This is a genomic window from Pseudoflavonifractor gallinarum (assembly GCF_014982855.1).
Classification (GTDB): domain Bacteria; phylum Bacillota; class Clostridia; order Oscillospirales; family Oscillospiraceae; genus Pseudoflavonifractor_A; species Pseudoflavonifractor_A gallinarum.
This window is the reverse complement of sequence record NZ_JADCKF010000012.1, coordinates 57,672-115,342: the sequence shown is the minus strand read 5'-3', so window position 1 is coordinate 115,342 and position 57,671 is coordinate 57,672. Positions and strand designations below refer to the sequence as shown.

53 protein-coding genes (2 of these 53 cut by a window edge) are annotated in these 57,671 nt (G+C 58.0%); 35 read left to right on the top strand and 18 right to left on the bottom strand.

Going from position 1 to position 57,671, the window contains the following annotated elements:
- Nucleotides 1-610: the beginning of a 4-hydroxyphenylacetate 3-hydroxylase family protein gene (locus INF37_RS13155; RefSeq protein WP_207724981.1), read on the bottom strand. Its footprint begins 875 nt before the window's first position; the window shows 610 of its 1,485 coding nt (coding positions 1-610); the start codon lies at nucleotides 608-610; the stop codon falls past the left edge of the window.
- Nucleotides 611-762: 152 nt separating this feature from the next.
- A complete protein-coding gene (fabZ, locus tag INF37_RS13150) occupies nucleotides 763-1,209 on the bottom strand; it encodes a 3-hydroxyacyl-ACP dehydratase FabZ (protein ID WP_235964341.1) in 447 nt (148 codons plus the stop codon).
- 243 nt (nucleotides 1,210-1,452) lie between these two features.
- Here fabZ and INF37_RS13145 point away from each other — a divergent pair, with 243 nt between their 5' ends.
- Nucleotides 1,453-2,217: an IclR family transcriptional regulator gene (locus INF37_RS13145; protein WP_101692073.1), complete on the top strand. Its 765-nt coding sequence runs from the start codon at nucleotides 1,453-1,455 to the stop codon at nucleotides 2,215-2,217.
- Between the two features lie 69 nt (nucleotides 2,218-2,286).
- On the opposite strand, the gene INF37_RS13140 is transcribed toward INF37_RS13145, so the two are convergent.
- The 4 genes from INF37_RS13140 to INF37_RS13125 all read right to left on the bottom strand — a co-directional run bounded on the left by INF37_RS13140 (nucleotide 2,287) and on the right by INF37_RS13125 (nucleotide 5,978).
- Complete coding sequence (locus INF37_RS13140) at nucleotides 2,287-3,606, bottom strand: L-cysteine desulfidase family protein (protein WP_193538763.1); 1,320 nt, start codon at nucleotides 3,604-3,606, stop codon at nucleotides 2,287-2,289.
- A 211-nt stretch (nucleotides 3,607-3,817) separates the two neighbouring features.
- On the bottom strand, nucleotides 3,818-4,246 hold the full coding sequence (gene nifU, locus INF37_RS13135; protein ID WP_101692075.1) for a Fe-S cluster assembly scaffold protein NifU: 429 nt from the start codon (nucleotides 4,244-4,246) through the stop codon (nucleotides 3,818-3,820).
- Nucleotides 4,236-5,423 (bottom strand): cysteine desulfurase NifS, encoded by a 1,188-nt coding sequence (gene nifS / locus INF37_RS13130; protein ID WP_193538761.1) that lies wholly within the window; start codon nucleotides 5,421-5,423, stop codon nucleotides 4,236-4,238. The genes nifU and nifS overlap by 11 nt, the downstream gene beginning before the upstream one ends.
- A 132-nt stretch (nucleotides 5,424-5,555) precedes the next feature.
- Nucleotides 5,556-5,978, bottom strand: coding sequence for an RrF2 family transcriptional regulator (locus INF37_RS13125; RefSeq protein WP_193538759.1), 423 nt, complete (start codon nucleotides 5,976-5,978; stop codon nucleotides 5,556-5,558).
- A gap of 198 nt (nucleotides 5,979-6,176) precedes the next feature.
- Here INF37_RS13125 and INF37_RS13120 point away from each other — a divergent pair, with 198 nt between their 5' ends.
- The gene (locus INF37_RS13120) at nucleotides 6,177-6,779 is read left to right on the top strand and encodes a cytidylate kinase-like family protein (protein ID WP_101692078.1); all 603 of its coding nucleotides are present in this window, start codon (nucleotides 6,177-6,179) and stop codon (nucleotides 6,777-6,779) included.
- A gap of 65 nt (nucleotides 6,780-6,844) precedes the next feature.
- On the opposite strand, the gene INF37_RS13115 is transcribed toward INF37_RS13120, so the two are convergent.
- The 10 genes from INF37_RS13115 to INF37_RS13070 all read right to left on the bottom strand — a co-directional run bounded on the left by INF37_RS13115 (nucleotide 6,845) and on the right by INF37_RS13070 (nucleotide 22,568).
- A complete protein-coding gene (locus tag INF37_RS13115; RefSeq protein ID WP_101692079.1) occupies nucleotides 6,845-7,054 on the bottom strand; it encodes a hypothetical protein in 210 nt (69 codons plus the stop codon).
- An 87-nt stretch (nucleotides 7,055-7,141) separates the two neighbouring features.
- A complete protein-coding gene (locus tag INF37_RS13110; RefSeq protein WP_193538757.1) occupies nucleotides 7,142-8,329 on the bottom strand; it encodes a nucleoside recognition domain-containing protein in 1,188 nt (395 codons plus the stop codon).
- Nucleotides 8,330-8,384: 55 nt separating this feature from the next.
- Nucleotides 8,385-10,397, bottom strand: coding sequence for a sensor histidine kinase (locus INF37_RS13105; RefSeq protein ID WP_193538755.1), 2,013 nt, complete (start codon nucleotides 10,395-10,397; stop codon nucleotides 8,385-8,387).
- 3 nt (nucleotides 10,398-10,400) lie between these two features.
- Nucleotides 10,401-11,072 carry a response regulator transcription factor gene (locus tag INF37_RS13100; protein WP_193538753.1) on the bottom strand — a complete coding sequence of 224 codons (672 nt, stop codon included), beginning with the start codon at nucleotides 11,070-11,072 and terminating at the stop codon, nucleotides 10,401-10,403.
- 195 nt (nucleotides 11,073-11,267) lie between these two features.
- A complete protein-coding gene (locus INF37_RS13095) occupies nucleotides 11,268-11,999 on the bottom strand; it encodes a M23 family metallopeptidase (RefSeq protein ID WP_193538751.1) in 732 nt (243 codons plus the stop codon).
- Nucleotides 12,000-12,041: 42 nt separating this feature from the next.
- Nucleotides 12,042-13,268 (bottom strand): YibE/F family protein, encoded by a 1,227-nt coding sequence (locus INF37_RS13090; protein ID WP_193538749.1) that lies wholly within the window; start codon nucleotides 13,266-13,268, stop codon nucleotides 12,042-12,044.
- A 96-nt stretch (nucleotides 13,269-13,364) separates the two neighbouring features.
- Nucleotides 13,365-19,514, bottom strand: a complete 6,150-nt coding sequence (locus INF37_RS13085; protein WP_193538747.1) for an S-layer homology domain-containing protein — start codon at nucleotides 19,512-19,514, stop codon at nucleotides 13,365-13,367.
- Nucleotides 19,515-19,739: 225 nt separating this feature from the next.
- Nucleotides 19,740-19,937 carry a polysaccharide deacetylase family protein gene (locus INF37_RS13080; RefSeq protein ID WP_235964340.1) on the bottom strand — a complete coding sequence of 66 codons (198 nt, stop codon included), beginning with the start codon at nucleotides 19,935-19,937 and terminating at the stop codon, nucleotides 19,740-19,742.
- Between the two features lie 243 nt (nucleotides 19,938-20,180).
- The gene (locus tag INF37_RS13075; protein WP_193538745.1) at nucleotides 20,181-21,101 is read right to left on the bottom strand and encodes a CobW family GTP-binding protein; all 921 of its coding nucleotides are present in this window, start codon (nucleotides 21,099-21,101) and stop codon (nucleotides 20,181-20,183) included.
- A complete protein-coding gene (locus tag INF37_RS13070; RefSeq protein ID WP_193538743.1) occupies nucleotides 21,102-22,568 on the bottom strand; it encodes an ASKHA domain-containing protein in 1,467 nt (488 codons plus the stop codon).
- A 278-nt stretch (nucleotides 22,569-22,846) separates the two neighbouring features.
- Between INF37_RS13070 and INF37_RS13065 the strand changes: the two genes are divergently transcribed.
- The 10 genes from INF37_RS13065 (at nucleotide 22,847) to INF37_RS13020 (ending at nucleotide 32,116) form a co-directional block, all read left to right on the top strand.
- A complete protein-coding gene (locus INF37_RS13065; RefSeq protein ID WP_193538740.1) occupies nucleotides 22,847-23,494 on the top strand; it encodes a corrinoid protein in 648 nt (215 codons plus the stop codon).
- A 24-nt stretch (nucleotides 23,495-23,518) separates the two neighbouring features.
- The gene (locus tag INF37_RS13060; protein WP_193538775.1) at nucleotides 23,519-24,529 is read left to right on the top strand and encodes a uroporphyrinogen decarboxylase family protein; all 1,011 of its coding nucleotides are present in this window, start codon (nucleotides 23,519-23,521) and stop codon (nucleotides 24,527-24,529) included.
- A 4-nt stretch (nucleotides 24,530-24,533) separates the two neighbouring features.
- Entirely contained in the window at nucleotides 24,534-25,307 is a 774-nt protein-coding gene (locus tag INF37_RS13055) for a uroporphyrinogen decarboxylase family protein (RefSeq protein WP_193538738.1), read from the top strand.
- Between the two features lie 150 nt (nucleotides 25,308-25,457).
- Nucleotides 25,458-26,306, top strand: coding sequence for a transporter substrate-binding domain-containing protein (locus INF37_RS13050; RefSeq protein WP_193538736.1), 849 nt, complete (start codon nucleotides 25,458-25,460; stop codon nucleotides 26,304-26,306).
- A gap of 101 nt (nucleotides 26,307-26,407) precedes the next feature.
- Nucleotides 26,408-27,079 (top strand): amino acid ABC transporter permease, encoded by a 672-nt coding sequence (locus tag INF37_RS13045; protein ID WP_207724982.1) that lies wholly within the window; start codon nucleotides 26,408-26,410, stop codon nucleotides 27,077-27,079.
- 9 nt (nucleotides 27,080-27,088) lie between these two features.
- A complete protein-coding gene (locus INF37_RS13040) occupies nucleotides 27,089-27,841 on the top strand; it encodes an amino acid ABC transporter ATP-binding protein (protein ID WP_101692107.1) in 753 nt (250 codons plus the stop codon).
- A gap of 15 nt (nucleotides 27,842-27,856) precedes the next feature.
- Nucleotides 27,857-28,939 (top strand): uroporphyrinogen decarboxylase family protein, encoded by a 1,083-nt coding sequence (locus INF37_RS13035; protein WP_193538734.1) that lies wholly within the window; start codon nucleotides 27,857-27,859, stop codon nucleotides 28,937-28,939.
- A 179-nt stretch (nucleotides 28,940-29,118) separates the two neighbouring features.
- Nucleotides 29,119-30,438 (top strand): MATE family efflux transporter, encoded by a 1,320-nt coding sequence (locus INF37_RS13030; RefSeq protein WP_193538773.1) that lies wholly within the window; start codon nucleotides 29,119-29,121, stop codon nucleotides 30,436-30,438.
- A gap of 168 nt (nucleotides 30,439-30,606) precedes the next feature.
- Nucleotides 30,607-31,059, top strand: a complete 453-nt coding sequence (locus INF37_RS13025; protein WP_207724983.1) for a MarR family winged helix-turn-helix transcriptional regulator — start codon at nucleotides 30,607-30,609, stop codon at nucleotides 31,057-31,059.
- A complete protein-coding gene (locus tag INF37_RS13020) occupies nucleotides 31,046-32,116 on the top strand; it encodes an FUSC family protein (RefSeq protein WP_193538732.1) in 1,071 nt (356 codons plus the stop codon). The genes INF37_RS13025 and INF37_RS13020 overlap by 14 nt, the downstream gene beginning before the upstream one ends.
- Before the next feature lie 138 nt (nucleotides 32,117-32,254).
- Here the strand turns inward: INF37_RS13020 and INF37_RS13015 are convergent, their stop codons facing one another.
- Nucleotides 32,255-32,683 (bottom strand): helix-turn-helix domain-containing protein, encoded by a 429-nt coding sequence (locus INF37_RS13015; protein ID WP_328821079.1) that lies wholly within the window; start codon nucleotides 32,681-32,683, stop codon nucleotides 32,255-32,257.
- Nucleotides 32,684-32,847: 164 nt separating this feature from the next.
- On the opposite strand from INF37_RS13015, the gene INF37_RS13010 reads away from it, so the two are divergent.
- The 17 genes from INF37_RS13010 (at nucleotide 32,848) to INF37_RS12930 (ending at nucleotide 47,978) form a co-directional block, all read left to right on the top strand.
- Nucleotides 32,848-33,495, top strand: coding sequence for a serine/threonine protein kinase (locus INF37_RS13010; protein ID WP_207724984.1), 648 nt, complete (start codon nucleotides 32,848-32,850; stop codon nucleotides 33,493-33,495).
- Between the two features lie 2 nt (nucleotides 33,496-33,497).
- Nucleotides 33,498-34,760 carry a zinc ribbon domain-containing protein gene (locus INF37_RS13005; protein WP_193538730.1) on the top strand — a complete coding sequence of 421 codons (1,263 nt, stop codon included), beginning with the start codon at nucleotides 33,498-33,500 and terminating at the stop codon, nucleotides 34,758-34,760.
- Between the two features lie 14 nt (nucleotides 34,761-34,774).
- On the top strand, nucleotides 34,775-36,031 hold the full coding sequence (locus INF37_RS13000) for a hypothetical protein (protein WP_193538728.1): 1,257 nt from the start codon (nucleotides 34,775-34,777) through the stop codon (nucleotides 36,029-36,031).
- A 14-nt stretch (nucleotides 36,032-36,045) separates the two neighbouring features.
- Complete coding sequence (locus INF37_RS12995) at nucleotides 36,046-36,966, top strand: zinc ribbon domain-containing protein (protein ID WP_193538726.1); 921 nt, start codon at nucleotides 36,046-36,048, stop codon at nucleotides 36,964-36,966.
- A gap of 3 nt (nucleotides 36,967-36,969) precedes the next feature.
- Nucleotides 36,970-38,208 carry a zinc ribbon domain-containing protein gene (locus INF37_RS12990; RefSeq protein WP_193538724.1) on the top strand — a complete coding sequence of 413 codons (1,239 nt, stop codon included), beginning with the start codon at nucleotides 36,970-36,972 and terminating at the stop codon, nucleotides 38,206-38,208.
- A 14-nt stretch (nucleotides 38,209-38,222) separates the two neighbouring features.
- Nucleotides 38,223-39,482: a zinc ribbon domain-containing protein gene (locus tag INF37_RS12985; RefSeq protein ID WP_193538722.1), complete on the top strand. Its 1,260-nt coding sequence runs from the start codon at nucleotides 38,223-38,225 to the stop codon at nucleotides 39,480-39,482.
- Between the two features lie 184 nt (nucleotides 39,483-39,666).
- Nucleotides 39,667-40,413: an ATP-binding cassette domain-containing protein gene (locus tag INF37_RS12980; RefSeq protein ID WP_193538720.1), complete on the top strand. Its 747-nt coding sequence runs from the start codon at nucleotides 39,667-39,669 to the stop codon at nucleotides 40,411-40,413.
- A complete protein-coding gene (locus tag INF37_RS12975) occupies nucleotides 40,410-41,366 on the top strand; it encodes an ABC transporter permease (RefSeq protein ID WP_193538718.1) in 957 nt (318 codons plus the stop codon). The genes INF37_RS12980 and INF37_RS12975 overlap by 4 nt, the downstream gene beginning before the upstream one ends.
- A gap of 61 nt (nucleotides 41,367-41,427) precedes the next feature.
- Nucleotides 41,428-42,546 carry a sugar ABC transporter substrate-binding protein gene (locus INF37_RS12970; RefSeq protein ID WP_235964338.1) on the top strand — a complete coding sequence of 373 codons (1,119 nt, stop codon included), beginning with the start codon at nucleotides 41,428-41,430 and terminating at the stop codon, nucleotides 42,544-42,546.
- The gene (locus tag INF37_RS12965; RefSeq protein WP_193538716.1) at nucleotides 42,546-43,331 is read left to right on the top strand and encodes a pseudouridine-5'-phosphate glycosidase; all 786 of its coding nucleotides are present in this window, start codon (nucleotides 42,546-42,548) and stop codon (nucleotides 43,329-43,331) included. The genes INF37_RS12970 and INF37_RS12965 overlap by 1 nt, the downstream gene beginning before the upstream one ends.
- A 175-nt stretch (nucleotides 43,332-43,506) precedes the next feature.
- Nucleotides 43,507-44,214, top strand: coding sequence for a Crp/Fnr family transcriptional regulator (locus INF37_RS15770; RefSeq protein WP_235964337.1), 708 nt, complete (start codon nucleotides 43,507-43,509; stop codon nucleotides 44,212-44,214).
- Between the two features lie 186 nt (nucleotides 44,215-44,400).
- Nucleotides 44,401-44,973 carry a putative ABC transporter permease gene (locus INF37_RS12955; protein ID WP_193538714.1) on the top strand — a complete coding sequence of 191 codons (573 nt, stop codon included), beginning with the start codon at nucleotides 44,401-44,403 and terminating at the stop codon, nucleotides 44,971-44,973.
- Nucleotides 44,974-44,991: 18 nt separating this feature from the next.
- Nucleotides 44,992-45,396: a hypothetical protein gene (locus INF37_RS12950; RefSeq protein WP_193538712.1), complete on the top strand. Its 405-nt coding sequence runs from the start codon at nucleotides 44,992-44,994 to the stop codon at nucleotides 45,394-45,396.
- Nucleotides 45,397-45,415: 19 nt separating this feature from the next.
- Nucleotides 45,416-45,880 (top strand): TspO/MBR family protein, encoded by a 465-nt coding sequence (locus tag INF37_RS12945; RefSeq protein ID WP_101692123.1) that lies wholly within the window; start codon nucleotides 45,416-45,418, stop codon nucleotides 45,878-45,880.
- A 76-nt stretch (nucleotides 45,881-45,956) separates the two neighbouring features.
- Nucleotides 45,957-46,532, top strand: a complete 576-nt coding sequence (locus tag INF37_RS12940; RefSeq protein ID WP_193538710.1) for a DUF308 domain-containing protein — start codon at nucleotides 45,957-45,959, stop codon at nucleotides 46,530-46,532.
- Nucleotides 46,533-46,549: 17 nt separating this feature from the next.
- Nucleotides 46,550-46,948: a desulfoferrodoxin family protein gene (locus INF37_RS12935; RefSeq protein ID WP_193538708.1), complete on the top strand. Its 399-nt coding sequence runs from the start codon at nucleotides 46,550-46,552 to the stop codon at nucleotides 46,946-46,948.
- A gap of 76 nt (nucleotides 46,949-47,024) precedes the next feature.
- Entirely contained in the window at nucleotides 47,025-47,978 is a 954-nt protein-coding gene (locus tag INF37_RS12930; RefSeq protein ID WP_193538706.1) for an alpha/beta hydrolase, read from the top strand.
- Nucleotides 47,979-48,120: 142 nt separating this feature from the next.
- Here the strand turns inward: INF37_RS12930 and nifJ are convergent, their stop codons facing one another.
- A complete protein-coding gene (nifJ, locus tag INF37_RS12925; RefSeq protein ID WP_207730499.1) occupies nucleotides 48,121-51,633 on the bottom strand; it encodes a pyruvate:ferredoxin (flavodoxin) oxidoreductase in 3,513 nt (1,170 codons plus the stop codon).
- A gap of 367 nt (nucleotides 51,634-52,000) precedes the next feature.
- On the opposite strand from nifJ, the gene INF37_RS12920 reads away from it, so the two are divergent.
- The 6 genes from INF37_RS12920 to INF37_RS12895 all read left to right on the top strand — a co-directional run.
- Nucleotides 52,001-52,435: a 3-hydroxyacyl-ACP dehydratase FabZ family protein gene (locus INF37_RS12920; protein WP_235964336.1), complete on the top strand. Its 435-nt coding sequence runs from the start codon at nucleotides 52,001-52,003 to the stop codon at nucleotides 52,433-52,435.
- 357 nt (nucleotides 52,436-52,792) lie between these two features.
- On the top strand, nucleotides 52,793-53,584 hold the full coding sequence (locus tag INF37_RS12915; protein WP_101692128.1) for an IclR family transcriptional regulator: 792 nt from the start codon (nucleotides 52,793-52,795) through the stop codon (nucleotides 53,582-53,584).
- Nucleotides 53,585-53,716: 132 nt separating this feature from the next.
- Nucleotides 53,717-55,336, top strand: coding sequence for a sugar ABC transporter ATP-binding protein (locus INF37_RS12910; RefSeq protein ID WP_408004154.1), 1,620 nt, complete (start codon nucleotides 53,717-53,719; stop codon nucleotides 55,334-55,336).
- 152 nt (nucleotides 55,337-55,488) lie between these two features.
- Nucleotides 55,489-56,328, top strand: a complete 840-nt coding sequence (locus INF37_RS12905; protein ID WP_207730498.1) for an ABC transporter permease — start codon at nucleotides 55,489-55,491, stop codon at nucleotides 56,326-56,328.
- 100 nt (nucleotides 56,329-56,428) lie between these two features.
- Nucleotides 56,429-57,451 (top strand): substrate-binding domain-containing protein, encoded by a 1,023-nt coding sequence (locus INF37_RS12900; RefSeq protein ID WP_101692130.1) that lies wholly within the window; start codon nucleotides 56,429-56,431, stop codon nucleotides 57,449-57,451.
- 43 nt (nucleotides 57,452-57,494) lie between these two features.
- Nucleotides 57,495-57,671, top strand: partial view of a cyclase family protein gene (locus tag INF37_RS12895; RefSeq protein ID WP_101692131.1) — the 5' portion only. The gene runs 489 nt beyond the window's last position; only the first 177 of its 666 coding nucleotides appear in the window; the start codon lies at nucleotides 57,495-57,497; its stop codon lies off the right edge, out of view.

Here is a 57,671-nt window from a genome sequence, read left to right as displayed (position 1 = left end):
AGATGGTCGGCATGAAGATGTGCCAGTGGGAGTTGATGGAACCCGTCTGGTGGCACTTGGCACCGCACACCACGATGCCGTCCGCACGCCGCTCCACCACATGCACGTACATGTCCGGATCCTCCTGGGCGTGGGGCGCCTTGGAACGGTCGCCCTTCGGGTCGGTCATCGCGCCGTCCACCGTCAGGTCGTTGTCCTGCACCATGGTCAGGAACTTCTTGAAGTTCTCGTGGTAGTGAGTACCGTGGGCCTCGTCCACTTCATACGTGGTGGAGAACACCGCGTTGAAGCTGTCCATGCCCACGCACCGCTGGAAGCAGCTGGCCGTCTTCTGGCCCAGAAGACGCTGCATCTTCACCTTCTTGATCAGGTCATCGGTGGACTGATGCAGGTGGGTGAACCGGTTGATCTTCCGCCCGGTCAGGCTGGAGGTGGCGGTCATCAGATCCTCATACTCCGGGTTCTGGGCCAGCGCGTAGGTCATGGCCACGCAGTTGATCGAAGGACGGATCATCGGGTGATCCACCCAGTTCTCGATCTGCTCCCCGAACATGTACACCCGCGTCTTCAGCTTCCGCAGGCTCTCGATGTACTCCTGGGATGTCATCATGCAGATTTCCTCCTTTAAAATATACAGGTCAAAGAGAAGGTATAAAAAGCCAAAAATGGAATCTCATTCCGAATTTGGATCATGGGCGAAATGGAGCGCCTGCACGAGGGGTCTCGGGGACAGGCACTCCATTCCAAGGTTTGCGCAGCGCCTCAGCGCATCGCAATGGTGACTTCAGTCTCCGCCGCCAGCTCTCCAGCGGTGAATACCTGACACCGGCACGTGGCAATTGCCTTTTCCATGCGTTCGCTGAGCAGCTCCGCGTGGATCTCCAGGGTATCGCCGGGGAGGATCTTTTTACGGAACTTCACATTGTTTATGCCAAGAAACAGGGGGGTCTTGCCGGCATAGCAGGGTTTGGTCATCAGGATCAGGTCCGTGGCCTGAGCAGTGGCCTCCACAGTGTAAACACCGGGCAGCACTGGATCGCCTGGGAAATGACCCCGAAATAAATCGCGGGCAGGATCCACCCAGAAGGTAGCAACAATACGCTTGCCGGGCTCCAGCTCACTCACCTCATCAATGAGCAGCATGGGGTCGCGGTGAGGAATAATTTCCATGACCTGTACGTGATCGAGTTTCATCACGTTCTCAGCCATTCTCCACCCTCCTTTTCTGTCATCGGCGCAGCGCCTGGTCTGTTCTCCGCAGAAATCAGGCCGCTTTTCTGACCATTTTCCCTCCAATTCCTTATACCGGAAAAAGATTCCGAAAATCTGTCAGAAAAAGATTCACAAATCAGACGGATTGTGATATGCTAATCATAGACAATTTTCGGGGCTTTGTCAAGTTGAATCCTCGATTTTTATATGTAGAAAATATGGACGAAAGGTCGATGACATATGGCGAAAGAACAGGTTTCCAGTATTCTGCGTGCATTACAGATCCTGGAATGTTTTATGGACGGAGAGACGGAATGGACGCTGAAGGCTCTGGTGGATCATCTGGGGATCCCCACCACCACGGTATTCCGGCAGGTCTCCACGCTGGTTGAGCGGCAATATCTGGAGCAGGACCCGGTACGCAAGAGCTACCGCGTGGGGCCCCGCCTGATCCTGCTCTCCAGCGTGATCCTGGGTCAGTCGGATCTCCGCCGGGTGGCCCGCCCCGAGCTGGAGCAGCTCTCCAATGCGGTGAAGGAGACCATCAATCTCAGCGTGCTTTTGGACCGGGATATCTTCTATCTCGACAAGGTGGAGACCCACCGCTCCATTGTCTGTAATACAAAGATCGGTTCCCGGGTCCCGGCCTATGCTACCAGTGCCGGCAAGATCATTCTGGCCGACCAGAGCGAAGCCTATATCGACGATTACTGCGAGTGGCTCAAGCAGTGCGCCCCCCTCACCGAGCGCACCATCATCGATCCCGACCGCCTGCGGGAGGAGCTGGCGCGGGTCCGGATTGAAGGATATGCCATGGACAACGGCGAGATCGAAAGCGGCCTGATCTGCATCGGCGCTCCCATCTATGATCTGAGCCGCCGGGTGATCGCCTCGGTGTCGGTCTCCGGCCCGGACTACCGCATGTCGGCCGATCAGGAAGAGATGATCAAAGAAGTCAAGCGCACGGCCGCCAATATCTCCCGTGTGCTGGGCTATCGGGGATAATCCCACTTGCCAAGCTCTCTTTGGTGCAAAAAGAGGACCTGCTTCCGAGAAGCAGGTCCTCTTTCTTGTTCAGCAGTTTCCCGTCTCGACCGCTCCAGGCGCGGAGGAGAGGTTGTCCAGCATCAGCTCCACGATCTTCCGGTCGGTCTCCTTCATACCGTCCCGGGCCAATTCGCCCACGTTCCGGATGGTCTGGTCCACGCCCTTGCTGACGATCCCGTCTCCGCCCCAGAACTGGTGGCCCTGCCGGTACATCTGGTAGCCAAGGATACCGCTCTCCACCGCCACGGCGATCTTTCCGGCGCAGGAGGCTTTGGCTCCATCACAGATGACCCCCGAGGTGATGGCCAGGGCGTTGACCATCGTGTGGGCCACCGCGTCATAGCCGCCCCCCTCCAGGTAGGCAATTCCGGCGGCCGAAGCGCTCCCGGCGCTCACCGCTCCGCAGTAGGCCGAGAGCACACCGATGTAGGCCTTCTGGTGGATGGCCAGCAGATTGGAGACCGCCAGCGCCCGGTACATCCGCTCCTCGTCGTATCCCTTCTCCCGGGCCCAGACCACCACGGGCACCGAGGCGGTGATCCCCTGGTTCCCGCTGCCGGAATTGATGACCACCGGCAGCTCGCACCCACTCATACGGGCGTCCGATCCCGCGGCCGCCATGGACTTCACCTTGTTTTTGAGGCTTCCGCCGTCCTCCAGCAGGGTGCGCCCGATTCCAGCGCCGTACTCGTGCTCCATTCCCTCCTGGGCAATGGCCATGTTATAGGACACCTGGCGCTCCAGGACGCTCCGCACATCCTCCACGTCCAGGCAATCGGCAAATTCCACAATGCGCTCCACGCTGAGTAGGCCGCGGTCCGCCTTGTCTGCCGGCGTATCCTGCGTTTCCCCCTGCTCTGCCCGGGGCAGCTCCTCCCCGTTGCGCTGAAGAGAGACAATGTTGGTGTGTCGGTCGGTGATCCGGATGAGAGCCGTATCATCTCCTGCCCACGCGGTGAGCTCCATGTCCAGTACCGACGGGCTCTCCAGCCGCTCCACCTGGATGGGCACCTCCCGCAGGAAGGCCCGAATGGCCTCCCGCCCTGCCTCGTCCACCGTGGAGATGACCTCCAGTTCCCGCTCGGCCGCGCCCGCCGCCGCACCTGCCGCCACCGATGTCTCGATCCCCCGGAGGCCGCCGGTATTGGGCACGATGACGCTCTTCACATTCTTCATCAGATTGCCGCTCAGCGCCACTTTCATCCGCTCCGGCCGCTTTCCCAGCGCCTCCCGTACTTTGGCTGCTGCGTAGGCCAGGGCAATGGGCTCAGTGCACCCCATCGCGGGCTGGAGCTCCTCCTCCAAAATGCGGACAAAATTCTGGTAGAGCGAATCCTTGCGCTGCATACTCCATGTCCTCCTTCTGTAAAATCTCAACCGGGAAGTTCCCTATTCCAGTTCAGTATAGCACACACCCGGTCCCTCCGCCAATCCCGAATGCAGAAAAGCCATCAGGCCCGGCAGATACCGGGCCTGATGGCTTTTGAGTTAAAGAGAGAGAGAGTTGGGATATATCTGCACTCCGCCGCAGGAGGGCGGAGGCATATGTGGGGTTGTATCAGCCGTGGCAGCAAGGGCACTCGGGCGCCGGGGCCAGATCCTTCTCATCGTAGCAGATGCCGTTGCGGTCGTAGTAGTCCTTGACCGCGGCCTTGATGGCCTCCTCTGCCAGGACGGAACAGTGGATCTTCTGGGTGGGCAGTCCATCCAGAGCCTCCACCACCGCCTGGTTGGTGAGCTTCACCGCCTCTGTAATGGGCTTTCCCTTCACCAGCTCCGTGGCCATAGAGCTCGTGGCAATGGCGGAGCCGCAGCCGAAGGTGTTGAACTTCACATCGGTGATGATCCCGTCCTCCACCTTGATATACATCTTCATGATGTCGCCGCACTTGGCGTTACCGACTTCTCCGATCCCGTCGGCGTTTTCCATCTTGCCCAGGTTCCGGGGATTCTGGAAATGATCCATCACCTTTTCACTATATAACATGTGTTTTCACTCCTTTTTCCAGGTCCTCCCACACGGGAGAGATGTCGCGCAGATAGGAAACCACCTCGGGGACGACCTTGAGAATGTGGTCCATCTCCTCCATGGTGTTATACTCAGACAGGGACAGGCGCAGGGAGCCGTGGGCCACCTCATGGGGCAGTCCCAGGGCCAGCAGCACGTGGCTGGGATCCAGAGAGCCCGAAGTGCAGGCCGATCCGGAGGATGCGGCCACCCCCTTGGCATCCAGCAGGAGGAGCAGGCTCTCCCCCTCGATGCCCTCAAAGCAGAAGCTCACATTGCCGGGAAGACGGTGCTCCCGGTCTCCGTTGAGCCGGGCGTGGGGGATCTGCGAGAGCCCGTCAATGAGCTTGTCCCGCAGGGCGGTGATGTGGGCGGCATTGCGCTCCAGATTGACATTGGCCTCTTCCAGCGCGGCGGCCAGTCCCGCGATCCCGGCCAGGTTCTCGGTACCGGCCCGGCGGTTGCGCTCCTGTGCGCCGCCCTCAATAAAGGGCAGCAGCGGAAGTCCCTTCCGGCAGTAGAGGGCACCCACACCCTTGGGCCCGTGGAACTTGTGGGCGGAAAGGGATAGCATATCGATCTGGTCCCGCTCCACGTCGATGGCAAGGTGTCCCACCGCCTGGACCGCGTCAGTATGGAAGGGAATCCCCTTCTCCCGGCACAGCGCGCCGATCTCGGCAATGGGCTGGATGGTGCCCACCTCATTGTTGGCGTACATGATGGTGACCAGCGCAGTATCCTCCCGGATCGCGGCGGCTACATCCTCCACCTTGACCAGCCCCTGACTCCCCACACCCAGCAGAGTGACCTCAAAGCCCTCCCGCTCCAGCTTTTTGAGGGTGTGGAGGACGGCATGGTGCTCAAAGGCGGTGGAGATGATGTGGCGCTTGCCCTTCCGGGCGCCTACCAGCGCGGCGGAGCGGATGGCCTGGTTGTCGGCCTCGCTTCCACCGGAGGTGAAGTAGATCTCCTCCGGCTTTGCACCCAGGCAGGATGCTACTTTGGCCCGGGCGGCCTCCAGTGCTTCGGCGGCCCGCTGGCCCACACTGTGCAGGCTGGAGGGATTGCCGTAAAGCGTATCATAATAGGGCTCCATAGCCCGAATCGCCGTTTTGCTCATGGCAGTTGTGGCGGCATTGTCTGCATATACGTACACGAAAAGACCTCCTGTTCGGCTGTCATTTTTCTTTTTTCTTTAATTCCTATTGGTTTAATATGATTATAATAAAGACCGCTCTTTTTGTCAAGCGCAAAACGCGGACTTCTGTCAAAATTTACAGTACCTCTGTCATTCTCCCGTCTTGGGGAGCAGATCCTGCAAGGTCTTACGGTCCAGAAAGTCATTGATCGTATCGTAGAACTCTGTCCAGAAGGCCCGGGCCGGACAGTCTCCATGGGCCTGGTGCCGCTGGCACAGATCGGGTCCCAGTTCCAGACAGACCGTGGGGGCCAGCTTTCCCTCGGTCGCCCGCAGGATGTCCCCAATGGTATATTCCCAGGGCTCCCGCACCAGGCGGTATCCCCCGCTTTTCCCCCGGACGCTCTGAAGGAAGCCCGCCCGGCTCAGCAGAGAGATGATCTGTTCCAGATATTTGACGGTAATATCCTGGCGCTCCGCGATCTCATGGAGCGGGATCAGCCCCTCATCCCGATGGACGGCCAGATCGATCATGACCCGCAGGGCATAGCGCCCCTTGGTGGAAATTTTCAATGCTGCTCACCTCGTTTTATTTTGATTATACGATAGAAATAGTAGGAATTCAAGAGGGTACTCGGTTTCTCCCCTCCAAAACCGCCTTTCAAAGTACAGAAATCCGTTGACAGGGTTTCCGAATTGACCTAAAATATAAGAAAGGGGGAACGATTTCCCCGGTTCCAATCACCCACTGCCGGAAAGGAGGTCCCGAGTATGGAACATACCGTTATCTGTCTGAGCCGTCAGTTCGGGAGCGGCGGACGTGAAATCGGCCGCCGTCTTGCCCAGCGTCTGGGCATCGCATTTTATGACCGTGAGCTCATCGAGTTGGCCGCCGCCCGCGGCCAGATCCGGGTATCCCGGCTGGAAGATGCCGATGAGCGCAAGAGCAGTCCCTGGCTCTTCGAGAGCCTCTATGAGGGCAACGGCGCGGTCAACCGGGGCTCCTCCCCCAATGATACGCTCTTCTGGCTTCAGAGTGAGGTCATCCGGGAGAAGGCCCGCACGGAGGACTGCCTTCTGGTGGGCCGGTGTGCCGACTATGTGTTGACGCAGGCCGGCATTCCCCATAAGAGCGTCTATATCTGCGCCCCCTGGGAGGAGCGTGTCCGCCGGGTGAGCGCCCTGGAGCAGATTGACGAAAAATCCGCCGCGGCGCTGGTCCGTAAAACCGACAAACAGCGCAAGTCCTACTCGGAGTATTATACCGGAGGCACCTGGGGCGACCCGGAGAGCTATGACCTGTGCCTCAACAGCGCCCAGCTGACCACGGAAGAGATTGTAGAGCTGCTGGCCTATTTCTGCAAAGCCAAATAGACGATGCATGCCGCACCGCCGATGATACGAAAGAGGGCAGACCATATGGTCTGCCCTCTTGCTGTTTACAGACTGAAATCCTCGTCGTCCAGACGGCTCAGGTCCAGCACGGCCGGACGGGGCGGGACCCGCTTGAGCGGATCATACTGGAACGACCGGCAGTGTCCTCCCGCTTCCACCACGCCTTTCTTTTTACAGAGGATGGTATGTTCCTCCAATTGGGTCCCACGGGCGCAGTAGGCGCAGCGGGGCTCGATCTCTTTTTTGAATAGCATGGTGTGACCTCACTTCCGTCTCTTGTACACAGTGTTCTCGCACAGTCCATCCTGCGGCGAATGCCTTTCTATGGACTTATTAGGATATTATAGCACGCTTTCCCCGGTGTGAACAGGTTTTTTTCGCGTCTTTCCGGCACTCAGAAGGAACAGAAGCAAAAAAATTCCTCCCGCCGTCCCGATAGAGCACATCCAGAGGCTTCCCGGCTCCACGGAGAGGAGAAACGCTCCCCCTCCGGTCACCGCGCTCCAGGCGGGCTGCTCCACCGGCAGCAACGATACCGCCGCCGCGGTGAAGCCCGCCGCACACAGGGCGTGCAGCCCCTTTCCCAGCAGATAGGGGCGGGTGGAAAGGCCGCTCCCGCCCAACAGGGAGAGGACCTGACAGTGGACCGACAGCCCGGCCCACCCCAGGATCAGGGAGGCCATCACCATCCGCGGCCCCGCCGCTCCCCCGCCCGAGAGGGTCCACACACCGGAGGAGATCTCCAGTGCCCCGGTCAGGAGGCGCTGGGCCCACACCCCGTCCATCCCCAGGGGGCCCAGCAGCACACGGAGGAGCCGTCCCGCTCCGGTGAGTACCCCCGTCACAGTGAGCAGACGTAAAATCACATTGAAGCACACCACAAAGGCGCAGATATTCAGCATTGCCTGGAGGGATTGCTTGACCGATTCCGTAAAGGCGGCCGTGAGGTGTCGGGCCTGAAAGACCGGCCGCCGTCCCGCATGCCCTCCCCCTTGGTCCGCCCGGCCGCACACCAGCCGGAAGGCCGCCCCCACGCACAGCGCGGAGAGGATGTGCAGCCCATAGAGGAGCAGTCCCACCCGGGCGCTGGAAAAGATCCCCGCCCCCACGACCCCCAGCACAAAGGCCGGGCCGGAGTTGTTGCAGAAGGCCAGTAGCCGTTCCGCCTCCCGGCGGGTACAAAGCCCATTCTCGTAGAGGCCCAGCGCGGTTTTGGCTCCCACCGGGTATCCGCCGATCAGCCCCAGGGCCACAGCAGAGGCACAGGCGCCGTTCAGGCCGAAGAGCGGCCCCATGACCGGCTCCAGCGCCCGCCCCAGCTGACCGGCCAGTCCCAGCTCCACCACCAGAGAAGAGAGGATGAAAAAAGGAAACAGCGAGGGGATAATGACCTCCCCGCACAGCGCCAGTCCGCTGCGCGCCCCCTCCATGGCCTGGGCAGGACAGGCCATCAGCGCCGCCGCCGCACACAATAGGCCAACCGCCGTTCCCACGTCCCGGCCCCATCCCCGCTCCGGTCTATGCGCCATACGCATCACCTCCACGGGCCTATCCTATGTGTGTCTGTCCTCTCCTATGCCGCCCTCACAGGGTAAAGCGAAATTCCACCCCCCAGTCGGTATTCCGCACCGAGCAGCGGCCCCCGTGCAGTTCCACGATGCTCTTTGCAATAGCCAGGCCCAGCCCCGTACCCCCGCCGGAGCGGGCCTCATCCACCCGGTAGAAGGTGTCCCAGATCCGCTCCAGCGCCTCTTCCGGCAAAGGTGCGCTCTCATTTGTAATGGAGAAGGAGACCGTATCCCGCCCATTCTGAATGCACACCATGATACGCCCACCCTCGGGGGTGTATTTGACGGCATTTGAGGCAAAGTTTTCAATCACCTGGGCAATGCGCCCCTCATCCGCTGTGATTGTAAAGGGCGGCGGAAACTGGTACTCGATCTGAAGATTCCTGGCCTGCGCCGTCCGCTCCAATTTTTCAAAGACCGCTCGGGTCAGGTCGATGAGGGAGAACTCATCCCGGGAGAGCTTCACCTTGCCCGCCTCCAGCCGGGAGAGGTCCAACATCTCCAGCACCAAAGCGTCGGTGCGCTCGGCCTCGGCCAGAATGACGTCGACGTATTTCTCCCGCTTCTCCTCCGCGATATGCTCCTTCAGCCCCTCCGCATAGCTGTGGATAACGGCAAGAGGGGTTTTCAGCTCATGAGCGATATTGGAGGTCATCTGGCGGCGGTTCTGCTCCGCTGACTTGACATATTCCAGCGCAGTGGTCAGGCGGTTGATCTCATTGGTACGGATATGCCGCCAGTCCAGCTCGGCGTCAAAGGCCTTTGACAGTCCTTCCGCCTCTCCCCACAGCGCCGGGGCATGGTCGGGATGATATACTTTCTTCCACTGATCTCCCATGGCCTGCACGATCTCAGCCACCGGCTGTACCAGACGCTTTTTGATCTGCCCCCGGACGATCAGCAGCAGTACCAACGCCAACGCGAAGGTAACGAGATATACATTGCGCAGCTCCCGGAAGGCCGTGCGCCACGGCGAACAATAGATGATGCTGACCGTATAGAAGCGAAGCTGCGGGGCCTCCTCTTCATAGGACCCCTCCCCATAAAAATAGGGCGAGTAGTGGGTCTGCCCATCGAAATCCGTGCAGTAATTTACACTGGGGATCAAGAGATCCAGCCCCTCATACCGGGTCAGATCCTGTAACCCGTCTGCCAGTTTGGGGCCCAGCTCCTCAGTAAGTGCGCTCACGTTTTCGTAAGTGCTGCCCCCATAGGAAAAAGCCGGTGCAGGCTGATTATAACAGACATCAAACCAGTCGGAATAGAGGGTGACCCTTTCGCCATCCAGCGCCGTGGCCTCCGGATCTTCATAGATTGTGATCCAGGTAAGGGCGTTGTCCTCTACCACACCGGGAGCTGTATACTCTCCGCTCCCCCTGGAGAAGAGCGCTTCCTGAAAGGCATCCCAATCAATGTATTCGATTTTACAGGGTGTGAGATCCACACCATCAAAGGTGCCGGTAAACCGCATCGCGCTGGCATCAAAGGTCAGCGAGCTGTCCGCAACTATTGCCCGGCCCGCTTCGGTCATCTTTTCCCGGTCAAAAAGCGCCCGTGCGTTATTTCCGGAGCGCTCCTCCCGATTTTGCCACTGCTCCTCGGTCAGATACTCAAAGTAAAAATAGTCTCTCCAGCTGCATTCGAGCAGCTTTCCCTCCGGGTCATAGATCGCCGCCGCGGAATAGACCTCGTCACGATCCAGCCGCGGAAGGAAACCACCGCCTTCTCTCGTCTTCAAATTTATGTTGTGAAAAGAATCTGCCGAACTTCCGCTGTCCACCGCTTCCCACATCCGGTTCCGGTCGTAGTTTTCATGGATTTCTGAAAGCTCCCGGCCCAGCCACCCTTGCAAACTCCGTGTCGAAAGGACTGACGCAAAATCATGATATTCCGTCAGATATCGCGCGGCGGCATACTCCGCCACGATGGACGTGACGCAGTACATGGATACCAGCCATATACCCAGCACAGCAATGGCTAGGAGCCGTGTGATTGCCGTCATGGAACGCACTCGGTTGCGTCTTCTCATCCCTCACCCCTCCAGTCGGTACCCCGCCTTGATGACCGTCTTGATGCAGGCGGCCTGCTCTCCCAGCTTTTCCCGCAGGCGCTTGATCTGGGTGTCAACCGCCCGGGATTCCCCCTCGTAGTCATATCCCCAGCATTTGACCAGAAGCTGTTCCCGGCTTAGAACCATGTTTTTGTGCTCCATGAGGCAGCGCAGCAGGGCAAATTCCTTGGGCGTCAGCACTACCTCCCGTCCGGCCGCAAAGACCTTTTGGGCGGCAAGCTCCATCGTGATGCCCCCCGCCTCCATCCGGTCCCCGGCGAGCACATTCCTCCGGTTGCGCCGGATGAGAGCCATGGTCTTGGCATAGAGGACCGACAGGGTAAAGGGCTTTGTCACATAGTCGTCGGCCCCCAGCTCATATCCCAGCAGCTTATCCTCCTCATCGGACAGCGCGGTGAGGAATAGGATGGGGACATCATTGCTCCGGCGTACCGCCCGGCACACCGAGAGTCCGTCCAGCCCCGGCATCATGATGTCCAGCAATACCGCGTCAAAGGCCTCCTCTTCCAGCCGCTCCAGGGCCTCCAATCCGTCGCCGGCCTCCACCGGGCGCTCTCCCTTGCTGAGGAAATAGTCGCACAGCACCTCCCGCAGCTTGGCCTCGTCCTCTACGATCAGGATCTTACAGTCCATACTCCACGCCCCCTTTTCTCCTGGAGTATAACAGAGGAATTTGTATTCTCTGTGTCACCGCTTTTATAAACCTTCCTTTGATTTTATCATACACGATGGCCCTCTCTGCCGCAATTCTCCCCCCATACAAAAATCCAGCCCCGGAGTCCTCGGACTCCGGGGCTGGATTGCGCTCTGATTCGTTCTCTCCCTTACTCAGGAGGCGGGCAGGTACTCGCCGGGGTCCAGCGGAGCATCCCCCTGCCACAGGGCAAAGTGGAGATGGGGGGCCAGCGCACTTTCGGCGATAGCACTCTCTCCCACACTGCCCAGGGGATCGCCCGCCTGTACGGTGGCTCCCTCGGTGACGGCGGTCTCTTCCGCCAGATTGGCGTATACGCTTCGCAGCCCATCCGCGTGCTCCACGGTGACGGTGGTCCCCATCAGGTCATCCAGATGGACCGATACCACCGTTCCTGCGGCGGCGGCACACACCGTGCTCCCCACCGGGGCGGCCAGATCCACCCCCTCGTGGGTGCGCCAGTCTCCCATCGTCTGATCATAGACCAGGGTCTCCACACTGTACGGGTGGATGGTCTCTCCCTCCACCGGCCAGACAAAGGCGGTGGATGTCTCCGTCTCTTTCTGCGCGGCAGAGGGCACAGGTGTCCGGGTGGGTGCCGGTGTGGCGCTGGGTCTGGCCGTGGACTGCGGAGAAGGCCGGGTGCTCACTGCCGGTTTTTGGGGCGAGAGCGAGTGCTCCGCCGGGGGCGGCGTGACGGTGACCTGGACCTTTCCGGCCACTTCCAGCTCCTGGCTGGGAGTATCCAGATTGGCAAGAAGATAATAGCCCGAGATTCCAATTGCGGCGACGCACAGGAACAGGACTATGTAGAAGCCCTTTCCCGCCATAAAATCGCCGATGCGGTCTTTCCATGGTTCTTTCATGTTTAGCACCTCCGAGCCTATTGTGGCCCGGGGCGCTGGCGTTTATACCCGTCTTTTCAAAAGATTCCCACTCTTTTTCTCCGCGTCTCCGCTGCCCCGCATGATCCGGGCACTGAAGAGGGCCACCAGCGGCACGGTGAGCAGGATTCCCACGGAACCCGCCACACTCTGGATGAGCTCCACCGCCATGCTGTCGCTGTTGAGGATCTGGATAAGTGGATAGCCGTAGACCTGGAACAGCAGCAGCGTGTTCAGCGACGCCCCGGCGAAGGCAAGGATCAGGGTGTTGGCCATGGTCCCCATGGCATCCCGCCCGATGTTCATACCGGAGCGGAAAAGCCGCCCGGACGAGATCTTCGGGTCCACCTCCCGCAGTTCCCAGCAGGCCGAGGAGATGGACATGGCCACATCCATGACCGCCCCCAGTGCGGCGATGAGGATCCCGCTGATCAGAAGGCCCCGGATCTCCAAGTCGGCGTCATAGGCCCGCAGTACCAGATCCTCCGCCTCGGCCATGTTGAACCCGCCGATGGGCGTGATTTTCCCCACCGCCCAGGCAAACAGCCCCGCGGCGGCCACGCCGCACACACAGCCCAGGGCGGCGCACAGGGTCTTGCGGGAACACCCCGTCAGCATCAGCAGCGAGGCCACCGCCGTGAGGGCGCACACCGCCACTCCACAGGGGATGGAGGGCAGCCCCCGCAAAATGGCGGGGATAAGCAGAAACCAGATTCCTGCCAGCGTATAGGCAAGCCCCAGCAGGGCCATGAGCCCCTTTTTTCCGCCCAGCAGCAGGAGGAGCAGGGCGAACACCCCCACCATCCCCAGCAGTACGATCCCCCGGTCGTAGTTGGGGACCGACACGATATAGGGCTCTCCCGCGTCGTCATAGTCCAGCCGGACAATGACCCTTGTCCCCACGGAGCAGTCCACATTGGCATAGGCGCTGAGGTAGTTGGGGGTCTCCAGGATTCTGCCCCGATAGGGACCGCTGAGCAGCTCCACCTCCAGCAGCTGGGCACCCAGTCTCAGCCCTTCGCTCCAGGGCTCTGGCTTGGCGTCGTCCGCCAGGATATCGGTGACCCGAGCCACGGCAAACTGGCGCTTCTGCGCGGCGGTGAGTTCCCCGTCCGCCGGTCGGAGCAGAATGGCTCCGACCACCAGCAGCAGGAACAGCCCCGCTCCCATGGCCAGTCCGGCCAGACGCCGAGGCGAGCACAGGCCCTCTTTGAGGCGGGAAAGAGATGGAGATGGTTTACAGCGGCCCATAGCGGTCATCCTCTCTGGTAAAAGTCAGCGGGCGCCGCCCGCACCCGGCAGGCGGCGCCCTGTGTTATGGCTGTTTCCGAAAAATGGGGAGATACATCAATCCTTGAGCGCCTGGAAGCGGACCAGAATGGAGCACAGCTCCGCCCGGCTGGTAGCGCCCAGCGGCGCCAGAAGTCCGCCGGTCCTGCCCTGGATCAAGCCCTCGCCCACGGCCCACTCCATGGCCTCGCGGGCATAGGCGCCCACCTGCGCCTCATCGGCAAAGGCGGAGAGAGCGCCCCGCTGGCTGGTATCCCGCTTCATGTGCTGCTGATAGCGGTACAGCATGACCGCCAGCTGCTCCCGGGTCACCGGATCCTCAGGTCCGAAGCGCTCGGCGCTGTATCCGTAGACCACGCCGTTGGCACTGGCCCAGCCCACCGCCTTGCGGTACCAGGCGTCCCTCGGTACATCCAGGAAGGTGGGGAAGCGGTTGTCCTGAGAACCGGACAGGCGGTAGAGGACCGTGGCCACCATGGCCCGGCTCACCGTCTCCTCCGGCGCGAACCGGTCGGCGGAGACACCCACCATCAGACCGCTCTTGAGGACGGCGGAGACATCGTCATAGTACCAGGCCTTCTCGTCCAGATCGGTGAATACGCCGGGGCCCAGCGGGGTCTCGGGATCCTTGATGCTGGTGGTGCTGTCATTATCATCGTCGTCATCACCGCCGCTGGGCGCTGTGCAGACGATGTCGGCCCGGTCCCGGATGCGGATGCGCGGGAAGGGACCGTCCGGCGCGTTGAAGGTGTTGTCGTAGGACGCCAGACCTGTGGCCGAGATATTGCACCCCACACTCAGGTTCTGTACATCCTTATCCGTGGTGATATAGCCGTCGATGAACACCCGGCCGATGGTGCCGGCACTGTCGCGGACCAGAATGGTCTGGATCAGCCCGTTGGCCTTCTCAAAGGAGACCACGGTGCCCTTCAGGGTCACCAGGCTGCCCAGGACGGAGCCGTCGTTGAGCTGTTTTGCCGTGATGGCCTTGGGGGCAGGTACAGTTTCCTCGCCGATCTTCTCAATGGTCTTGACCGCGATCTGACGCTCACCTTGGTAGGAGGAGGTGGTGCCGGTGATGCGCACCTTGTCGCCGATCTTGAAGTTGCCGGCCACCGGGAAGGCGTTGATGCCCGCCGTGCCGTCCTGGAGGTAGATGCAGTCAAAGAAGGCGGTATTCTTGTCATAGCCCGAGGCGTTGGAGGTCACCACACCCTCGATGGTGTACTTGACTCCCTCCAGCTCCTGCTTCTGCACCGTCTCAATGGGGGTGACCGTGATGGGATTGAGGTAGCCCACCAGATTCTCACAGATGTTGTAGTTGGAATAATTCTTCTCCGAGCCGGAGTCGCCCACCTGAGCCTGGACCTCGAAGTTGGACATGAACGCCGCACCCGAGACCACGATGAGGCCCTTTCCGGGCAGCTGCTCGGTGGCCAGCACCATCAGGCGGTCGTCGCCCTCGGCCACGGTGTACTGGGGCATGGAGTCGCCGCCCAGGCCGTCCTTGTCGCTGTCCTCCGAGTAGGTGGACGCGTGGCCGTAGACCACGGGGGAGACCGTCTCCGGCAGGACCGCGGTGGGCTCACCCTTCTCGTCCACCACATAGATGGACGCGCCGCCGTACTGGCTGAAGAGCTGGGAGTAGAGGTTGTTGTTGGGATTCTCGGGGTCAAATTCCACGCCCTTCATGAGGAAGTGGTCCCAGTTGTAGGTGGAGAAGTAGAGCCGCTGGGTCTGGCCGCCGTTGAGCTCCTTGTCGTTGGTGGCGTCATCCCCGATCCGCAGGGAGGATCCCAGCGTCGCCAGGACCTTGTTCTGCTGGGCCGCCATATGGTCCTCTGCGGGGAAACTCTTGTAGCTCTCATAGTAGTCCGACCAGCCCGCCAGCACCAGTGTGCCGCCGGCACTGTTGAAGGTCTGGAGTGCCTGGATCTCCGCGTCGGTGTAGTTATAGTAGGGGTCTCTCAGGGCGCTGCCGTCCCGGCGGGAGGGCGCGGTGAGGATGATGGCCTTGTACTTGCCCTCGGCATTTTCACAGGCCGCGATCAGGTCCGCGCTGGTGTTGAGCTGCACCGTGCGCACCGAGTAGCCGGCGGCCAGGTTGCCGAAGTTGCCCATGGAGTCCTTGTAGTTGCCCGCCACATACTCGTTGGCATGGGAGGCATCAATGCCGATGTACACCAGCTGGGAGGCATCCTGGATGTCCAGGGTGATGTCCATGGTATAGGTGTACTCGGTCCCGCCCTGCTCCAGCAGGGCAGTCACACGGATGGTAGTCTCCCGGGCGGTCTCAGGGGTATACTTCCAGTCCACCTTCAGCGTGGAGGAGGCCTTCAGAGTATCCAGTCCGGTCTGTGTGCCCAGAACCTCGGTGCCGCTGGTGTAGGTGATGGACTTGACCGTAGCATCGGTCTGCTCGCTGTTGAAGAGGGTGGTGCTGAGGGTCAGCTCCTCCCCGGTCACGGGGGTAGAGGTGCCGCACTCCACCGAGGAGATGCCCAGCTTCAGGGTCTCGCCCACCCACACGGGGGCGGTCACGGCGATGTCGCCGTCACCCTGGGTGACCCGGATAAAGTAGTAGCTGTAACTGGCCGGGATGGAGCAGCTCAGCTCTCCGGAGGCCAGCTGGGCGGGATCATCCCAAGTGTAGGCCACTGCGCCCGAGTTGACCACCACTTCCACCTTGGAGATGGAGTCGGAGGCGTCGGGATCGTAGAGCGTGACGTTGATGTCGGCCATCTCCGGGACGTCCTCGATGATGGTGCCCAGCATCTCGCCGTTAAGGGTATAGTTGATCTCCAGGTTCTTGTCCTCGGTGGCGTAGACCCGGTAGTTCCGGATCGCCTCATAGAGGCCCTCTTCCGAGAAGTCGTCGGTCAGGATCACGTCCCGGGCGTCGTTGGCGTTGCCCCACTTGCCCTTGTGGTTATCCTGGTTGTTGGTGGGGGCCACGTGCCAGCCCTTATCCAGCGCCATGATGTAGTACTCATAGCTGGGATAGTAGCCGCCCGCGCCGATGGCGCCCTCGCCGTTGCCCACTTCCACCAGGAATATCCGGCTGTCGATCAGAGCGTCATAGTAGGCGAAATCGGCAAAGGTACCGAAGGTAGAGCCAGGGTGGTTGAACTGGCTGATGGAGCCATTGCCCTCGGCCTGGCTGAGGAGGGCATAGTAGGCCTTCATGCCCGCGTCGGCCGTCTTATTGTTGAGAGTGGTGTTATTGCGGGAGACGATACCGGGGGTATTGAAGGTGTTGATGTGGCCCGGGCCGCCCGACCAGGTCATCTCAAAGCCGGCGATGGCCACGATATCGGACTGGCTGGCGTTGAAGTCGGCCACGGTGTTCTTGTAGGAGGCCCAGGTCTCCTGGCTGTATGCTGTGGCCTGACTCATGTCATAGAGCGCCGCCTCGGGGTTGGCATCCCCGGACTTGTCAAAGTAGTTAGAGTGGTCCGTGAAGGACACAAAGTCCACATTGGCGCTCTCAGGCAGGTTCTTCACATACTCCAGGGCGGACTCCAGCGAGCCGGAGCCATCGGAGTAGGTGGTGTGGGAGTGGAGCTGGCCAAAGTAGAGCTGATAATTGGCCTTGCCGATGGTAAAGCTCCAGGTCCGGTTTGTGCTCTTCCCGTCCGCACGGGTGAGGGTGACGGCAACCGTGGTCCGTCCGTCCGGCAGATCGTCGGCGGGAAGATAGGTGGCCTTGCCGTTCTCCACGGTCGGGGTGACGGCAGTGCCGTTGATGGTCATGACGATTTCGGCGTTCTCCCCGGCGTTTGCAAAGGTGAACCCGATCTCCGGCCGCTTCTCCTCGCCGGTCTGGGTATTGGCGGCGGGGAATACGCCGGAGATGACCGGCTCATCCTTCACTGCAATCGAGAGGGCGCCGGAGAAGGCCACATCCTTGTTGTCGGTGCCCCGGACAGAGACCTCGATGGTCCCCTCTTTCAGCACGTCAGCGGGAATGACCAGAGAATAGGTGCCGTTCTCATAGGCAAGATTGGCAATGGTCTCCCCGTACTGGGCGGAGATCTCCTTCACGCCGAACACGCTCTCTACGGTAAAGGAAACGGTGTAATCCTTCCCCACAAAGGCGTCGCCGCCGTCGGCAAAGCGGACCGCAGGCACATTGACTACGCCCTCTGTGACCTGCACGTCAGCGGACACTGGATAGAACTGGAAGGTATAAATATCCTTATCCGTGACGTTGTACATGCTGTAGGACTTATAGGTCCCGCCATAGTACTCCAGGAACTGGGCATATTTCCCGTTGAATTTGGCGGTGCGGCTCTCCAGGGTATAGCCGCCGTTGTACTCCGCCAGGGTCCAGTCGGCATCCTCGGAAGGCTCCTTGGCATAGAAGGCATTGTTGCCTGTGCCGTTGGAGCAGAGGTAGCCGTCATACTCCGTTTTGAAGCGGTAATACGCGCCGTTCTGCTCCACAGTAAAGACCCGGGCGCCGTTTCCGATCTGGGTGATGGGGTCGGCGGCCACGGCCGAGGCGCTGGTGACGGAGGGGCTCTCCGCGTTGTCGTCCTGTCCGGCCAGAACGCCCTTGGCGCTCACATTGTAGAGCACCACGGTGTCGCCGTCCTGGGGCAGTCCCTCGCCCGGCTCAGGCCCGGGAATATCGGTTACCTTGTAGAAGTCCAGGGCAAAGAGAGACTCCTGACCTGCTCCAATTTTGTAATAGGAACTCCAGTTGTTCTTCTCCGCGTACCACTCCATATAGGCGCCGCGGACGGTGTTCTTGATGTAATAGAGGCCGTCACCCGCCTCCTCCAGCGTCCACTTGTCGTTCTTCTCCCCCAGGGGCATGCTGGAGAATTGATCTCCCATACCGATGTTCTTGCCGTCATAGGAGAAGGACCAGGTGCCGTCGCCGTTATCGGCCACCGTCCACACGTCGGCCTCGGTGAAACCCCGGAGAATGCCGTCGGCCATGTTCACATCGGTACCGTTGTTATAGTATCCAGTGTAAGTGCCAGAGAGAGCTTTCGAATACTTAGGGTTATAAATCACAACTTGATCGCCATCTGCAATCGGTCCGGCGGGGGTACCGCCCAGAACAATCTCATCGGCGATTGTGTTGCGCAGCTGGAGGGTATCCTTAAATGCGCTCACCGCGGCGGTGATGGTGATCACATCGCCCACCTTCACGGGCCATTCACCCTCTACCTTTTCACCGATCACAGCCTTGTAGAGCTGAATGGAATCGGTGCCGTCGGTGATAGTGATATTGGGGTTGGAATACTGACCATTGTTGTCAAAAATCTCCGTGACCGTCACGTTCTGAAGGGTCACATAGGTGCAGATATCGGTGGCAGCCAGTTCTCCGATGGTCTTGACCACAGGAGCCAGTGTCAACCCAGAGGATTTTTCATAGGTGCAGCCGTCCAGCTGAGGCAGGCCGTTATATTCCTTCCTCTGTCCGGTGGCAATGACCGTGTCGCCCAGGGCGATGTCATCGAAGTTGCTGCTCATACGGGCACAGATCGCGCCCGTATCGTCCTGGAGATAGACGTTTTTCCCGTCCAGCAGGGTGACCACACCCTTGACGGTCAGATCCGCAGTGTCTAACCCGGCGGCCAGAGCCTCCGCGATGGAGATGGTCTCGGGCTCCTCCGGATCGGGGGGTGTCACTTCTCCGCCGCCCTCGCCCTCCAGCTTGTAGAGGGTAAAGTCACAGGGATAGCCATTGGGATTATCGGCGATGGTCGCATTTTTGTAGGCCCGGAACTTGCTTCCAGCACTCTTGTTGCTGGCCAGCGTCACAGTGTCCTCGCCCACCCCGGCAAAGCGGAAGGTACCATCCGCAAAGGTGAAGGCCCATGTGTAGTCTCCGGACAAAATGCCGTTTTCGTTCCTGCCTTTGGGTGCCACCGTCACACCATTGTTGTCGGTAAGCACCGCGCCGTCCTCCGTCACGGAGATATTCCATCTCAAATCCACGGCGGGATCAAGGATCGTTTCCTCTGTATTGGTCTGCTCCACAGCGCTCAGCCAGGAGCCATCCAGGGCCCCTACGGCATAGCCGCTGTCTAGGACCATAAGGTACGTTCCGGTGGTGAATGCTTCTTCTGTGTCGATCTTCTGGTATGTCTCTGCTTCCCCGGCGGCAAGGGCCGCGGTGGGCAGCAGGGTCAGGAGCATGGCCAGCGCGGCCAAACTTGACAGGACCCGACGGAATCGCTTTTTCCGCATTGTTTTTTCATCCTTCCTAACATACAGGGCCACACGGGGCGGCCGGTCCAAACCTTCTGCTCGACCGTTCTGCCTTCTCCTCCTTTCTTCCTGATATCTATGGCATCACATGTTCATTTTACCAAATTATCCGGTAAACCACAACGACACTTTTGTAATTTTTGTTGTCTTTTTGTTTTGACTCTGTAACTTTTTTAAGATATTCTTCCGCATCCACTCTGTCTGCTACCCCTCAGAAGTGCAAGGCAGCTGCCGCCCGGTGTGATCGATGGTATACTCCCCGCTCAGAATCAGTTGAGAGATGGGCACGAAGGTATATCCCTTTTGCAGCAGCGTTTCCAGAATGGCCGGCAGAGCCTCCGGCGTATGGAGCGCGGCATTGTGAAAGAGAACGATCGAGCCCGGCTGGACTTTCTCTGTCACCCTCTTGGTAATCTCCGACGCGGGTATCTCCTTCCAGTCCAGACTGTCCCCATCCGTTACCCCTTCAAGCCCTTCTCCCGCGGGATCTTTCGCTCCATCCCACACCGTTTTTCATCCAATTTCTCCACACTCTCGCCCCAGGCAAAACAGGCACCCTTCGCATCCCACAATCGCGGTACCGCCCTGTCTCAAAACAAAAAGGCGGAAGGTCTTCTCTTTCGAAAACCTTCCGTCCTCTGTTGTTTAAGATTCTATTTTCTCAAATTGCTCTGAGAGCGCCGAACGATTCATATTCCGGCCGATCACCGTCAAGATGCTCTCACAGGGCGCTCCCCAGGGATGCAGATACACATGCCCGGGGGTATAGTCCGCCTGTATCCACGCACCATCCTCCAGCGGTAAAAAACCTTTTGCGCGCAGGATTTCTCCCCTTGCAGGATCGCTCAGTTTCATCAGCTCTTCCTTCCAATGCGCGGCCGTGCGAGGCCGGTAGGGATGAAACACCTCCGATGTAAACAGTTCGGCTGTATGCACATGTCCGTGTCCCGACACAGGCACACAGGACGTTCCTTCCCCCGACACCTGTTCCAAAACGCTTGAAACATCAAGCGCATCCCAAGGACAGGCCCAGATATGGGCGTCAGGGTTTTCTTCCACCAGAGAAGTGTACACAGCCCCGGCTGTCTGCGGGGATACCAGATCCAGTTTGCTGCAGATAATGGCATCCGCATGTCGAATCTGGTCCAGATAAAACATCCCCATATCTTCCACATAGGTCTGATGCATCTCCGCATCGACAATGGTAATCGCCCTGACCTGAGCTATCCCCAGTTCATCCGACACGCTGCGGCAAGTATTCAACAGCATACTCAACTCCGCTAATCCAGAGGGTTCTATCACCAGCAGATCGGGATGGTATGAGTGCTCCAACGTACGGATGGCCTGGTCAAAAGCGCCAGACAGAGAGCAGCAAATACACCCCAAGGCCAATGTGCTCACCGGAAGATCTCGGCGCTGAAGCAGAATGTCATCCACACTGCAGGTCCCAAACTCATTTTCCAACAGAGCCGTTTTTTGACCTGAGGCGGTACAATTCAGCAAGCGGCGAATAAAGGTGGTCTTCCCTGCCCCTAAAAAACCAGATACCAGTATGATTTTTCCCATTTAATCTGCCCTCAAATCAAAACTCATGCAGGATAAGAAGCTGGACTCATACCCTGACTTGGTCGACAAGTCCACATAGGAGATCGCTCGCGCCATCCTCTGCGCACGCTGCCGCTCTGCCTGAGAGAGCAGGCACATGGTGGCCCCCGCCCGGGAAGAATTGCCTACATACGAAATTTTGGACGCAAATGCAGGGGGCAGCAGGCCTGCCCCCACCAGACTCTCCGGGGAGAGATGGCGCCCAAATTGCCCGGCGACCAGTACATGGTCAATCTCCTCCAGACGCAGTTTCAACTCATCCAACAGGCACTGACATCCGGAGAGAATGGCCCCCTGTGCAGCGCGCATGCCGCATCCGATGTTCATACCTTCCAGCGCCGGACCTGCCGCACAGGAACAGGACACCAATTTATGATCGCGGCACAGGATCATCTCGCCGTTCGTCCCGATATCCACAAAAAAGACCGTGTCTTCCCGCTCATCCAGCCGTTCGGCCAACGCACCAGCCACAATGTCTCCCCCAATATAGGCGGAGACGGCCGGAAGACAGTAGAGAACGGCCTCCGGATGGAGGTGTAGTCCAACCTGTGCTGCCGGCACGGTGACGGCATCCCGAAAAACCGTACGGAATGGCGTCTGGCTGAGCGAAGCCGGGTGGACCCCCAACAGCAGGTGGATCATGGTCGCATTTCCCGCCACAGAGACTTCAAAAATATCTCTGACGCTCCCTCCCGCCTGATGGCTCAACCGTTCTGCACAGCTCTGCAGCGCCTCTGCAATGGTGCGCTGCAGGTCCGCTATTCCAGTGGAATGTTCCAAAGTGTACTGAATCCGCGAGAGCACATCCAGTCCAAACGCCTTCTGCGGATTGACAAAGCCGTCTTCACACACTTCTTGCCCGGTACGCAGGTCCACCAGAGAGACCGACACCGTAGTGGTTCCCAGGTCTACCGCCATCCCCCAGAGCGGAGTCCTCCGGATCAGGTCCACGGGTCTCCCCAAATAGGAGACGACCTCCACTTCGGTATCCGCCGGCAGAGATGCAAGGCTACGCAGCAGGGTAAGGGCCGGCTGCTTCTCTGGCGGTAAGATTGTCTCTGCAAGCGAGTTCCCGCTCCACTCTCTGTCCTTTGGTACAGGCTGCGCGGTAACTGCCGGCTGCAGGGAAACCGCCGGCATGGCACTGCTTCCAAGCACTTGCGTATGTTCCGTCTTCAAAAGCTCCAGCGGGTCCAGATCCACTGGCTCCACCGGCACCGCCATACAGGCCAGACGGATCCCCTGTTCTATTTCTTCCATCGTAAGAAAGCTGCGCTCCGTCTCTGTGAGCGGCCCCGCATTTCCCCGCAAAATCCGAACTTTGCATTTCCCGCATACGCCTTTTCCATTGCAGGGGCTTTCCAATAGGATCCCCTGGACCCGGAGCTGGTCCAAAATACTGCTTTCTGTAGGATTGACTCGCAGCATGGTAACCTCCCGATGGGATAATTTTTCTGTATATTGCTACATCGCTCTGACGATCTGTAGCTATTTTAGGGATTCCGCCGGCGGTTATCAATCGAGGGCCATCAGTCCGGTCAAAAAAGGAGTCCGCAGCCCATTTTTATCGAAATTTCTTATAAAATAAGCTGTTAATATTTATAAAACAAATTGTACAGTATCGTAACAGTTTGCTAGGATGAACTTAAAATGCAACCATCGCTTGCGGCACGCTGCCGCGGAACCAGAGAAAGGAAGACCGCCTTATGGATACCAGTAAAGAGGGACTTTTAAAGGAACTTTCCCGCTGTGTACTGGAAATGGAAGATGACACCGTCGCGGATGTGGCCCGCATGTACGCCTCCCAGGGCTATGACCCGGTAGACGGCATTCTTCTTGGATTGGTGGACGGAATGAACCGCGCCGCCACGCTCTATGATGAGGAAGAATATTTCATCCCGGAAATGCTCATTTGCTCCAGCGCGATGTACAACGGCCTGGAGGTATTGCGTCCCCTGCTTCCACAGGAGTCGGAAAAGCAACCGTGCAAAATCATCATTGGCGTCGTTCAGGGAGATACCCATGATATTGGTAAAAATCTAGTCAAAATCATGTTGGAATCGGCCGGATATACACTGGTGGATTTGGGGCGCGACGTGCCCGCCGACCGCTTTGTCTCCGCCGTAAAAGAGGAAAATGCCCAGGTGGTGGCGATGTCCACCCTGATGTCGACCTCCATGGACTATATGCGTCAGGTCATTGAAGCCCTTACGTCCGCCGGTCTGCGCAGTCAGGTCAAAGTCATTGTGGGAGGGGCTCCGATCTCCCCCGCATTTGCAGAGCGGATTGGAGCGGACGGATATTCCAGCAGTGCAACGGAAGCGGTCAAACTGGTCGCACGTCTGGTAGGGTGAGCATCGGATGGAAAACAGTCTTACATCCAGCGCCTTCAAGACGCCGCTCATGTGGGGACGACAGATCGTCCCCCTTGTATTTGCCCGGGCGGCATGATGAACATGATCGTAGACGAAGCGATGGAAGCCGCAAACAGCTTCTGGCCAGAGGCACATTGCGATCCTCAAAAAATGGCCGCCCTGGCCAAAGTCATGCGGCAAAACGGCGGCTTTGAGAATTACGGCGTGCCGTTTTGCATGACGGTAGAAGCGGAGGCCATGGGGGCTGTCGTGGACCTGGGCGGCGCACATGTGGAGCCGCACGTCACATACAGCCCGCTCCACTCCTCCGGGGAAGCCGACCGTCTGACCTCCATAGATCTGACCCAGGGGCGTCCGCACTGTGTGCTGGAGGCAATCCGCATGTTGAAGCAGGAAAATGACGGCGTTCCCACAATCGGCAATGTGACCGGACCCGTCAGCGTGGCCGGAACTCTGGTCGATATGACGGCGCTGCTGAAGGAAATGAGGAAAAGTCCGGAGACCTGTGTCCATTTACTGGAAAGGATCACCCACGAGCTCATCCGTTACGCCAGAGCACAGATCGAGGCCGGAGCAGATGTCCTCTGCATTTCCGAGCCCAGTGGCACCGGTGAGATTTTGGGCGCCCGCCATTTTCAAACCTATGCGCTGCCTTATATCAATCAAATTCTGGACGCAGTGGAGGCCCCGGTAAAAATCGTCCATATTTGCGGAAGGCTCCACAGTATTTACGGGCTGTTGGATCAGATTCACTGTGACGTGTTCAGTTTTGATGCCATGGTCCAGCCGGAGGAAATCAGGCCTTATTTGGGCAGCAAAGCGGTCATGGGCAACATCAGCACGCACGCGCTGGGAACGATGCAGCCCGAATGGGTGGCTGCCCTGACCAAGACCGCACTCAAGAACGGGGTCGACATTGTTTCCCCCGCATGTGGTCTGCCGGTCACTGCCCCTTTTCAAAATATCCAGGCAATGGTACAGACTGTCCAGACATACAAAAGGACGGGTTCGTAAGAGAATGCAGGAATATTGTTGTCAGCGAGATCAATATCTGATCTCCGAAGAAATGCTCTCCTCTTTGGGAATCAAGGCAAGCAGCATCTATGAGAATGAAACAACCATTGCCCGTCTTGCACAGGCAATGGGGGAAACGACTGGTACCGGATACGCCATTCTCCCCTTTTGTCACACCGTAGAGGCAAAGGCACTGGGGGCGGACATTCTGCCAGCGGATGCTGCGGCCGGTCCACGCCCCGGGCGCTATGTATACGAGACACTCTCCCAAATTCCCCTGCGCTCCTTTGTGCACACCCCGGAAATCCAGCATCTGTTGGCGGCCTGTCAGGAATTACACCGCACCGGAAATAAGGTGGCCTTTCAAATCACAGGCCCCATCTCCATGTTAAGCTGTCTGATGGATCTCTCCTCTCTGTTCCGGACCTGGCGAAAGCAGCCGGATGCTGTCTCTGCTTTTCTGGAACAACTGGTTCCGCTGATGCTGGAATATGTAGAGGCCATCTGCTGCGCCGGAGCTGATGCCATCTCCTATGCCGACCCCGCTGGAACCGGAACGATTCTGGGACCGCGTTACACCGAGGCAATCCTGCAGTTATTCACATTGCCTTTTTTACAGGCCGCATCTGAGTACTGCGCAGACCGCACCGCTCTGATGGTCTGTCCGTTAACCATGGCAGATCTCACCAAAACTTCTGCCTTTCCTCCAGGACGTGCTGCCGCAAACCGGCTTTTGTGCCGCTGTGTGAAAGCGCCTTCCAAGCCGCTTCTTCACTAGAACCCCTCTGCTCCTTTTATAGCTATCGCCAATTTAGAATGCACCCAATTATAGATAGAAATGATTGGAAAATGCAAAAAAAAGAATGCTAAGATGTTTGGGGCAAAAATAAATTGTCTGAATTGGAAAGAAAGAAGGTTTCTCCTGAACATGAAGCGTATGTTGTCTCTTGGCATTGCGGCTATGATGGTAGCCGCTCTGGCTGGCTGCTCGAATTCCAGTGCCTCCCAGTCCACTCCTCCCGCCACTTCCGCTACCCCCGCTCCCTCCGCAGAAGCGACGAACAATGGGGAGAGCAAGGTCGTCCGCATTGGTGCCTATGGCGCCCACGTTCCCTTCAATTATATGGAGGGCGACGAGCTGGTCGGCTATGAGGTCGATATCTGGAAGGAGATTGCCGAGCGCAACAATCTGGAGCTGGAGTATACCATTTCCAGCGATGTAGCCGGTCTCTTTACGATGCTGGACACTGGAAAGATCGACACGATCCTCTGCCAGGTCAGCGCTACGGAAGAGCGTGCAGAGAAGTATGACTTCTCCGATCCCTATATGTACAGCCCCGGCGGATGGTTCATCAATGAAAACAGCGACGATGTCAACAGCATTGAGGACCTTTTCGGCAAGAGCGTGGGTGTCATCGCCGGCAGCGTCGATATCGATATGTACAACGAGGCAGATCCCGAGGGCAAAATCGAGCAGGTGATCTACTCCAACACGGCAGCCGCCTATGAGGATGTGCGTCTGGGCCGTCTGGATGCGGTCGGCATCTCCATCCCCCAGGGTTCTTACCTGATCAAGAACGGCGATGTCTCCGGACTGAAGGTCAGCGGTTATAACGGAATCACCGAAACCGATATCTTCCCCTTCCTCAAGGGTACCAATGAGGACCTGCGCCAGATGGCAAACGATACCATCAACGACATGCGCGAAGATGGCAGCCTGGCAGAGCTGTCTATCAAATGGTTTGGGGCGGACGTGACGGAGCAGCCCGAAGCGTAAGCGCGTTCAACGACTGAGCACACTACAAACGGGTGGGACAAAATCATTGTCCCACCCGCTTTTCTAGCTTATATCTGGATGGATTGAGGGGGTATCCCGTTTTGTTTGACCAATTGGACCTTGTATATATGGTAGAAGTGTTCCCTACCCTATTGGATGCTACGAAGGTCACGCTGTTTCTTTCCGTACTGGCACTGGTCCTCGCCTTTGCGCTCGCCCTTGTGCTGGCCTTCATCCGCTATTTCAAAATCGCCATTCTCTCCCCCCTGGTACAGCTATACGTCTCCTTTTTCCGCGGTACTCCCCTGATTACACAGCTCTTTCTGGTTTACTTTGGTATTTTTACCTTAAATCAATTTTTGACCAAACTCTCCCCCACCTACGCCGTCGTGGTTACCCTGGCGCTGAACAGCGGCGCCTATATGTCCGAGACGATCCGCGCTTCCTTTGCATCGGTAGATCAGGGCCAGATCGAGGCGGCCGAATCGCTGTGCATGAGCAAATTGCAATACATGCGCCGCATTGTATTCCCCCAAGCCATGCGGGTGGCATTGCCTTCCCTGTTTAATTCCCTGATCGATCTGATCAAGGGAACCTCCATCGCATTTACGATCGGTGTCACCGAAATGATGGCCTGCGGTATTTACGAGGGCAGCCGTCAGTTCAATTTCTTCGAGATTTATTTGGATGTGGCCATAATCTATTGGATTCTTTCTATCATCCTCAGTTTTCTCCAGCGCAAACTGGAAAAAGCTCTGAATGTCTATCAGTGAGGAAATAAAATGATTCAAATTGAACATCTCTATAAAAATTTTGGACCCACGCAGGTATTGAAGGACATCAACCTGCGCATCGAGCAGGGCGATGTGGTTGCCATACTGGGGCCTTCCGGCACCGGAAAATCCACCCTGCTGCGCTGTTTGAATTACCTGGTCACCCCCACCAGCGGCATTATAACCGTGGGTGATGTGCGGGTGGATGCGCAGAAGTACCGGAAGCAGGATGTACTTGCCCTGCGAAAACACCTGGCCATGGTATTCCAAAATTACAATCTGTTTCGAAACATGACTGCGTTGGAAAATGTAGCCGAAGCACTGATCACGGTCCACCGACGCCCCAAGTCCGAGGCGATGGAAACCGCCCTCAAGCTGCTCCAGAAAGTGGGGATGGAGGAGCGGAAAGACTTCTATCCCTCAAAGCTATCCGGCGGACAGCAGCAGCGTGTGGCCATCGCCCGTGCATTGGCCGTAAATCCGGATGTCATTCTCTTTGATGAACCGACCTCAGCGCTGGACCCTGAGCTGGTTGGAGAAGTCCTGCGTGTCATGCAGGAGCTGGCTCGTGAGGGGTCCACCATGCTGGTGGTAACCCATGAGATCGGCTTTGCACGCAGTGTGGCCAGTCGTGTGCTCTTTATGGACGGCGGCGAGATTGCCGCCGATGGTCGGCCCGATGAGATTCTGGACCACCCAAAGCAAGAGCGCATTCGTCAATTTCTCAACATCATGGAGCATCAGCCCATCTCCGACCAATGACCATAGGAGGGAACAATGGATAGAATGACGAGCAGCGAACGCATGGCATGTCTGTTTGCAGGAAAGCGACCGGACCGGGTCCCGGTCATCCCCCATATGGAGGCCTTTGCCGGTGTCATGTGCGGAATGTCAACTTACGAGTGGTATAATTTCCCCGAGAATGCATACCGCAGCCAAATCTGGTGTCAGGAACTGTTCGGCTATGACGGTGGAAAATGCTATGACGTCTCCTCTGGAATCGCCGGAGATTTTCCAGGTGGCGAGGTCGTCATTCCGCAGGAGCCCCGGCTTTCTCTGCCCTATGCGTCCCGCTTGGCCGCTCCAACAGAGGCCGATGTGGAAAAGCTCACCCTGCCGCGCAGCATTGATGAGACATTTGATGCCAAACGCATCCTGGAGTTCAACCGGATCTGCTACTGCAACGGAGAGGGCGTCTCTGTATTTGCCGGTTCCCCCACCAGTGTGGTGCAGTACTTGGTCGGCGCAGAAAATCTGGTCCGCTGGATGATCAAGAAACCCGAGCTGGTCCACCGCCTCATGCGTTTTGCCACGGATTATATCTATTTTTTGGCTCAGGCATACCTGGATGAGTTTGGACCAGAACCTCTGGGCGCCGGAATGGCCTGTCCATTGGAGTCCAATGCACTTCTCTCCCCGCGCCAGTTTGAAACCTTTTGTCTGCCCTATCTGGTGGAGATCTTTGAAACGTATCGGGAGTGGAAGATCCCCATTACGGGCCTGCATCTGTGCGGCCGTCATGATAAAAATCTTCCCATCATCAAGGCAAACATCCCCTTCCACGGAAGAACTCTGATTACGGTGGGCGCCGAGACCGATTTGGAGTATCTGGGAAAAGTCATGGGCCCTGATTTTATTTTGGGCGGAAACGTACGCAGCATTACCCTTCAAAATGGAACGCCGGAAGAAGTTTATGCGGAATGCGCGGCTATTTTAAAGAAAATGAAGTATTTCCCCGGCGGCTTTGTGCTTACGCCTGAGTGTACCATCAGTTACCTGACCCCGCCAGCCAATTTTTATGCCATGCTAAAAGCCGCAAGAGAGCTGGGCGCATACGATCCCAGCGAATCTCACAACTAAGCCGCTCACATGCCGCTGAAAAACCCGGTGCGCTCTATCCTCTTCTCCGCCGATTTTCCCCACGCCCTTGCGCAATGTGGAAAAGGGTCCTATAATGGGCCGTGTACCTGTCGGCTCTGCCGGACAGGAGATCGACGTACCGGGAGGGACATGATTTGCAGCAGGAACGCACTGCCTCCATGCTCAACGGCTCCATTCGCAAAAGCATCACCCTTTTTGCGCTGCCCATCTTCTTCGGCAACCTCTTTCAGCAGCTCTACAACACCGCCGACTCCCTGATTGTGGGCAACTTTCTGGGCAGCAACGCGCTGGCCGCGGTCAGCTCCTCCAGCAGCCTTATCTTTATGCTCATCGGCTTTCTGAGCGGCGTCTCCATCGGCGCAGGGGTGGTCATCGCCCGGTATTTCGGTGCCAAGGACTACGACCACATGCGCCTGGCCATCCATACCACCGTGGCCTTCGGTTTGGCCGCCGGTGTGGTTATGACCCTGGTGGGGATGCTCCTCTCGCCACAGATCCTCTTATGGATGGCTACGCCCCAGAATGTCATGGGGGACTCTGTGCTCTACCTGCGGCTTTACTTTGCCGGCTCCCTCGGTTTTGTCCTTTACAACGTTTCGGTTGGTATCCTCCAGGCGGTGGGAGACAGCCGCCATCCGCTCTATTATCTGATCATCTCCTCTCTTATCAACATTGTGCTGGACCTGGTATTCATCGGGCCCTTCCACATGGGGGTGGAGGGGGCGGCCATCGCCACGGTCATCTCTCAGCTGGTCAGTGCCGTTCTCTGCCTCATCCAGCTGGTGCGTACCCAGGACTGCTATCGCCTGTATCTGTCCAAAATCCGCTTTGACGGTGAAATGCTGCGGCAGATCATCCGGCTGGGGCTCCCCTCCGGCCTGCAAAACTCCATCATCGCCTTTGCCAACGTGGTGGTCCAATCCAACATCAATGTGTTTGGGGAGATCGCCATGGCCGGCTGCGGGGCCTATTCCAAAATCGAAGGGTTCGGATTTCTCCCCATCACCAGCTTCACCATGGCACTCACCACTTTCACCGGCCAGAACCTGGGGGCCGGACAGCTGGAGCGCGCCAAAAAGGGGGCGCGTTTTGGCATTTGGACCACGGTCATCCTGGCCGAGATCATCGGCGTGCTGGTCTTTGTCTTTGCGCCGCAGCTCATCGCCGCTTTTGACTCCAACCCGGAGGTCATCCGCTTCGGCATCGAGAAGGCCCGCACCTCTGCGCTCTTCTTCTTCCTGCTGGCCTACTCCCACTCCATTTCCGCCCTGCTGCGCGGCTCCGGAAAGGCCATGATCCCCATGGCCGTCATGCTGGTCTTCTGGTGCGTGGTCCGGGTGACGTTCCTCACCATCACCGTTCCGCTGACCCAGAGCATCCAGATGGTCTATTGGGTCTACCCCCTCACCTGGCTGCTCAGCTCCATAGCCTTTTGGATCTATTACCACCGGGCCGACTGGCTCCACAGCCATTTTTGAGCTGTGGTCCGTTCAACCCGAAGTAAAACCCGGCTGTGCCTCTCTGCACAGCCGGGTTTTTTGTGTAAAAAATTTTGCTGTTCTGCAAGAATACGGCACGGTCCTCTTGACAGGTCAAAATACGGGCTATATACTTAACAACGTTAACTATATAGAAGAGGGATATCTATGCAGATCGAATGGACCGATATGGCGCACTATCAGCAGCAGCTGCAAAAGGTCGTGCGGGCACTGCTGCCGGCACGGCAGTCCACCCTGACGGCCAGTGAATGTGAGCTGTTGGCAAGACTCTATTTGAATCCCGGGCAAAATACCCCTTTCCTGCTCAGCGAGGGGAGCGGCATGAAGAAGGAAGCGGTGAGCCGCTGCCTGAAGTCGCTCTTTGAAAAGGGCTGCGTCCGCAAGGAGCGCCAGGCGGAGGATGAGCGAAGCTATCGTCTTTTTATCACCGAATCCGGCCTGTCTGAACTGAAAAAGGGATATGAGAGCATTTTACAGCCCTTTTACGACCTGTGGCGCAGCACAGGAGACGTATTTGAGCAATTTCTATCTCATACCGATCAACTGGCCGCACAGATCGAGAAAGGACCGAACAAGCACCTTGACCATGAAATTTTATGATGCCTTACAGATGGACCCGTCCATTCTAAAGCGAAAGATCGTCGCCTGTGAAACGCTGCAGGAAAAGAATTATTATTGGTTGGCAATCACGGTGCGCTCCGTGCTCATCGTGGCCTTTGCCATTGTATTTATCAGCCTCCTGTCCGGCATCTTCGGCGCGGATAACACCGCCATGGCCGTAGCGTTATTCTGTATCATGCTGGGCCTGCGCTTTGTCAATTTTAAATACTGTGTCGGTGATTCCCTCTTCACACTGGCAATCGCCCTTGCCATCCTGGTGCTGGCGCCCAGTGCAGCGGCCGTGATCCCTCTGGTAGGCCTGATCCCGCTCCATTTTGCGGCCTTCTTTGGACTGCTGTATATCACCACCCAACGGCCGGAGCTGGGAAATGGCGGTCTGTACAGTTTCGCCTACGTCTATCTGACCGGCAATCCGGTCAGCGGCGAGGCCCTTGTCCGCCGCGGCATGCTTGCCTTGGTGGGCTACCTCATCTGCGGCGCGATCCTCTTTGCCAAACACCGGGAGCTGCACAAAAAGATCCGCTTTCACCATGTAGTGCGGAAGTTCAGCCTCTCGAATCCCGTCCATCTCTGGCAGCTGCGCATGGCCCTGGGGGTCAGCCTGGCATTATCGGCGGGACAGATCTGGGGAATGGAGCGCTTCATGTGGATCGGCTTTGCCTGTGCATCCCTACTCTCCCAGTATCCCTACTCTCATGATACTACTCTCCGCTTCCGGCAGCGTATCGTGGGCGCCGTTGCAGGCTCCTGTCTGTTTTTTATACTCTATCAGCTCACCCCTGAGGCGCTGCATTCCCTGCTCGGTCCGCTGGGGGGACTGTGCCTGGGCTTCTGCACCGATTACCGCTACAAAACGGCGATGAATTGCTTCGGCGCACTGATGTTGGGTGCCGGTATTTACGGTGTCCAGCAGGCCGTCCTGCTCCGCATCGTCAATACCTTCCTGGGCGTGGCGTTTGGACTGCTCTTTGCCCTTCTCTTTCACAAAGTGGTCGCCGCAAAGTTTCTCCCCGCGCCGGAAGAGCAACCCTCCTGACCTGGAACCCCCTTTCTGCGATTGGGCGCCCGGTGCACCCATACAGCCAAAACATCAAAATGCCAGGGTCCCGCCCTTACAGCGGGTCCCTGGCATTTTCTCTCTTCCCGAAAATAATTGTCTGCGGCCCATTCCTATTTAGAACAGGGTCCTCTCATTCTCGGCGAACAGCTTGTCGTTGATGGCACTCAACGGCGTATGGTGAATGATCCCGTGGCTGATGATGGCATCCCGCTTATTTTTGGGATAGACCTGGGCATAGGCCGCCTGCTTGAGCAGGCGCTGGGTCTCATCCAGCGTTGCATCCAGGCCGATGCACAGACAGAGCAACCGATCCCGGGACGGTTTCCTCCGCCCGGAAAAGATCTGATGGAGGTACACCTCACTCATCCCGGCCTTGCGGGCCAGTCCCGCCTTGGAAAGGCCGCTCTTTTCATACAGCTGTCCCAGGAGTTCCGAGACGCTCCAGTCACAGAAAAACTCCTGATTTTCTTTGATATAAGAATCAATATCCGGCTGGGTCATCAATTCCTGCCGGAGGTCGTCAGTGGTCTTTTCTTTCACCACAGATCCCCCCCTCTTTACTTCCGTGGTCAGATTGTATATACTAAATCTACAACATTTTGTGATTGATAACAATATGCACACTGCATAGTGTCTCTGATTTTGGGGTGATTTCCATTTATACTTGGTTGCAACATCGTCTCGAAGAAGAATACGACCCTGTGCGCATGCTCAAGCAGAGCGACCGGGGCAGCGTTCAGCTCATCCGTCACAAAGCCTCCGGCCAGCGCTTCATCCTCCGGCAGTTCACCGGCAATCCGGAGGTCTATTACAAATTACTGGACTACACCTGTCCCAATCTGCCCACGGTGTTTGAGGTGGCGAGCCTGGGGAGCGAAAACCTGGTGGTGGAGGAATTTATCGCAGGCGATACCCTGGGCTTTCTGCTGGAGGGCGGACTTTTTTCCCCGGAGGAGACCAAAAAAGTGGTCATTCAAGTGTGCCATGCCCTGTGGGTCCTCCACTCCATCGGCGCAGTCCACCGGGATGTGAAGCCGGAGAATATCATCCTCCGGGGAGATCAGGCGGTGCTCATCGACTTTGATGCCGCCCGCCTGCATAAGCCGGAGAATGAGATGGATACCCAGATCCTGGGCACCACCGGCTTTGCCGCCCCGGAACAGTACGGCCTGTCCCAGTCGGATATCCGCACCGACATCTACTCCCTGGGCGTGCTCATCAACGTCATGCTCACCGGAGAACATCCTTCTAAAAAGCTGGCAGGGGGCAAAATGGGCCGCATCGTGGACCGCTGTACCCACGTCAACCCCCAGCACCGCTATAAAAACGTGCTGCGGCTGATGGAGGCTCTCTGAGGATGCCCGGGCCGGTAAAGCCCTGCCCCCACTGCGGCGCCTCCCTTCCGGAGGGCGCCTCTTTCTGCCCCTACTGCGCAAAGGATCTCCATCCCCGGCAGGCGGTGTTCGTACCCATCCGCCGATGGCTGCGGCCACTGAGACGGGCCGGGCTTCTGCTGGCGGCGGCCGCTCTGATCGCGGCCTTGATTTTGCTGTATGACGCCGTCACACCCGACGTGTATGACGCCTATGGGGAGCTTATCTATGAGATGGACGGCAGCGACTACCACCTGGCGGTCAGCTTCCGCAACGACGGTACTCCGGAGCCGGAATACACCGTACAGGTGGAGTCGGACGAAAGCTATCAACGTTCCTCCAAGCTGATCATTACCCACGTGGACACCGGGATCGACGCGGGGCGGATGTTTAACCAGCAAATCGACTCCTGCCAGGTCCGGGTGCTCCAGCCGGACAACGCCTCCCCGGTCATCTGCCATGCGCCGCTCTTTTCCGACGATAACGCCGGCAGCCTGCTGGTCTCCACGCTGGATTTTACCGGAACGAGCCAGGGACCGGTGGAGGTAGAGTGGCGCATTGACATGAAAAATGGGGACACCATCCTTCTCCGACAAACGCTGGCCTTTGAGCCGGTGGACACTATCCACTACTACCCGGAGGACTACGACATGGACACCATCGAGGACCTCCAGGCCCTGGTGGACCAGATCCAGGAGGAGGTCCCCCTGCCCACGGTGGTGCGACTCCACCTGCCTCCGGTCCATTATGAGGGAGGGCTCACCATTGACAAGCGGTCCATCCAGCTCTCCGGCTCGGTGGATGAGAAGAATATGCGCACCGCTTTTTTGGGGCCGGTGGTCATCCGGCCGGAGCAGGACCCCCTGACCATCATCGAAAACATTGACTTTCGTGGCAGTGGCTCTGACACCGGCCTCACCATTGAGGCCGACTGCCGGGTGCGCAACTGCCTCTTCACCGGTTGGGACACTGGAATGCTGGTGGGCGGGGAAGACTGGGCCGACCCGGTGGGGTGCTCCTTTGAGGACAACGACGTGGGACTGTGCTTCCACAGCGCGGGCTCCTATGTGAACTGTACCGATTTTGAGGGCAACACCTTTCTCCGCAACCAGATGGCGGTAAATCTGCTGCAAGTACCTGGTACGCAGACCATCTACTTCTCCGGCTGCCGGTTCTCCGGTAACAACGCCAACATCAATAACCCCACCGGCCATGTCATTGATACCACTTACGCCACCTTTGAGTAAACGGGAGAATCCCTATGAAGCACGACTGTCCCCACTGCGGTGCGTCCCTGTGGTCAGGTGCCTCCTTCTGCCCCTACTGTGCCCGGAGCATCCGCCCCCGTCAGGAGGTGGATGTACCTGTTCGCCGGTGGGTGGGCCCTTTGAAGCGTGCCCTTCGGCTGTTGATCTTGGCCGCTCTGGCAGCGGCCGCGGTTTTACTATATGACGCCGCCACTCCAGACGTATACAATGCCTCTGGGGAGCTGATTTACCATCTGAACGGTCAAGACTATCGCCTGCTGCTCACCTTCCGCAACCTCCCCACCCCGGAGGCAGAACGCACCATGCCGGTAGAGGCGGACGGTTTCTATGAGCGCGCCTCCAAGCTCTTTATCTTCCACCAGGACAGCGGAACGGATGCAGGGCAGATGTTTTATCAACACACCCAGTCCGTTCAGGTCCGGGTATTTCAGCCGCCGGACAATCCCTCCCCTGTGATCTGCCAGCCCCCCATCCGTGGTGAGGAACTGTCCGAGGGTCTGCTGGTCTCCTCGCTGGAGTTCACCGGTCAGAGCCGGGGGCCGGTGGAGATGGAGTGGACCATCACCATGAAAAACGGGGATACCATCTTTCTGTGGCAGACCCTGAACCTCCAGCCGGTGGACTCCCTCCACTGTTACCCGGAGGACTATGATATGGACACCATCGAGGACCTCCAGGCCCTGGTGGACCGCCTCCAGAAGGAGGTCCCCCTGCCCACCGTGATCCATCTCCATCTGCCCCCGGTCCAGTATCAGGGCGGACTCACCATTGACCGGCGGGCCATCCAGCTCTCTGGCTCCGCAGACGAGCAGGGCCGGCGCACCACTTTCCTGGGGCCGGTGGTCCTCTCGCCGGAGCAGAATTCCCTGACCTCGATTCAAAACATCGACTTCCAGGGGAACGGCTCGGGCACCGGCCTTACCATCGAGGCCGACTACCGGGTGAAGGACTGCCGCTTCACGGGCTGGGACGTGGGCATGCTGATCGGCGGAGAGAACTGGGCCGATCCCATCGACTGCTGGTTCGAGGACAACGGGGTTGGTCTGCGCTTTGACAGCGCCGGGACCTATTTTAACTACACCGATTTTACCGGCAACACCTTTGTAAACAATGGAATAGGCATGGATCTGGTCCGGGTACCAAGCAATCATACCATCCGCCTGGCCCAGTCCCGTTTCTCCGGCAACGAGGAGGATATCCTCAATGCCACCGACAACATTCTCAGCACGGTACATGTCATCTTTGAATGAAAGAGAGGTTCTTCATGGAACATAACTGCCCACACTGCGGCGCGCCTCTGCCGGCAGATGCCTCCTTCTGTCCCCACTGCGCCCAGAGCATCCGCACCCGGAAAGCGGCCGCCGTTCCCTCCCACCTGTGGCGTAAGGGCCTGAAATGGGTTCTGCTGCTGGTAATTCTGGCGGCGGCAGCGGCGGCAGGCTGGGTACTGCTGCACGATTCCCCCACCGGCCTCCCCGCCGGGGAGACCACGGCCGTGGTTTTTCAGGAGGACGAAGACGGCATGGTGACGGTCACCCCCGAATATCTGGAGGAGTTCTTCCCCACCCTGACCTGCATCGACTTCGGCACCACCTCCAAGAGCAGCCGCAATATCGACGACTACCTGGTGGACAGCTACCAGATGGCCCTGCTGGTATCCTCCCGGGGAGCCCAGAGCGCCGTGGGGGAGCGGGGGATGTACAGCGCGGGGAACGACTCCAACAACCGGGTGGCTCTGCTGATCTTTGACAGCAACACCCACCTGATGGGCTACTTCATTGGCTCCCCCACCAGCCTGGGGGACGGCAAGTGGCAGATGGACGTGGTAAACTGCGACTATGACTTCACGGAACTCTACGAAGAGGAGCTGGCCGCCTTTGAGGGCAACTGGGAAGACGATTTCTCCACTTACATCTCTCCGGAGGAGATTCCCTCCTCCGGGGCGGTGTGGTTCTTAAAGGGCTTCGACACCAGCCAGGGCCCAGTGCTGCGGAAGGACGATGCCCAGATCTACTCCCTGTGGCACACCCTCCACAGCCCGGAGCTGGAGCGCCAGTGCCGGGAGATCGAGCGGCTGGAGGAATTCCTGCCCAAAGAGGGCCGGTGGCGGTGCTACCTGCTGCTGGACCAGGACTACAACCTGCTGGGCTACACCATGCTGGATCATCAGGGGAACGGGGGATAAGCCATGGAGTACAAATGCCCCCACTGCGGCGCGGGCCTGCCGGAAAATGCCGTTTTCTGCCCCCATTGTGCGAAGGACATCCATCCCCGGAAAGCGGTAAAAAAGCCGGTCCCCCTGCTGAAAAAGCTGCTGCTGGCCCTGCTGGCTCTGGCGGTGCTGGCCGCCGTCGGGTTCGGGCTGTGGGCGGTCTTCGCCCCCAGGACCTACGGCGGCTATGGAGAGGTCCGCTACGGGGACTATCAGCTCCTGCTCACCCAGAGCGTAGACCGCTACACCCCCGTACCGGAGCTGACCATTCCCGGGGAGCCGGAGGGCCAATACCGGGTGCCCTCCCGGCTGTTTGTCAACGACACCCATAACGGCGTGGACGCCTCGGAGGCCTTCCTGGCGGAGGTGGTGGAGGTAACGGCGGCCTTTACCGGCCAGGAGGACAGCCCCTCCCCCTTCGTATGCTCCCAGCCCGCCTACAACGAGGGCGCGCCCGAGTGTCCCCTCATCTCCCTCATCGACTTCACTGGGCAGAGCGCCCCGGCGGAGCTGGTGTGGACCTTTCACATGAAAAACGGAGACACCATTTCTCTCCGGCAGACCTATGAGGTAGTTCCCATCCCGGTGTACGACTACCACCCGGAGGACTACCCCATGGACACGGCGGAGGAGCTCCAAGCTCTCATCGATGCCATCGGCAACCAAGTGGACGACCCTGTGGCGGTCATCAACCTCCACCTGCCCCCGGTGACCTATGCGGACGGAATCACGATCCAGAGCCGGAGCATGAACCTGTACGGTTCTGCCGACGAAGCCGGGAGGCGTACCACCTTCACAGGCCCCGTTCAGGTGGTGGCACCTAACAGCGAGATCGCCTATCTCCAAGACATTGACTTTGTGGGGCGCGGCAGCGGCACCGCCCTCTCCGGCTCTGCCCCCTTCCGGGCCACAAACTGTACCTTCACCGGCTGGGACACCGGTGTACTGGCCTACAGCACCAGCTGGGCCAATGTCATCGGCTGCACCTTCCAGAATAACGGCATCGGCTTCCAATTCGACAGCACGGGAGAGTACGCCAACCACTCCATGTACAACGACAACCTCTTTGAGGGCAATGATGTGGCGGTGCAGCTGGATAACGTCCCCACCGACGTGGTCCTCAACTTCCAGGGTTCCGTCTTCCGGACCAACGCCCAGAGCATCCTCAACTCCTGCGACCAGCCCCTGGACCTGTCCCAGGTCACCTTTGAGTAAAGGAGAATCTCATCATGGAACACAAATGTCCCCACTGCGGCGCGGACCTGCCGGAAAACGCCGCCTTCTGTCCCCACTGCGCCAAGGACGTCCACGCCCGGAAAAAGGTGAGAAAGCCTATCCCTCTGCTCAAAAAGCTTCTGCTGGGCCTGCTGGCCCTGGCAGTAATCGCCGCCATCGGTGTGGCTGTCTGGTACTATAATCGCCCCTATGTGCCCCAGCGGTATGACGAGCTGGGTGTGGTGTACTACGAGAGCGGAGATAAGACCTATCAGCTGCTGGTGGCCTGGCCCAACGACCGCTGTGCCCCCGCCCCCGACATCTACCAGCAGGGCTCCCCTGACGAGGAGTATCGCTGGCCCTCCCGGTGGTATGTCAACGACGCCGCTACCGGCGCCGATGCCTGGGCGGAGTTTGAGCCTCTGGTGGAGAAAGTCACCGTGGAGGTGGTTCAGGACGAGAAGGCCGCCGATCCTCTCACCGCCGGAGAGCCCAGTCACGACGAAGAGTACTCCCCCGACGCCGCCATGATCTGCTCCCTGGATTTTACCGGCGATTCCGGAGAGCCCCAGATCGTCTGGACCATTCAGATGCAGAACGGGGACGAGATCCGCATCCGCCAGAACATCCATGTTACCCCCATCATCACCCACGAGTACCACTGGCAGGACTACCCTATGAACACCGTGGAGGAGCTGCAAGCCCTGCTGGACCAGACCGTCCGGGAGGTTGCCCCCTCCGATCTGATCCACATCTACCTGCCCCCCGTGACCTATGAAGGGGATCTGAAGCTGGCCCGGGCCTATGAATTCTACGGCTGCACCGACGAGGGGGCGGGGCGCACTGTTCTCAAGGGCTCGGTAACTATCGGCAGCGGCAATTACCAGTTCATCTCTTATTTCTATGACATGGACTTTGTTGGAGACGGTACCGACATCGGCATCATTGCTCCCGTCAAGACCTGGGCCATCGGCTGCTCCTTTACCGGCTACAAGACCGGTTTCCAGTCCCAGGGGAGCGCCTGGGTGAATGTGACCGAGTGTACCTTTACCGACAATGAGGTGGGCTTCCACTTCAACTCCACCGGACAGTCCGCCTCCGACAGCCGCTATCACGATAATCACTTTGTGAACAATGGCACCGCCGTGCTGCTGGAAAACGTGCCCACCGATCTGACCCTCAGCTTCGATGGCTCAGAATTTTCCGGCAACGGCACGGATATCGACAATCCCTCCGGCCACAGCATCGATACCTCCAAGGCGCTGTTCCAGTAATCTTCCCGATCCGCCAAGCGGCGCGTCATAAAGACGCGCCGCTTTTCTGTTCCTCGCTTCTATCGGTTTTCTCTATATCACTTTATCTATTTATTTTATTTGTCAATTTGAACTTCCTTCGGCACACTGCTATGATAGAAAACGGTAACATTGCTTTTCGTCAATCAGTGTAGCGGATGTGAATATGAAACAGAGTATCCTTTCCATCAACCAGGTTTTTAAGTCTTTTGGGCGGATCCAGGTCCTTCACGGCGTCTCCCTGGAGGTACAGCAGGGGGCTATCACCGCTATCGTAGGGGATAACGGCTCCGGTAAGTCCACCCTGATCAAAATCCTCTCCGGCAACCTCCGGCCCGACCGGGGGGAGATCCAAATCGGTGGACGCAGTTATCACGGTCTCACCATCCCCCAGGCCATGGACCTTGGAATCCGGACCGTGTATCAGGACCTGGCACTGGATAATTTTAAAAACAGCGTGGAGAACATTTTTCTGGGCAGTGAGCGCATGCGCGGTCCCTTTCTGGACCGGCGCGCCATGGCAGAGGAGGCCAGGCAGCTTCTGGAGGACATCCATGTACAGATCCCCGACCTGACCCAGCCCGTGAACCATCTCTCCGGCGGACAGCGTCAGGGGGTGGCCATTGCCCGCGCCCTGCGCCGCCCGGGCTCGGTCCTGTTGTTGGACGAGCCCACTGCCGCCATGGGCATTCAGGAGAGCCACAGCACGCTCCAAATGCTCTCCCGCCTCCGGGAGCGCGGTATGACCCAGCTCATCATCAGTCACAATCTTCACCAGGTCTTTGCCTTGGCCGATTTCATCTATGTACTGCGCTCCGGACATATCATCGCGGGAGCTGCCACGGCGGATACCACCATCGACGCCCTTCAGGACCTGATCCTGCGCCGGGAAAGCGAGGTGGAGGAAGTATGATCGCTCTGAAACGCTGGTGCTCCAGGCAGTCCACCTCCCTGCTGCTCCTGGTGGTATGCCTGGCCATGATGGTCTTTCTGTCCATACAGACCCAGTCCTTCTTTTCCCTGAAAAACGTGGTCAATATCCTGGAGGCCAACTCCTACCGGCTGCTCCTGGCCTGCGGGATGATGTGCATCATCTCCTCCGGCGCCATTGACCTCTCGGTGGGATCCATCCTCTCGTTCAGCGCCATCTGCACTGCTATGGCACTGAAGGGCGGACTGTCGGTTGGACTCTCCATCCCCCTCGCCCTGGCTCTGGGCGGAATCATGGGGGCTATCAATGGCCTGCTCATCCACTTTACCCGCATCAACGCCTTTATCATCACCTTGGCCACCGCCTTTCTGTACCGGGGCCTCTCCCTCATTGCCACCCAGGGTATTCCCATCACCAAGCTGCCCCAGGGTTTCCGCTCCTTTGGCTGCGGCGATCTCTTTGGTATGGAGTCGGGCGTCACCATGGCTCTTCTGGTCATTGTCTTGCTCACCCCTCTCTTTTACCACATGCGCTGGGGCACCTATGTGACCTCCCTGGGCGGCAACCCGGAGGCGCTCAAGCGCAGCGGCGTGCCCATTGGACGCTACCGGGTCTCGGTCTTTGTGCTGATGGGTGTTCTGTCCGCGCTGGCCGGCATCATTGTCACCGCCCGGCTCAACTCGGCCGAGGCCAACGCCGGCCTCAATATGGAGATGGATGCCATCTGCGCCGTCATCATGGGAGGAACTGCGCTGCACGGCGGCCGGGGCAATCTGCCCGGTACCGTGATCGCCGTGTTTCTCATGGGACTCATCCGCAATGGCCTGACCATTCTGAGCGTCTCCTCCTACTACCAGCAGTTCATTACCGGCGCCATGCTGTTGTGCGCGGTGGTCATTGCGGAGTTCCGGGAGCGCAAAAGCCGTATCGGCTGATCCAACTGGTATAAAGGAAAGAGCTTCCTTTATCATAATCTGTCTTACAGGAGGATATAAGATGATGAAAAAATGGTATTCCCTTCTGCTGGCGGCTGCAATGCTCTTCAGCCTGGCCGCCTGCGGCTCTTCCGCCAATGTGGAAGGCACCCCCGCCCCTCAGGAGAGCACTCCCGTGGTCAGCGCCACCCCCGCCCCGGAGGGTGAAGGTGCGGACAGCGGCCTCTCCCCCACCGTGCAGCAGCTCTATCAGGAGTTTGACGCCGCCATGGAGGCCCAGATCGGCACCATGCCCGAGCAGTTTGGCGACATCAAGGTGGGCGCTGTGGTGATCTCTCTCACCAACCCCTTCTGGGTCAACATGAAGAACTACTACGAGGCCGCCGGTGAGGAGATGGGTATTGACATCGATGTGCAGACCGGCACCACCGAGGGCGACACCGCCTCCCAGCTGGACGTGCTGATGACCATGGCCGACATGGACTATGACGTCATCATTGTCTCCCCCATCGACGGCACCAACCTGATCCCCGGCATCGTCAAGTGCAATGAGAACGGCGTCAAGGTCATCAACCTGGGTCCCGGCGTGGATGTGGATGCCCTGGAAGAGGCCGGCGGTCATCTGGATGCCACCATCACTGTGGCCTTTACCGAGCAGGGTGAGACCGTGGCCAACGACATGATCTCCCGTCTGCCCGACGGCGGACAGGTCGCCATCCTGGCCGGTCTGGCCGGTGCCGGCCAGAGCGAGGGCCGCACCTCCGGCGCCAAGTCTGTCTTTGAGGCCACCGACAACATCGATCTGGTGGCGGTGCAGAACTGCGACTGGGACGCCACGCTGGCCTATGACGCCACCAAGGCCCTGATCACCGAGTACCCCGACCTCAAGGGTATCTTCTGCTGCAACGACACCATGGCGCTGGCCGCCGTGGAGGCACTCACCGCGGAGGGTAAGGAGGGCGTCCTGGTCTACGGTGTGGACTTCACCGACGACGCCCGTGCCGCCATCAGCGCAGGCACCATGACCGGTTCCATGTCCTACTCCAGTGAGCGGTACACCAAGGCCGCGCTTCAGATGGCGGTGATGCTCAACGAGGGCGAGACCTTTGAGAACAACATCTACCTGCCCCTGACCCTGGTCACCGTGGACAACGTCAACGACCTGGAAGGCTGGAAGTAATGCATTCGTTTCTGATTGAATCGGCACTGCTCACCCATGGGTTGGTGTCCATCTCCAACGAGGAGATGCTGCGCCGCTGGCCTCAGGAACTGGACAACATTGCCTGGGTGGATGCCGGACAGGTGGTGATCGGCTCCATGGCGGAGTTTCTCCCCTTCCGGGACCGCGCTTCGGAGCTGTGCCGTATCAGCTATGACCGGCTGCCCGCTGCACTGGAGGAGGGGCTTTCCGGTGCGCTGACTGCCTCGGGAACCATGGCCGTCTGCCAGCAGATGGGACTTCCACTGGCCGTGACCTGCGGCATGGGCGGCATCGGTGAGATCCACAGCGAGGCCCTCTGCCCCGACCTTCCGGCTCTCCGGGATATTCCAGTGGCGCTGCTCTCCACCTCCCCCAAGGACATGCTGGATATTCCGGCCACCATTCAGTGGCTGACCGACTCCGGCGTGCGGGTCCTGGGAATCGGAGGGGATCGCTGCACCGGCTATCTCTTCCAGAGCGCCGACGTGCCGCTCTCCGGCACCTGGAGCGGGGAAATGCTCTCTCAGGAGCACGTCCGGCTGCTCCTGCTCCACCCCATTCCCGCTCACAAGCGAGTCGGGGACCTCTCCCTGCTGGCGGAGGGCATTGCTGCCGGAAAGCAGGCCGAGGCCGAGGGGCGGGAGTATCATCCCGCTGCCAACGCCGCCTTTGACCGTTTGACCGACGGATACTCTTCCCAGATCCAATTTGAGTCCATCTGCGCCAACGCGCTTCTGGCCGCCCGGTTGACCGGTGAGAGGTAAAATAATCATTGTTTATAAGGATGTGTCACAGAGACTCCGTGACACATCCTTATTTTTATAAATAGCTGTAAAATACCCGTTGCCTTTCCCCCTCTTTTTCCTTTATGATTAGAGATAAGAGCTGGGCAAAACACGGCCCGACCGTCTCAATGTGTCATTGGGGGCGATGTGTTTTATGATCGAGCAATCCTCTGTTTTATCTTATCTGGATGCGAGCCTTCTGTTTCGCAGTTTTACTTTGGAAGAGCGTCTGGAACTTTTGGACACCCTGAATGCGCGGCAATCCCACCTTCCCAAGGGGACCACCGCCCTGCAGGATGGGGAAGAATGCTCCGAGGTCGGCGTGATCCTTACAGGACGTCTGCACCTGTTCCACACGGATATCCACGGCAACAAAAATCTGATGGATACCCTCGGCAGAGGGGAGTCCATCGGCCTCATCAATGCCGTGGGACACTACCGCCTGCACATTTCCGCCATCGCCATGGAGGATACCGATCTTCTCCGCTTCCCCGTGGACATGCTTCTGCGAGACCATACTTTGACCTCTCCGGTGCAGATCCGTTTTCTGCAAAATCTTACCCTGGCGCTGGCCCAGGCCGCCCAGCGGCTGACCCGAAAGCTGGAGGACAGCATCCGCCGTTCCATCCGGGAGCGGCTGCTGGACTATCTCTCCGCCCAGGCCCACCAGGCTGGAAGCCGTGTCTTTCCCATCCCGCTCAACCGGCAGGATCTGGCGGACTATCTCTTTGTGGACCGCAGCGCCATGTCCAACGAGCTGTGCAAAATGCGGGATGAGGGCCTGCTCCGCTTTGACCGCAACGCCTTTGAACTGCTGGACGCCCTCTCCCTCACCCCGGAAGAGTCCGACCCAAATGTCTGAATATCGTTTTCTCCCCCGGTAACCGCATGGTTATCCGGGGGAATTTTTTGCGTATTTTTCTCTTTTTCCCCCGTTTTTTCTCCTCCGTTGTCTACACAACCGTTTTTCTGCCTCATTTATGACATGATAGATATAACCCCCAGTGGCAAAGGTCCCATGATTTTGAAAGGATTGGATGTGCCGCCTATGAAACCAGCTTCTGTCCTATTCCTCTTCTTCCTCTACTCCTTTGCCGGCTGGATCTGGGAGTCCTGCTATGTCTCCCTGCATACACGCCGCTGGACCAACCGCGGTTTCCTCCGCGGCCCATTCCTTCCCATCTACGGCTTTGGGGCCCTTCTGATCACAGCTCTCTTCACCCCCTTTGCCACTCACCCTCTGCTTCTCTTCCTGGCCGGCATGGCCAGTGCCACCGTGCTGGAATATGGGACCGGTGTTTCCCTGGAGCGTATGTTTCATCAGCGATATTGGGATTACAGTTGGTTTCCTTTTCAGCTCCACGGCTACATCTCCCTGTATTCCTCCCTCTGGTGGGGCTTCTCCTCTCTGCTTCTGGTCCGCTTTCTTCACCCCCTGGCCACTTCCTGGGTATGGACCCTCCCCGCAGGAACCGTGATTCTTTTCACCAGCCTGCTCCTCGTGCTGGAAAGCATCGACTTGCTTCACTCCCTGCATCGGACCCTTCCCGCTCACCTTTCTACCGCTGACACACCGGCCGATCCATTTCTCTCCACCTGCTTCAGACCTCTCCCATTTTAAAGAAAGGCGGTTCTGTCTATGAATCCTTCCTCCCGTCCTCCCTATGACATCCACGATGCGGATTACGAGCAGATCCTCGATGATCTGCCCGCCGCTCCCATCAACCGGAAAAGCGGACTTCTCTCCGGCCCCGCCGGTCTCTTTCCCCTGATTGAATCGCTCTCCTATGCCGCAGGCTTCCTCACCGCCTCTGCCGGCGTCATCCAGATCTCCGCCTTTTATGCCCTGTACAAAGCAAAGCTCTCCGGGGCAGGCTGGGTCCTGGCCGGTGGTATCCTGAATCTGCTTCTGAGCGTGGTCATTCTCCTCAACCCGATCGTGAGCTGGTTTTCCCTGACCGCACTGTGGGGCGTCTATCTGTTGGTCTCCGCCATTGCACTCTCGGCTGAATCCTGGTCCGGCCGTCGTGCCGTCCGCTTCTAAGCGTATCTGTGAGGTGTCTATGAAAAAACTCGCACTGCTTCTCTTTCCTCTCCTGGCGCTGGCCGCAGGGGCGTTCTCCTGGACCCTGTCCGGCAACGGCCTGGAGACCGTCTATCCGCTTCTGGCCCTCTCGCCTCTGACACCACCCGGCGCGGTATTTCCAGTGGTGTGGACCATCCTCTATCTGCTTATGGGATTGGGCCTGGCCCTCGTTGTCCGGAAGGGCGGTCCTGGTACCTCGCTCGCCGTGGTGATCTGGGTGTTACAGTTGGCCGTCAATGTGATCTGGAGCCCGCTCTTCTTTGGCCGCGGAGATTATCTCGCCGCCCTGCTCTGTCTCGGGGTCCTGTGGCTATTGATCCTGCTGATGCTCTTTGCCTTCCACTCGGTCAGCCGGGCGGCGGCATGGCTGCAGATCCCCTATTTCCTGTGGGTTAGCTTTGCCGGGTATCTGAATTACACCGTCTGGGCCCTCAACCGCTGACCAGCTTTCCCCATCCTCTCCACTCAAACTGCAAGAGCTGCGGCAATCCGGCGCAGCAGAAAGGCAAGGTATTGCTATGATGTTTCAATTCTTCTGGACCCGAAGCGCCTCCATCTGGATCTCCATCCTCTATATGGCCCTGGGTCTGCCCCTGCTCCTCTTCCCTGGAATCAGCGGCACGATCTTTGTATGGGCCCTCTCCGCCGGAGCCGCCGTCTACGCCGCCAGTCATCTCTTCCGCTATCTTCAGAGCCGTAAGGCAGGGGAAAGCTCCGGAGGCGACCTCTTCCTCACCGTCCTCCCGCTGGCCTTTTCCCTCTTTGCCCTGTTCTGGCCCCAGGCCATCCTCTCCTTCCTCCCTCTGGTGCTGGGCGCTCTTCTGCTGATTGATGGAGTGGGCAAGGCCCCCCTGTTCTTTTCCGCCCTCCATCTGCGGACCTCTACCCTCATTCCGCTGGCCCTCTCCTCCCTGATTCCCCTCATCCTGGGTATCCTGCTCATCGTCAATCCGTTCCATGCCGCCCGTATGACCATCATGGTTTTCGGTGCCGCTCTGATTGCAGACGGCGTGAGTGATCTGGCCACGGCACTGGCTTCCCGCAAACTTCCCACCGCTCCTCCCCCCGACTCTGTCCCTACCGACCCCACTTGATCAAAAGGAGATCTCTTATGAATCTGTATTTCTGTTCTCACTGCGGCAACGTAGTTACCAAACTCACCGATTCCGGCGTGCCGCTGATCTGCTGCGGCCAGCCCATGACCCTGCTGGAGCCCGGCTCCACGGGCGGCGCCGTGGAAAAGCACATCCCCGTGGTACAGCAGGGCAACCGCTGGATCATCCTCAATATCGGCAGCAGCCCCCACCCCATGACCGAAGCACACTCCATCCTCTGGGTCCTGTTGGAGACCGAGCATGGCTTCTACCTGCGCCATCTCTCCCCCGGCAGCGACCCACAGGCCGATTTCCTGCTTCCCTGCGGTGAGTCTCCCATCGCCGCCTACGCCTACTGCAATCTCCACGGGCTGTGGAAAACCAACGCCATTTCCCGCTCAGACACCCTCTGTTGAACCACGATCCCCGCTCCTCTGTCCACAGGAACAGCCCTCCATCCACTCCTCCACCATTAGAAAGGCGGAAGCTCCCATGTATAAAAACTCTCTCATCTCCAGCACACACAGTGAAAATACAGAAAAGGTCAACGCAAAAATGACCGAAGCCGTGATGGCCGCACTCAAGGCCATCCACAGTGCCGCCTCGCCCGACTCCATGGAGCCGGAGGACCTGAAGCGTCAGCGCCTGGGACAGGAGGTCCTGGGTCGGCTGGTCTCCCCACCCATCGGCTTCAGCTGGGAGCCCTTTACCCTGGACGGCATGCCCATGGCCTGGGTCCGTCCGGAGCGGGGGCATGACCGGCGCCGGGCCATTCTCTACTGTCACGGAGGCGGTTACACCAGCGGAAACCTGGGATATGCCCGGGTGCTGGCCGCCAAGATGGCGGGGGCGACCGGATGTGCGGTTCTGGTCTTCCAGTACCGGCTGGCACCCGAGCACCCCTATCCCGCTGCGCTGGAGGATGCCCGTGCCGCCTGGGATTATCTGATGCGGCAGGGGTGGGGCGCCCGTGACATTCTGCTGGCCGGTGACTCCGCCGGCGGAAATCTGGCGCTGGAACTGGCGATGACCCTGCGGGACGAAGATCGCTTTCTCCCCGGCCGCCTGATCCTCTATTCGCCCTGGACCGACATGACCGCCTCCGGCGACTCCTATGAGAGCTGCAGGGATCTGGACCCCATGCTCTGCGCCGATTATATCCATGCCGTGCGCAGTGCCTATGCCCCCAACACAGACTGGAGCCGCCCTGAGTTCTCCCCCCTGTTTGGGGATTTGCGGGGACTGCCCCCGACGCTCATCCAGGTGGGTGAGCGGGAGATCCTGCTCTCCGACTCCCTCCGGCTCCAGGAGGGACTGGCCCAGGCCGGCGTCCCCTGCGTGCTGGAGTGCTGGAAGGATCTGTGGCATGTATTTCAGATGTTCCCTCTGAAAAGCGCCAGCGAGGCAATGGAGCATGTGGAACATTTCCTCCATCAGATGGGCTGATTTTCCCCCAAGCGCATCAAAATACATCCGTATAATGTCCCCTGGAAAACTACTATGTGGGGATAAGAAAAGGCTTACCGTCCGCAAATTGCGGACGGTAAGCCTTTTTTGTGTGTCAATCAGGATCGCATCCCAAGTCTCATTAATCGCGGTTTGCCATGCGGAGATAGGACTCCAGACGTTCGGCGGCGTCCTTTTCCGCCTTGGCCAGGAGCTCGTCTGCCTGCTCCGGGAACTTCTTGTATAGCGAGGCATAACGTACTTCACTGAGCATAAAGTCCCGAATCGAAGCGGTGGGCACCTTGGAATCCATGGTAAACGGATTTTCTCCGGCCGCTTTCTTACGGGGGTCAAAGCGATAGAGATGCCAGTATCCGCACTCCACCGCCCGCTTGGCTTGGTTCTGCGCCTCGCTCATACCGGCTTTGATGCCGTGGTTAATACAGGGGCTGTAAGCAATGACCACAGAGGGACCGGGATAGGACTCTGCCTCGCGGATCGCCTTCAAAGTCTGGGCCTTGTCGGCACCCATAGCCACCTGCGCCACGTAAATGTAGCCGTAGCTCATCAGCATCATGCCGAGGTCCTTCTTCTTCGTGCGCTTTCCGCTGGCCGCAAATTTAACGATTGCAGCCGTAGGCGTGGACTTCGAGGCCTGACCGCCCGTATTGGAGTAGACCTCCGTATCCATGACAATGACGTTGACATTCTCGCCGGAGGCCAGAACGTGGTCCAGTCCGCCGTAATCAATGTCATAGGCCCAGCCGTCGCCGCCCACGATCCACTGAGAGGGACGAACGAGGAAGTCCCGCTTTTCGTACAGCTCTTCCAGCGCCGCATTTCCGCTGCGGTCGGCCGCTTCCAGCGCGTCGGACAACCGGTCGGCACGCTGACGTGTACCGGTGGGATCTTCACAGTTGGCAGACCAATCGGCCATGGCATCCTTCAGTTCGCCGTCGGGCAGATTGGCCAGCACTTCCTCCGCCAGGTCATGCAGACGGTTGCGCACCACCGATGCACCCAGCATCATGCCAAAGCCATATTCGGCGGTATCCTCGAACAGGGAATCGCCCCATGCGGGCCCCTGGTTTTTGTGATTGACCGCCAGGGGGACTTCCGGAGATCCGCTCCACGCGTGGGAACATCCGGCAGAGTTGGCCCACAGCATATGGTCGCCATACAGCTGTGTGATGAGCTTCAGATAGGGCGTCTCCCCACATCCGGCGCAGGCGCCGTTGAACTCCAGATAGGGCTTGAGGAACTGGCTGCCCTTAACGGTGAACTTCTTGCTCTCTTCCATTTCCTTCAGCTGGACATGCTCCGTGGTATAGGCCCAATCCTGGGTATTTTTCTCCCGTCTGGGCTCATAGGGCGTCATTTTCAGGCAATCGACCGGGCACGTTTTGACGCAAATACCGCAGCCGGTACAATCCATACCGGAAATGGCCAGATGATATTTTGTATCGGCAAAGCCGGTGGCGTCCTTCATCTCATACCCAGCGGGGGCGGCAGCGGCTTCTTCCGCCGAGAGCAGCGTGGGACGAATCACGGCGTGGGGACAAACGAAGGAACACTGGTTGCACTGGATACACTTTTCCATCTCCCACTCGGGGACGTCGATCGCGATACCACGCTTCTCCCACTTGGAGATATTGGTATAGTAGGTGCCGTCCTCGCGTCCCAGGAAGGTGCTGACGGGAAGCTGGTCGCCCTCCTGGCGGCCCATGACACGGATCACATTCTTGACATAGTCGGGGGCATCCTCCTCGGCGGCATCGTCAACCGCATTGGCCCAGGAGTCCGGAATTGCGACCTGGTGGATCTTACTCAGGCCCAGATCAACCGCAGCCTTGTTCTTGTCCACAACGTCCTGGCCCTTATTGCCATAAGTCACTTCGATGGAGTGCTTCAATTCCCGGACCGCGGAATCCAGATCCATGATACCGGAAATTTTGAAAAAGGCCGCCTGGGTGATCATGTTAATGCGGTTACCCAGACCGAGATCATGGGCAATATCCACCGCATCGATGGTGTACAGGCGGGCCTTGCGGGCCCAGAGGGTACGGCGCATACTGGCAGGGAGCTTCGTATTCAGCTCTTCGTCGGACCAATTGCAGTTCAGCAGAAAACTGCCGCCCTCTTTCAGATCCCGTGCCATGTCATATTTTTGCACATAGGCCTGGTTGTGGCAGGCGATGAAATCCGCGCTCTTGACCTGGTAGGAGCCCTCGATGAGCTTGGGGCCCATACGGAGGTGGGAGACGGTCAGGCCGCCGGATTTTTTAGAGTCATAGGCAAAATAGGCCTGCACGTAATAGTCCGTGTTGTTGCCCACGATTTTGACGGCGGCCTTGTTCGCGCCGACGGTGCCGTCGGAGCCGAGTCCCCAGAATTTCAGGCTGAAGTTTTCCTTGGGCGTGGAATCGAATTCCACAGGATAAGCCGGCAGGGACAGATTGGTGACGTCATCCACGATACCCACCGTAAAGTGGTCCTTGGGCGTCTCACTTTCCAGGTTTGCATAGACCGCCATCACATCTGCGGGCGTAAAGTCCTTGGAGGACAGACCGAACCGGCCGCCGATGACCATGGGCGGCTGTGCCATTGTGCTGACTGCGTTCTTCACATCCATGTAAAGCGGTTCGCCGATCGCGCCGGGCTCTTTCGTTCGGTCCAGCACAGCGATACGCCGCACCCCGGCAGGAAGCGCCTTGAGCAGGAATTCGATGGAGAAGGGACGGAACAGATGCACCTCCACCAGGCCGAGACGCTTGCCGCGGGCATTCCAGTACTCCAGCGTTTCGCGGATCACACCGCAGGCCGAGCCCATGGCGACGATCACATTTTCCGCCTCGGGGTCGCCGAAGTAATCAAAGGGATGGTAGTTCGTCCCGCAGCGCTGATTGATCATGTCCATGTACTTTTCCACCGTGGCGGGGACCTGATCGAAGAAGCGGTTGGTGGACTCACGATACTGGAAGAAAATATCCGGATTCGTTACGACGCCCCGTGACACAGGATGGTTGGGATTGAGGGCGTTCCGGCGGAAGGCCTTCACCGCGTCCCAGTCCAGCATCTCGGCCAGATCCTCATTGTCCAGGACTTCGATTTTCTGGTATTCGTGGGAGGTGCGGAACCCGTCGAAGAAATGCAGGACCGGCACGCGGGAGCTGATTGCGGACAAATGGGCGGTCAGCGCCATGTGATAGGCCTGCTGCACACTGGAGGAGGCCAGCATCGTTACGCCGGTCTGGCGGCAGCTCATGACATCCTGCTGATCACCGAAGATGGAGATAATGTTGGTGGCCAAAGAGCGGGCGCTGACATGGAACACGCCGGGCAGCAATTCGCCCACGACCTTGTACATATTGGGCAGCATCAGCATCAGGCCCTGGCTGGCAGTATAGGTCGTGGCCAATGCGCCGCCCTGGAGGGCGCCGTGGAGGGCGCCGGACGCGCCGCCTTCGGACTGCATTTCACGCACGTCCACCGTCCGCCCAAACAGATTCTTTTTTCCCGCCGCGCTCCACTCATCAATGATCTCAGCCATGGTGGAGGAAGGTGTGATCGGGTAGATGGTAGCGATTTCCGTGAAGGGATACGATGCGTACGCTGTTGCTGTGTTGCCATCCACTGTAATTTTTGACAAACCCATAAACTTTTCCCCTGTCCTTTCCCATTTTTTGTGAAAACCGCTTGAAATTCCACAGGTCATATGCTAAAATATGCTATAATAACAAACGATGATTTATATTATAGCACTCTCTTGGCAATCATTATAGCATACAAAACAAAAAATGCAACGCATTTTTCCGTATGGCACATTTTGGGGATTCGCCAGACATTATCCTGTATAGACCAGAAAAATCCCTTAAAATGGCGCTGTTCAAAGGCATATTTGTTGCAAACTGTAATGATTGTTCATTTGGGAAGCGCAGGTGATCGCACAACGAAAGATTCATTTTTTCTGAACTGCTGAACGGACACAAGATAAGACGGCTATACGAAAAGAGGATAGGATTATGTTGAAGTACGACCGCGAGCAAGTGATGCGTATTATCCCGCAGCGTGATCCAATTTTGCTGATTGATTCGGTAGAGGAGCTGGACCCGGGCAATTCGATCACAGCGACATTTTTCGTACATCCCGATATGGCGATTTTTCAGGGACATTTTCCAGGAAACCCGATTTTGCCTGGCGTTTACACGGTAGAATCCGCCGCTCAGGCCACAAGTCTTTTGTTTTTGTCCCTGGATCGATACAGCGGAAAGCTGCCGCTTTTCTGCGGCATTGACAATGTCCGTTTCCTGCGGAAAATCAAGCCGGGCGATACGATTACCCTGAAGGGAAGCTTGCTCTCCGAGAATACGGAAAAGGCCATTGTAAAAAGCCACGTGGAGGTCTTCAACGGCGACGAAAAGGCTGCACTGGTGGATGTAACGCTGGCAATCCGTTGAATCTGCTTCACTTTTCTGGTGGAAGCGATCTGTGTATAAAGCGGAAGTCAGCCGACACACCGGTGTACAGCGAAATACCAGGGCAATGTCTTCCCGTCCACGTGGGAAGAACGCTCCGGGCATTGGGGAGCAGTTCCCTACCGCCATTGGGAATCGGCAAGCAAAGTCATTTTATGTTTGACAAAAGGTACAATAAGGTGCTATATTTTCAAACAAAGAATTGTCTATATTTTGCGTTTTTCACATCCCCTGTTTGGAGCTGGCCAGATGGCCTGTAAAAAGGTCTCTTTTCCTCGCTGCTCTGGCGGCCAACACGCGGATGAAGCAGATCAAATCAATTAGAAAGTGAATGAAAGTATGGAGAAACATAGCCGCAAGGCTCCGCAGATTCAGTCGGTCGTTCGGGCCGGTGAGATCCTGGAGGCGTTTACCGGATTCAAAGAGCTCGGACTCGCCGAAATTGCAAGACTGCTGGATCTGAATAAAAGTACGACGTTTGGACTGGTGAATACCCTGGCAGCTCTGGGATATCTGGAACAGGTTCAGCCCAGCAAGAAGTATCGCCTGGGTCTCCGTTTACTCGAACTAGGCAACCTCGTTCAGCGGCGGCTGGATGTACGTGAAGAAGCCCGGCGAAATATGGTGGCCTTTTCGGAAAAATACAACGCCCTCATGCATCTGGCGATCCACTCCAATGGATATGCCGTTTACATCGACAAGGTGGAAGTGGATGCACCCATCACCATGTATTCCCAGATTGGTCGGCGCGCCCCCATGTATTGCACCGCAGTTGGCAAGGCCATGCTGGCTTTTCTTCCGGAGGAATACGTCGAGGAAGTGATCGCCAGAGGGCTGGAACCCCACACCGCTAACACCATTGTTGACCGGGAAGCGCTCTGGAATGAACTCCGTCAGATCCGCAGCACCCAGATCGCCATGGACCGGCAGGAGCTGGAAGAAGGCCTGACCTGTGTCGCCACCCCTATTTTCGACCGGACGGGCAAGGTGTGTGCGGCGATGAGCATTTCCTTCCCCTACGGAAAAATCCGAGGCGTCAATCTGGAGGCCCTGGAAAAGGATCTTCGGAACAACGGCCGGGAGATTTCCATACGGATCGGTTTCAAGAGTACCGGAGAGACCGAATTGTAACCAATATGTGATTTTGCTGTATGGTGCAGAGATGCACCACCGTATTTGAATGTCCTCATTACAGAACGGCATTCGGCAATGTAGAACGAATTACTTGATCTGACCGCATGCCAGTGTTGAAAAAAGCGGCGTATGGGAGGGGGCATCCCCTCACCACACGTGATGATAAGATTTTTTGATTGCTGGAGGTACTGGATGGAAAGTAGAGGGACCCTTCTACTGAAAGCGGAGGGGATGAGTAAGTTTTACGGTCCGGTCCACGCACTGGAGGATGTGAACTTCGATTTGTACCGCGGAGAAGTTCACGCTCTGATGGGTGAAAACGGCGCCGGAAAATCAACGCTTTCAAAACTGATCGCCGGAATCGAAACACCAACGGCCGGCAAGCTGGAGTTTGACGGTAAGCCTGTGGTCATCCCAACGCCGCAGGTGGCACTGAAGCTGGGGATCGCCATGGTTACGCAGGAATTCAACTCGATCCCACATATGACGGTGGCCGAGAACATTTTCCTGGGCCACAGCGAAATGTACAAAAAGGGCATTTATTTTGACAAACACCGCGCAGAGAAGGAGACCAGAGAGCTTCTTAAGCTCTTTGACATGGACGAGAGCATAAATCCCGCAGCCAAACTCTCTACCCTCTCCGTCGCAGAACAGCAGATCGTAGAGATTGTCAAGGCTGTATCCTACAACGCGCAGATGATCATTCTGGATGAGCCCACGGCCTCGCTGTCCAACATGGAGGCGCAGCGTCTGTTCCAGGTGATCCGGGACTTGAAAAAGAAGCAGGTCGGATTCATTCTGGTCACCCACCGCTTCAACGAAATTTTCGAGATTTCCGATCGAATCACGGTCCTGCGGGATGGCAAGCTGGTGCTTCCCGGCGCGCCCATGGAGGAGATGACGGAACAGTCCCTGGTGCGGGCGATGGTCGGCCGTGAAATGGTGAACTTTTACGGTGAAAAGGTGGAAAACACCGTCCAGCACGATGAGATATTGCGGGTGGAGCACCTCTGCGGTAGGGGCGGCTTCCTCAAGGACATCTCTTTCGTGGCCCGCAAGGGTGAGATCACCGGATTCGCCGGTCTGGTCGGTGCCGGACGTACAGAGCTGATGCGCGCGGTGTTTGGTGCGGACAGCTACGATTCGGGCGCGGTATATCTGGACGGCGTCTCGCTGAAAAAGGGCAGTCCCAGAACATCCATCAAGTACGGGTTGTCCATGGCCACAGAGGACCGGAAATCCGAAGGTTTGCTGCTGGATTTGAGCTTGATCATGAACACCTGCTACGCCAAAACGGTGCAGAAAAAGGGCTGGATACTGCCTCACAAAAGTGAAAAGGCGGACACGCTGAAAATGGCCGAGATGTTCCGCACGAAGATCGGCAACATTCATGACAAGGGCAGTTCCCTGTCCGGTGGCAATCAGCAGAAGATCGTTCTTTCTAAGTGGCTCTTGACCAACCCGAAGGTCCTGATCGTGGATGAGCCGACCCGTGGTATCGATATCGCCGCAAAGGCCGATATTTATACGATCCTGAAGAACCTGGCGGCCTCCGGTATGTGCGTGATCGTAGTTTCTTCCGAATTGCCGGAGATCCTGGGCATCTGTGACCGGGTCATGGTAATGAAGGACGGCGAGATCGTCAAGCACATGGAAATCAGCGAGGCTTCGGAGGAGCGGATCATGGCCTATGCCTCTCTCGGACGCGCGGCCGAAAAAATAGACAGCGAGGAGACGATGAAAGCATGAAAGATACAGCGCTAAAAAGCGGAGCCCGGCATTCTGGACTGCAAATGGTCTTAACCAACTATCGGAGCGAGATCGGCGTTTTTGTCGCGTTGATTCTATATTGCGCTGTAATCTCTGTTCTGTCCCCGCATTTCCTGACCGGGAGAAATATGTTGAACCTGTTCAGTCAGCTCTCGGTTGTAGGCCTGCTGGCCATCGGTGAGCTCTTCGTCTTGCTGACCGGCGGCATCGATCTCTCCGTGGGCAACACGATGGGCCTGAGCTGTATGGCAGGCGGTATGGTCATGGCCAGCACCCAAAATATAGCCGCCGGTATCATCGTAGCACTCGCCATCGGCCTGCTCTGCGGTGTCGTAAACGGCTATCTGGTCGGCTATGTGGGCCTTCCCGCCTTCATCGTCACACTGGGTATGATGGGTATTACGCGAAACGCGGATTATTTGATGTGCGGCGGCATTGGAATCAACAATTTGCCGGAAGGCATAAAAATGCTCACCAAGGCGAAGGTGTTGGGCATCAATGTATACTACATTATCATCATCCTTCTCTTCATCCTCATGGGATGGATCCTGAGCAATACGAAGCTGGGCCGCAATACCTATGCGATCGGCAGCAATAAAAATGCCGCCCGGCTCAGTGGTGTGAATACAAAGCTGGCAACGCTGCTTCCCTATGCCATTTCCGGCCTGTTCGCCGGTATTGGCGCCGTGATTTTGATGAGCCGGTTTGCGGCTGTGGACCCCAACTACGGCTCTGGCAACGAGATGAACGCCATCGCGGCCTGCGTGGTGGGCGGCACCTCCCTGGCTGGAGGAAAGGGCAGCATGCTGGGTACATTCATCGGCGTGGTCCTGATGGCATGTATTTCCAACGGTCTGGATCTTCTGGGCGTTTCCCCCTATTGGCAGGGCGTGACGATCGGCTGCGTAATCATTGGCGTGCTGCTGATCGAGACCTATTCTGAAAAGGTGAGAGGCAAGAGCAAGAAGTAAGCACCTTATCTAAACGCGCGTATTTCTTTCGTTCCGGCATATCATTGCATTCGTATTTATCAGCGGAGCTGATAAAAATAAAAAAAGGGGAGAATCAACTATGAAAAGAATTCAGAAGATGCTTAGTCTCGCGCTGGCCCTGGCAATGATGATGTCCCTTGTAAGTTGTGGCAACAACGCCACGCCCGCTGGCAGTGCGGCACCTTCCGGTGACGCAGATGCTCCTGCCAAAACCGCTGATGCTCTGGAAGTCGCATATCTGCTGCCCTCCGCAGCCGTGCCCTTCTGGGTCTATCTGCAGAACGGTATTCAGGAAAAGTGTGATGAATACGGCTACAACCTGACCGTCTATGATTCCAACAACGAGGCCTCTACCCAGCTGAAAAACGCGCAGAACGCCATTACCACCGGCAAGGATCTGATCATTATCAGCCCCTGTGACAGCTCCTCCTGCCCCGCTGTTCTGGACGCCGCGGAGGAGGCCGGTATTCCCGTAATCGTGGCCGACGTGGGCACCGACTCCGGCACCTATGCCAGCTACATCTCCACCCCCAACTACGAAGGTTCCTATGAGGTCGGTCAGTACCTGGCCAACTACATGAAGGAAAACAGCGTCGACGGCACCATCGGTGAGATCACCATTCCTCTGGCCCGCAAAAATGGTCAGCTGCGCCAGGAAGGCTTCACCAAGGCCGTCACCGAGGCCGGTTTCCAGATGGGTACCAGCCTGTCCGTCAGCAACTCCACCTATGATGAGGCCGAGGGCTTCTGCCAGAACATCATCTCCGGCGATCCCAACTGCGTTGCCATCTGGTCTCACCAGGAAACTTCCACCGTTGGTATCATCACCGCTCTGGAGGGCATGAACGAGAAGGACATCCTGGTGGCCTGCTTCGACGGCTCCCCCATCATTGTTGACTACATCCGCGAGGGCAAGGTCCTCTGCTGCGGCGCTCAGCAGCCCGTTGAGATGGGCCGTCAGGCGCTGGAAGCCGGCAAGACCTATATCGAGACCGGCAGCTGCGAGCCCGAGATCGGCGTGCCCACCCTGCTGATCACCGCTGAAAACGTGGAAGAGCTGATGCCCGAGATCGAGGCGAATGTCTACACCCCCGGCGTGTAAGTCCTGACTCTGGCAGCAAAAAATTAGGAAAGGATATGTTCGTATGATTCCAAAGGTAAAGAAGATCATTGACCTGACGCAGCCGATTTTCCATGCCTGCCCCGGTTGGCCGACCTATAAGCTGACCAACGTGAATATGGAAGGCTTCTGGGCAAGAGACGGATTCAACGCTGAGCGGGTAGACATGAATACCCATACCGGCACCCATCTCGACGCGCCC

Excerpts from the sequence above, each read along its gene's own strand:
- INF37_RS13030 (WP_193538773.1), top strand. The coding sequence starts at position 29,119 with ATGCTCAACGGCTCCATTCGCAAAAGCATCACCCTTTTTGCGCTGCCC.
- INF37_RS13105 (WP_193538755.1), bottom strand. The coding sequence starts at position 10,397 with ATGAGAAGACGCAACCGAGTGCGTTCCATGACGGCAATCACACGGCTC.
- nifU (WP_101692075.1), bottom strand. The coding sequence starts at position 4,246 with ATGTTATATAGTGAAAAGGTGATGGATCATTTCCAGAATCCCCGGAAC.
- INF37_RS13090 (WP_193538749.1), bottom strand. The coding sequence starts at position 13,268 with ATGGGCCGCTGTAAACCATCTCCATCTCTTTCCCGCCTCAAAGAGGGC.
- INF37_RS12985 (WP_193538722.1), top strand. The coding sequence starts at position 38,223 with ATGGAACACAAATGTCCCCACTGCGGCGCGGACCTGCCGGAAAACGCC.
- INF37_RS12970 (WP_235964338.1), top strand. The coding sequence starts at position 41,428 with ATGATGAAAAAATGGTATTCCCTTCTGCTGGCGGCTGCAATGCTCTTC.
- INF37_RS12930 (WP_193538706.1), top strand. The coding sequence starts at position 47,025 with ATGTATAAAAACTCTCTCATCTCCAGCACACACAGTGAAAATACAGAA.
- INF37_RS13055 (WP_193538738.1), top strand. The coding sequence starts at position 24,534 with ATGCAGGAATATTGTTGTCAGCGAGATCAATATCTGATCTCCGAAGAA.
- INF37_RS12990 (WP_193538724.1), top strand. The coding sequence starts at position 36,970 with ATGGAGTACAAATGCCCCCACTGCGGCGCGGGCCTGCCGGAAAATGCC.
- INF37_RS13145 (WP_101692073.1), top strand. The coding sequence starts at position 1,453 with ATGGCGAAAGAACAGGTTTCCAGTATTCTGCGTGCATTACAGATCCTG.
- INF37_RS12980 (WP_193538720.1), top strand. The coding sequence starts at position 39,667 with ATGAAACAGAGTATCCTTTCCATCAACCAGGTTTTTAAGTCTTTTGGG.
- INF37_RS13140 (WP_193538763.1), bottom strand. The coding sequence starts at position 3,606 with ATGCAGCGCAAGGATTCGCTCTACCAGAATTTTGTCCGCATTTTGGAG.
- INF37_RS12915 (WP_101692128.1), top strand. The coding sequence starts at position 52,793 with ATGGAGAAACATAGCCGCAAGGCTCCGCAGATTCAGTCGGTCGTTCGG.
- INF37_RS12995 (WP_193538726.1), top strand. The coding sequence starts at position 36,046 with ATGGAACATAACTGCCCACACTGCGGCGCGCCTCTGCCGGCAGATGCC.
- INF37_RS12955 (WP_193538714.1), top strand. The coding sequence starts at position 44,401 with ATGAAACCAGCTTCTGTCCTATTCCTCTTCTTCCTCTACTCCTTTGCC.
- INF37_RS13040 (WP_101692107.1), top strand. The coding sequence starts at position 27,089 with ATGATTCAAATTGAACATCTCTATAAAAATTTTGGACCCACGCAGGTA.
- INF37_RS13115 (WP_101692079.1), bottom strand. The coding sequence starts at position 7,054 with ATGCTATTCAAAAAAGAGATCGAGCCCCGCTGCGCCTACTGCGCCCGT.
- INF37_RS13100 (WP_193538753.1), bottom strand. The coding sequence starts at position 11,072 with ATGGACTGTAAGATCCTGATCGTAGAGGACGAGGCCAAGCTGCGGGAG.
- INF37_RS13020 (WP_193538732.1), top strand. The coding sequence starts at position 31,046 with ATGAAATTTTATGATGCCTTACAGATGGACCCGTCCATTCTAAAGCGA.
- INF37_RS13010 (WP_207724984.1), top strand. The coding sequence starts at position 32,848 with ATGCTCAAGCAGAGCGACCGGGGCAGCGTTCAGCTCATCCGTCACAAA.
- INF37_RS12935 (WP_193538708.1), top strand. The coding sequence starts at position 46,550 with ATGAATCTGTATTTCTGTTCTCACTGCGGCAACGTAGTTACCAAACTC.
- nifJ (WP_207730499.1), bottom strand. The coding sequence starts at position 51,633 with ATGGGTTTGTCAAAAATTACAGTGGATGGCAACACAGCAACAGCGTAC.
- INF37_RS13110 (WP_193538757.1), bottom strand. The coding sequence starts at position 8,329 with ATGGCGCATAGACCGGAGCGGGGATGGGGCCGGGACGTGGGAACGGCG.
- INF37_RS13065 (WP_193538740.1), top strand. The coding sequence starts at position 22,847 with ATGGATACCAGTAAAGAGGGACTTTTAAAGGAACTTTCCCGCTGTGTA.
- INF37_RS13075 (WP_193538745.1), bottom strand. The coding sequence starts at position 21,101 with ATGGGAAAAATCATACTGGTATCTGGTTTTTTAGGGGCAGGGAAGACC.
- INF37_RS12900 (WP_101692130.1), top strand. The coding sequence starts at position 56,429 with ATGAAAAGAATTCAGAAGATGCTTAGTCTCGCGCTGGCCCTGGCAATG.
- INF37_RS12910 (WP_408004154.1), top strand. The coding sequence starts at position 53,717 with ATGGGAGGGGGCATCCCCTCACCACACGTGATGATAAGATTTTTTGAT.
- INF37_RS12950 (WP_193538712.1), top strand. The coding sequence starts at position 44,992 with ATGAATCCTTCCTCCCGTCCTCCCTATGACATCCACGATGCGGATTAC.
- INF37_RS13025 (WP_207724983.1), top strand. The coding sequence starts at position 30,607 with ATGCAGATCGAATGGACCGATATGGCGCACTATCAGCAGCAGCTGCAA.
- INF37_RS13070 (WP_193538743.1), bottom strand. The coding sequence starts at position 22,568 with ATGCTGCGAGTCAATCCTACAGAAAGCAGTATTTTGGACCAGCTCCGG.
- INF37_RS12920 (WP_235964336.1), top strand. The coding sequence starts at position 52,001 with ATGTTGAAGTACGACCGCGAGCAAGTGATGCGTATTATCCCGCAGCGT.
- INF37_RS13000 (WP_193538728.1), top strand. The coding sequence starts at position 34,775 with ATGAAGCACGACTGTCCCCACTGCGGTGCGTCCCTGTGGTCAGGTGCC.
- INF37_RS15770 (WP_235964337.1), top strand. The coding sequence starts at position 43,507 with ATGATCGAGCAATCCTCTGTTTTATCTTATCTGGATGCGAGCCTTCTG.
- INF37_RS13120 (WP_101692078.1), top strand. The coding sequence starts at position 6,177 with ATGGAACATACCGTTATCTGTCTGAGCCGTCAGTTCGGGAGCGGCGGA.
- fabZ (WP_235964341.1), bottom strand. The coding sequence starts at position 1,209 with ATGGCTGAGAACGTGATGAAACTCGATCACGTACAGGTCATGGAAATT.
- INF37_RS12965 (WP_193538716.1), top strand. The coding sequence starts at position 42,546 with ATGCATTCGTTTCTGATTGAATCGGCACTGCTCACCCATGGGTTGGTG.
- INF37_RS13035 (WP_193538734.1), top strand. The coding sequence starts at position 27,857 with ATGGATAGAATGACGAGCAGCGAACGCATGGCATGTCTGTTTGCAGGA.
- INF37_RS12945 (WP_101692123.1), top strand. The coding sequence starts at position 45,416 with ATGAAAAAACTCGCACTGCTTCTCTTTCCTCTCCTGGCGCTGGCCGCA.
- INF37_RS13085 (WP_193538747.1), bottom strand. The coding sequence starts at position 19,514 with ATGCGGAAAAAGCGATTCCGTCGGGTCCTGTCAAGTTTGGCCGCGCTG.
- INF37_RS12975 (WP_193538718.1), top strand. The coding sequence starts at position 40,410 with ATGATCGCTCTGAAACGCTGGTGCTCCAGGCAGTCCACCTCCCTGCTG.
- INF37_RS13005 (WP_193538730.1), top strand. The coding sequence starts at position 33,498 with ATGCCCGGGCCGGTAAAGCCCTGCCCCCACTGCGGCGCCTCCCTTCCG.
- INF37_RS13095 (WP_193538751.1), bottom strand. The coding sequence starts at position 11,999 with ATGAAAGAACCATGGAAAGACCGCATCGGCGATTTTATGGCGGGAAAG.
- INF37_RS13050 (WP_193538736.1), top strand. The coding sequence starts at position 25,458 with ATGAAGCGTATGTTGTCTCTTGGCATTGCGGCTATGATGGTAGCCGCT.
- INF37_RS12940 (WP_193538710.1), top strand. The coding sequence starts at position 45,957 with ATGATGTTTCAATTCTTCTGGACCCGAAGCGCCTCCATCTGGATCTCC.